Origin of the sequence: Lewinella sp. JB7, from assembly GCF_024297185.1 — a bacterium.
In the GTDB taxonomy this organism is placed as follows: domain Bacteria; phylum Bacteroidota; class Bacteroidia; order Chitinophagales; family Saprospiraceae; genus Neolewinella.
The window spans coordinates 115,343-173,013 of the sequence record NZ_JANCTD010000007.1; the positions used below are offsets into that span (position 1 = coordinate 115,343).

The 57,671-nt window shown below is 59.9% G+C and carries 45 protein-coding genes (1 of these 45 cut by a window edge); 19 read left to right on the top strand and 26 right to left on the bottom strand.

Going from position 1 to position 57,671, the window contains the following annotated elements; all coding sequences use genetic code 11:
• Positions 1-61 precede the first annotated feature (61 nt).
• The 5 genes from NMA52_RS13595 to NMA52_RS13615 all read right to left on the bottom strand — a co-directional run bounded on the left by NMA52_RS13595 (position 62) and on the right by NMA52_RS13615 (position 4,799).
• Entirely contained in the window at positions 62-1,093 is a 1,032-nt protein-coding gene (locus tag NMA52_RS13595; RefSeq protein WP_254828238.1) for an AI-2E family transporter, read from the bottom strand.
• Between the two features lie 65 nt (positions 1,094-1,158).
• Positions 1,159-1,974, bottom strand: a complete 816-nt coding sequence (locus tag NMA52_RS13600) for an inositol oxygenase (protein ID WP_254828239.1) — start codon at positions 1,972-1,974, stop codon at positions 1,159-1,161.
• Positions 1,975-2,002: 28 nt separating this feature from the next.
• Positions 2,003-3,607 carry a solute:sodium symporter family transporter gene (locus tag NMA52_RS13605; RefSeq protein ID WP_254828240.1) on the bottom strand — a complete coding sequence of 535 codons (1,605 nt, stop codon included), beginning with the start codon at positions 3,605-3,607 and terminating at the stop codon, positions 2,003-2,005.
• A 269-nt stretch (positions 3,608-3,876) separates the two neighbouring features.
• On the bottom strand, positions 3,877-4,026 hold the full coding sequence (locus NMA52_RS13610) for a hypothetical protein (protein WP_254828241.1): 150 nt from the start codon (positions 4,024-4,026) through the stop codon (positions 3,877-3,879).
• 131 nt (positions 4,027-4,157) lie between these two features.
• Positions 4,158-4,799, bottom strand: coding sequence for a hypothetical protein (locus NMA52_RS13615; RefSeq protein WP_254828242.1), 642 nt, complete (start codon positions 4,797-4,799; stop codon positions 4,158-4,160).
• Between the two features lie 191 nt (positions 4,800-4,990).
• Between NMA52_RS13615 and NMA52_RS13620 the strand changes: the two genes are divergently transcribed.
• The 8 genes from NMA52_RS13620 to NMA52_RS13655 all read left to right on the top strand — a co-directional run bounded on the left by NMA52_RS13620 (position 4,991) and on the right by NMA52_RS13655 (position 21,583).
• On the top strand, positions 4,991-6,517 hold the full coding sequence (locus NMA52_RS13620; protein ID WP_254828243.1) for a M20/M25/M40 family metallo-hydrolase: 1,527 nt from the start codon (positions 4,991-4,993) through the stop codon (positions 6,515-6,517).
• Positions 6,518-6,572: 55 nt separating this feature from the next.
• The gene (locus tag NMA52_RS13625) at positions 6,573-9,248 is read left to right on the top strand and encodes a triple tyrosine motif-containing protein (protein ID WP_254828244.1); all 2,676 of its coding nucleotides are present in this window, start codon (positions 6,573-6,575) and stop codon (positions 9,246-9,248) included.
• Between the two features lie 198 nt (positions 9,249-9,446).
• Positions 9,447-11,321 (top strand): glucoamylase family protein, encoded by a 1,875-nt coding sequence (locus tag NMA52_RS13630; protein ID WP_254828245.1) that lies wholly within the window; start codon positions 9,447-9,449, stop codon positions 11,319-11,321.
• Positions 11,322-11,351: 30 nt separating this feature from the next.
• A complete protein-coding gene (locus NMA52_RS13635; RefSeq protein WP_254828246.1) occupies positions 11,352-14,069 on the top strand; it encodes a T9SS type A sorting domain-containing protein in 2,718 nt (905 codons plus the stop codon).
• A gap of 5 nt (positions 14,070-14,074) precedes the next feature.
• A complete protein-coding gene (locus tag NMA52_RS13640) occupies positions 14,075-15,475 on the top strand; it encodes a glucoamylase family protein (RefSeq protein ID WP_254828247.1) in 1,401 nt (466 codons plus the stop codon).
• Positions 15,476-15,503: 28 nt separating this feature from the next.
• The gene (locus tag NMA52_RS13645; RefSeq protein WP_254828248.1) at positions 15,504-17,054 is read left to right on the top strand and encodes a sulfatase; all 1,551 of its coding nucleotides are present in this window, start codon (positions 15,504-15,506) and stop codon (positions 17,052-17,054) included.
• 59 nt (positions 17,055-17,113) lie between these two features.
• A complete protein-coding gene (locus tag NMA52_RS13650) occupies positions 17,114-20,101 on the top strand; it encodes a TonB-dependent receptor (protein WP_254828249.1) in 2,988 nt (995 codons plus the stop codon).
• A 24-nt stretch (positions 20,102-20,125) separates the two neighbouring features.
• Entirely contained in the window at positions 20,126-21,583 is a 1,458-nt protein-coding gene (locus tag NMA52_RS13655) for a RagB/SusD family nutrient uptake outer membrane protein (protein WP_254828250.1), read from the top strand.
• A gap of 36 nt (positions 21,584-21,619) precedes the next feature.
• Here the strand turns inward: NMA52_RS13655 and tnpA are convergent, their stop codons facing one another.
• Positions 21,620-22,120, bottom strand: a complete 501-nt coding sequence (tnpA, locus tag NMA52_RS13660) for an IS200/IS605 family transposase (RefSeq protein ID WP_254828251.1) — start codon at positions 22,118-22,120, stop codon at positions 21,620-21,622.
• Between the two features lie 371 nt (positions 22,121-22,491).
• Positions 22,492-23,127 (bottom strand): LysE family transporter, encoded by a 636-nt coding sequence (locus NMA52_RS13665; protein WP_254828252.1) that lies wholly within the window; start codon positions 23,125-23,127, stop codon positions 22,492-22,494.
• A 109-nt stretch (positions 23,128-23,236) separates the two neighbouring features.
• Here NMA52_RS13665 and NMA52_RS13670 point away from each other — a divergent pair, with 109 nt between their 5' ends.
• Positions 23,237-24,013 (top strand): ThuA domain-containing protein, encoded by a 777-nt coding sequence (locus tag NMA52_RS13670; RefSeq protein ID WP_254828253.1) that lies wholly within the window; start codon positions 23,237-23,239, stop codon positions 24,011-24,013.
• Here NMA52_RS13670 and NMA52_RS13675 read toward each other — a convergent pair whose 3' ends face one another.
• Positions 24,014-24,670, bottom strand: a complete 657-nt coding sequence (locus tag NMA52_RS13675; protein WP_254828254.1) for a GDSL-type esterase/lipase family protein — start codon at positions 24,668-24,670, stop codon at positions 24,014-24,016.
• A gap of 109 nt (positions 24,671-24,779) precedes the next feature.
• Between NMA52_RS13675 and hisF the strand changes: the two genes are divergently transcribed.
• Positions 24,780-25,544 carry an imidazole glycerol phosphate synthase subunit HisF gene (hisF, locus tag NMA52_RS13680; RefSeq protein ID WP_254828255.1) on the top strand — a complete coding sequence of 255 codons (765 nt, stop codon included), beginning with the start codon at positions 24,780-24,782 and terminating at the stop codon, positions 25,542-25,544.
• Here the strand turns inward: hisF and NMA52_RS13685 are convergent.
• Positions 25,534-26,004 carry a hypothetical protein gene (locus NMA52_RS13685; RefSeq protein ID WP_254828256.1) on the bottom strand — a complete coding sequence of 157 codons (471 nt, stop codon included), beginning with the start codon at positions 26,002-26,004 and terminating at the stop codon, positions 25,534-25,536. The genes hisF and NMA52_RS13685 overlap by 11 nt on opposite strands.
• 36 nt (positions 26,005-26,040) lie before the next feature.
• Here NMA52_RS13685 and hisIE point away from each other — a divergent pair, with 36 nt between their 5' ends.
• The 4 genes from hisIE (at position 26,041) to NMA52_RS13705 (ending at position 29,223) form a co-directional block, all read left to right on the top strand.
• Entirely contained in the window at positions 26,041-26,652 is a 612-nt protein-coding gene (gene hisIE, locus NMA52_RS13690) for a bifunctional phosphoribosyl-AMP cyclohydrolase/phosphoribosyl-ATP diphosphatase HisIE (RefSeq protein WP_254828257.1), read from the top strand.
• Positions 26,653-26,752: 100 nt separating this feature from the next.
• On the top strand, positions 26,753-27,199 hold the full coding sequence (locus tag NMA52_RS13695; RefSeq protein WP_254828258.1) for a GatB/YqeY domain-containing protein: 447 nt from the start codon (positions 26,753-26,755) through the stop codon (positions 27,197-27,199).
• Between the two features lie 33 nt (positions 27,200-27,232).
• Positions 27,233-28,324 (top strand): LptF/LptG family permease, encoded by a 1,092-nt coding sequence (locus NMA52_RS13700; RefSeq protein ID WP_254828259.1) that lies wholly within the window; start codon positions 27,233-27,235, stop codon positions 28,322-28,324.
• 77 nt (positions 28,325-28,401) lie between these two features.
• Positions 28,402-29,223 carry a prohibitin family protein gene (locus NMA52_RS13705; RefSeq protein ID WP_254828260.1) on the top strand — a complete coding sequence of 274 codons (822 nt, stop codon included), beginning with the start codon at positions 28,402-28,404 and terminating at the stop codon, positions 29,221-29,223.
• Here the strand turns inward: NMA52_RS13705 and NMA52_RS13710 are convergent.
• The 16 genes from NMA52_RS13710 to NMA52_RS13785 all read right to left on the bottom strand — a co-directional run bounded on the left by NMA52_RS13710 (position 29,220) and on the right by NMA52_RS13785 (position 52,050).
• Positions 29,220-33,272 (bottom strand): tetratricopeptide repeat protein, encoded by a 4,053-nt coding sequence (locus tag NMA52_RS13710; protein ID WP_254828261.1) that lies wholly within the window; start codon positions 33,270-33,272, stop codon positions 29,220-29,222. The two genes, NMA52_RS13705 and NMA52_RS13710, sit on opposite strands and share 4 nt — an antisense overlap.
• Before the next feature lie 445 nt (positions 33,273-33,717).
• On the bottom strand, positions 33,718-34,503 hold the full coding sequence (locus NMA52_RS13715; RefSeq protein ID WP_254828262.1) for a hypothetical protein: 786 nt from the start codon (positions 34,501-34,503) through the stop codon (positions 33,718-33,720).
• Positions 34,504-34,595: 92 nt separating this feature from the next.
• Positions 34,596-35,615 (bottom strand): beta-ketoacyl-ACP synthase III, encoded by a 1,020-nt coding sequence (locus tag NMA52_RS13720; protein ID WP_254828263.1) that lies wholly within the window; start codon positions 35,613-35,615, stop codon positions 34,596-34,598.
• A gap of 93 nt (positions 35,616-35,708) precedes the next feature.
• The gene (locus NMA52_RS13725) at positions 35,709-37,253 is read right to left on the bottom strand and encodes a sodium:solute symporter (RefSeq protein ID WP_254828264.1); all 1,545 of its coding nucleotides are present in this window, start codon (positions 37,251-37,253) and stop codon (positions 35,709-35,711) included.
• Between the two features lie 45 nt (positions 37,254-37,298).
• Positions 37,299-37,604 carry a thioredoxin gene (trxA, locus tag NMA52_RS13730; protein ID WP_254828265.1) on the bottom strand — a complete coding sequence of 102 codons (306 nt, stop codon included), beginning with the start codon at positions 37,602-37,604 and terminating at the stop codon, positions 37,299-37,301.
• Between the two features lie 91 nt (positions 37,605-37,695).
• On the bottom strand, positions 37,696-39,825 hold the full coding sequence (gene ligA / locus NMA52_RS13735) for an NAD-dependent DNA ligase LigA (RefSeq protein ID WP_254828266.1): 2,130 nt from the start codon (positions 39,823-39,825) through the stop codon (positions 37,696-37,698).
• 46 nt (positions 39,826-39,871) lie between these two features.
• On the bottom strand, positions 39,872-41,290 hold the full coding sequence (gene gldE / locus NMA52_RS13740; protein ID WP_254828267.1) for a gliding motility-associated protein GldE: 1,419 nt from the start codon (positions 41,288-41,290) through the stop codon (positions 39,872-39,874).
• A gap of 107 nt (positions 41,291-41,397) precedes the next feature.
• Positions 41,398-41,814 carry a single-stranded DNA-binding protein gene (locus NMA52_RS13745; RefSeq protein ID WP_254828268.1) on the bottom strand — a complete coding sequence of 139 codons (417 nt, stop codon included), beginning with the start codon at positions 41,812-41,814 and terminating at the stop codon, positions 41,398-41,400.
• A 95-nt stretch (positions 41,815-41,909) separates the two neighbouring features.
• On the bottom strand, positions 41,910-42,998 hold the full coding sequence (gene mutY / locus NMA52_RS13750; RefSeq protein WP_256534295.1) for an A/G-specific adenine glycosylase: 1,089 nt from the start codon (positions 42,996-42,998) through the stop codon (positions 41,910-41,912).
• Between the two features lie 115 nt (positions 42,999-43,113).
• Positions 43,114-43,635 carry an RNA polymerase sigma factor gene (locus NMA52_RS13755; RefSeq protein WP_254828270.1) on the bottom strand — a complete coding sequence of 174 codons (522 nt, stop codon included), beginning with the start codon at positions 43,633-43,635 and terminating at the stop codon, positions 43,114-43,116.
• Positions 43,636-43,946: 311 nt separating this feature from the next.
• Positions 43,947-45,197: a transcription termination factor NusA gene (nusA, locus tag NMA52_RS13760; RefSeq protein WP_254828364.1), complete on the bottom strand. Its 1,251-nt coding sequence runs from the start codon at positions 45,195-45,197 to the stop codon at positions 43,947-43,949.
• A 5-nt stretch (positions 45,198-45,202) separates the two neighbouring features.
• A complete protein-coding gene (locus NMA52_RS13765) occupies positions 45,203-45,673 on the bottom strand; it encodes a ribosome maturation factor (protein WP_254828271.1) in 471 nt (156 codons plus the stop codon).
• Positions 45,674-45,842: 169 nt separating this feature from the next.
• Positions 45,843-47,558 carry a SulP family inorganic anion transporter gene (locus tag NMA52_RS13770; protein ID WP_254828272.1) on the bottom strand — a complete coding sequence of 572 codons (1,716 nt, stop codon included), beginning with the start codon at positions 47,556-47,558 and terminating at the stop codon, positions 45,843-45,845.
• 5 nt (positions 47,559-47,563) lie between these two features.
• Complete coding sequence (locus NMA52_RS13775; protein WP_254828273.1) at positions 47,564-48,940, bottom strand: rhodanese-like domain-containing protein; 1,377 nt, start codon at positions 48,938-48,940, stop codon at positions 47,564-47,566.
• A 60-nt stretch (positions 48,941-49,000) separates the two neighbouring features.
• Positions 49,001-50,518 (bottom strand): sulfatase, encoded by a 1,518-nt coding sequence (locus NMA52_RS13780; RefSeq protein WP_254828274.1) that lies wholly within the window; start codon positions 50,516-50,518, stop codon positions 49,001-49,003.
• Between the two features lie 539 nt (positions 50,519-51,057).
• Positions 51,058-52,050, bottom strand: a complete 993-nt coding sequence (locus tag NMA52_RS13785) for a MoxR family ATPase (RefSeq protein ID WP_254828275.1) — start codon at positions 52,048-52,050, stop codon at positions 51,058-51,060.
• A gap of 153 nt (positions 52,051-52,203) precedes the next feature.
• Here NMA52_RS13785 and thiL point away from each other — a divergent pair, with 153 nt between their 5' ends.
• The 5 genes from thiL to NMA52_RS13810 all read left to right on the top strand — a co-directional run bounded on the left by thiL (position 52,204) and on the right by NMA52_RS13810 (position 56,880).
• Positions 52,204-53,235, top strand: coding sequence for a thiamine-phosphate kinase (gene thiL, locus NMA52_RS13790; RefSeq protein WP_254828276.1), 1,032 nt, complete (start codon positions 52,204-52,206; stop codon positions 53,233-53,235).
• Positions 53,236-53,351: 116 nt separating this feature from the next.
• A complete protein-coding gene (locus NMA52_RS13795; protein ID WP_254828277.1) occupies positions 53,352-53,663 on the top strand; it encodes a twin-arginine translocase TatA/TatE family subunit in 312 nt (103 codons plus the stop codon).
• A gap of 128 nt (positions 53,664-53,791) precedes the next feature.
• Positions 53,792-55,309 carry a lysine--tRNA ligase gene (gene lysS / locus NMA52_RS13800; protein ID WP_254828278.1) on the top strand — a complete coding sequence of 506 codons (1,518 nt, stop codon included), beginning with the start codon at positions 53,792-53,794 and terminating at the stop codon, positions 55,307-55,309.
• Positions 55,310-55,417: 108 nt separating this feature from the next.
• The gene (lgt, locus tag NMA52_RS13805) at positions 55,418-56,218 is read left to right on the top strand and encodes a prolipoprotein diacylglyceryl transferase (protein ID WP_254828279.1); all 801 of its coding nucleotides are present in this window, start codon (positions 55,418-55,420) and stop codon (positions 56,216-56,218) included.
• A gap of 47 nt (positions 56,219-56,265) precedes the next feature.
• Positions 56,266-56,880, top strand: coding sequence for an HAD-IA family hydrolase (locus NMA52_RS13810; RefSeq protein WP_254828280.1), 615 nt, complete (start codon positions 56,266-56,268; stop codon positions 56,878-56,880).
• A gap of 781 nt (positions 56,881-57,661) precedes the next feature.
• On the opposite strand, the gene purQ is transcribed toward NMA52_RS13810, so the two are convergent.
• Positions 57,662-57,671, bottom strand: partial view of a phosphoribosylformylglycinamidine synthase subunit PurQ gene (purQ, locus tag NMA52_RS13815; protein ID WP_254828281.1) — the end only. 698 nt of this gene lie beyond the right edge of the window; 10 of the gene's 708 nt are visible here — the last part of the coding sequence; its start codon lies off the right edge, out of view; it ends in the stop codon at positions 57,662-57,664.

Consider the following 57,671-nt stretch of genomic DNA (forward strand, 5'->3'; position numbering starts at 1 on the left):
AGCCGGGGGAAGTTGATCCGCCGACTGTCATAATCCGTAGTCGTAAGGAAAATAGGGACGGCTACACCTTCCCCCGCCGGGAAAGCAGAACCGCAATCGGGCGGGTGGACCGGAACTGGGCCAGGAACGTAATGAGCACGAAGGTGATCGGCACGCAGAGCAACATTCCGACCACCCCCCACAGCAGGCCCCACAGGATGAGCGAAAAGATGATGATGAAGGGGCTGATGTTGAGCGCATCCCCGTACAGCTTGGGCTCCAGCAGTCCTCCGATACAGAGTTGAATGAGCCCTACCCCAGCAGCAACGATCAAAAATGGCGTCAGGTAATCGAACTGCACCAGAGCCATCATACTGGGCAAGATCGTGGCGGCAATGGAGCCGATCGTCGGGATGAAGTTGAGGGCGAAAATGGTGAAGGCCCAGAAGATAGCGAAATCCACCCCGGCGTACTCGATCACGAAAAAGCTAAGCAGGCCGGTAGCCAGGGAGGCCGCGAACTTCACCCCTACGTACGCGCGTATCGCGCGATTGAGCTTATCCAGTATGTGTAGCAGTTGGGCACGTCGTTGGGGGTTCAGACGCAGCGAAGCCAGCTTGCGCGGGAAGGTATGTTGCTCCACCAACAGAAATAAGGTATACAGCAGGACGAGTAAAAACTGCCGCGTTGCCGTCGTAAAGGCCGTCAACAGCCCGAGCAGGTAACCGTTGATATCCAACTCCCCGTACACGGACCGCAGCGTAATGGCCTCATCGTAGCCCAGACTGACCAGGATGCGGTCGAACTGACGCTCCAGATTAATCCAGTAATCCGGCGCCGTAGCAATCATCTCGTTGATCTGGTGTCCCACCAGACTTCCCGCCAGCACGATGGCCGCCAGCACCCCTAAGGCTGCCACGGTCAGGCTCACCCCCCGGGGGCTCCTGGTACCCACGCCGGGGATGCGACGCAGAAGCTGGTCGACGGCATTTATCAGGTACCACAGCACGAAGGCCAGCACCACGGGAACGAGCAGGATCTTGCCGAAAAACATCAGGCACACGAACAGGCACGCCAGGGCAAGGGAATAGGTGATCTTTTGCAGGGGAAGCATGGGCATAGGAACCTCCCGGCGGGCCGAAAGGTCATTGGGGGGCGTGCTTTATCTACCGTAAATGATCACCAGTAGATCGGCCCCGTTCCCAGATACTTTTCCGCGATGGGCCGGTAGTAATCGATCACGTCCTCCAGGTCATACACCTGCTGACTCTTGGTGTACAGGTCGTACTGATTGAAATCCTTGATGATCTTCAGGTACTCTGCATCTTTTTCCCCCAACAATTCGGTGTAGGCCCCTCCGGAGTGCCAGGGATAGAAGGAGTGGTAACGGATCATAACCATCGCCTCCTCGGGCAGGGTGTTGGTCGGGTGATTCTTCAGCACCTGGTAGAGGTACTCGTCGTGCCCCCAGGCCAGGTCGACATTGTCGATACCGCAGCCCGGTTCGTAGATGCCCAAGGTAGTATTGTAGCGATCGTCCTGCATGTCCGGATTTGTCGCATTGAATTCGGGATACACGCAAGAATCCGGCAGCGCGCAACCCACCACGAAGACGTCGCCGACCATACCCCACTGTTCGTCCTGGCTGGTGCCGTCCGCGTCACAACCCCAGAGAAACATCACCTTGCCGAGATCGTGAATGAGGCCGGTCAGCTGCATCCAGTCGGGGCGGCCGTCGGCCCGGATGGCCTCGGCGCTCTGAATGAGGTGCTGTACGTTGGGCAGATCGAGATCGGGGTCGCTGACGTCGATGAGGCGGTTCAGGTAGCGCATGGCCTCCCACAGGTCGAGGGGCTTATCGAAGGTCAGGTACTTCCGGTGCATATCCCGTACGTACGCCACCGTCTGGTTCCTGCGCATTTTCCGATAATGCTCCTTCACCGCCGCCGAGACGTCCGGCGCTTCGTAATTTCTAAACTCCTTTACTTCTGCCATGACGTACAATTTATGCGTGGTCGGGGAGTCACGCGTTTCCGAGGGAAAGATAAAAAATCAGCGTCAGAATAATTAGGCAGATACTGAACGCTTTCGCGTGCTTCCACGGCTTGAGGTCGAGCAGTCCGCGGTCGTTCATTTCAAAACGTGTCCCTTCCGCAGACGCCAGCGATACCAGGTGCATGACCAGGATGTTCAGCACGAACTCGATACCCCAGATATGGACGAAGTGCAGATTTACGGCGAGCACGTAATCCATGACGACGTAAAACCCGAGTCCGAAGAAAAGTCCGGCCTTCGCCCCCGCCGCCGTTACCCGGGGAAAAAGGAAGCCGGCCGTCACAACGCTGGCGATCGGGATGAAAAAAATGCCGTTCAACTGTTGCAGCAACTGGTATAATCCCGCCGGCGCGTTGGCCACGAAGGGCGCAATACCAATAGCAAAGATCGCCAACAGGGCGGATGTCCACTTACCCACCCTTACCAGCTTAAGATCCCCGGCATCCCGCTGAATGTAGCGTTTGAATATGCCCAGACTGAATACCGTCGCCGCGCTGTTCAGCGTACTGTTGAACGTACTGAAGATGGCCCCCATCATGACCGCTACGAAGAAACCCGTCAGCCACAGCGGCAGGACCTCCTTGACCAGGAGCGGATACACGCTGTCCGGATTGTCGTACAGATCTTCCCCGTAGTAGTAAAAACCGATCAGCCCGGGAAGCACGATGATGAAGGGCACCAGGATCTTGAGCAATCCCGTAAACAACAAGCCCTTCTGCGCCTCCTTCAGACTCACGGCACCCAGTACACGCTGGATGATCGATTGGTGCATCGTCCAGAAATATACCTGATTGATCACCAGGCCGGTAAACAGCACCTCGAAGGGAAGGATCGCCGTACGCGCGCCTTCCCCCACGCCGGGCTCTTTACTAATCACGTTGAACTTCTCCGGACTGTGCTCGAACACCGCGCTCAGGCCCGTCAGCGGATTGCCGTCGCCGATGTGCAGCAGCGCCAGCGTAGGGATCAGCAGTCCCGCCACCAACAATCCAAAGCCGTTAATGGTATCCGTATACGCCACCATCTTCAGCCCCCCGAAGATCGCGTACACCGCGCCGATGATCCCGACGATTAGGATGGTGATCCAGATTCCTTCCCGCTCGGATACGTTCAGCAAATCGGAGATCTCGAAGATCGCCTCGATGTTCAACGCGCCCGTATACAGTACGATAGGCAACAGCGTAGCGACGAAGGAAATGATGAGGAGCAGGGCCACGATCGTCCGCGTCAGCCCATCAAACCGCTTCTCCAGAAACTCCGGTATGGTGGTGAGGCCCATCTTCAGGTACTTCGGCGCGAAGTAGAGAGCGCCTACGATCAGCGCGAGGGCCGAGGTGACTTCCCAGGCCACGATGATCGCCCCGTTGCGGTAGGCCGAGCCGTTCATGCCCACCAGGTGTTCCGTGGAAATGTTGGTCAGCAACAGGGAGCCCGCGATCACCACGCCCGTCAGGGATCTACCCCCCAGAAAGTAACCGTCCTGGGTGTTCAGGGAATCCCGGCGGAGTTGCCAGGTCGCATAGAAGGCTACGAATCCGGTGTAGAGAAGAAAGGTAAGTACGGTTACGCCCACGAAACGGTCGGTTTGGTCGTCCCCGGCAGGGACAGGATAAACGGGCCTACCTCGCCAAGTTCGCTCCGTAGTCCGGGCGTCTAAGTTAAGCCGCTATCCTTGCGGTCCAAACGCAGGGAACGGGCGGGGCCGCGGGAGCCGGTATCATCGTATGAGCCATCTACCGGGAGGCTTAATGATTTACCCCTTCGATACATCCCGCCAGCGGACGAAATGAACAGCGGCACCGACCTGGAGGTCGGTGCCGCTCATCGTAGTGCAAACGCCGTTTACTTGCCGGCCGGGCGGCCATCCTGTCCCCGGCTCTGGTAGTAGCGATCGTCCTGATCGTTCAATTGACGGGAGCGATTGTCCAGGTCGTCCTGGGTGGGCTGATACTGGTCGTCTTCGATCAGCGAAGGGCGGAAAAACGTAAGCATAATGAAAGCATTTAGGGGGTGATGACGCGGTAGGATTACTCCTCCCCACGTCGGTAATGCCCCTAAGGTGAGGGTGGTGACTCAGAGCTTCCAAGCCGTGTTCAGCAAACCCCCGTGATTTATCACGCAATCTAAATCCATCCCCGTTCCGCGCAGAAAAGCTCCCACTTTTTCCTGAACGCCGGTATGGCCGTAGGACTGATTCTCACCTCGTAGGCTTCGCCACAACCATCGTCGACCCGCAATTTGAAGTAGCTTTTATTCGCCGGGGGAATGCTCTCGCAGTGTACGATATCTACGTAGTTGAGATTTACGATCAACCCGCGCGCGACAAAGAAGTCCGGGCTATCCGTGGGCAATTGCCGTTTTACGGCGGCAATCGATCCGTAAATAGTTTCCACGGGCTCTCCATTGACCATAATTTCCACGTAGTGGCTCCGGCCCCGTGCCGGCCGTACGTATACGAGTTGCTCGGCCCGAAACTGTAGTTGCGGCCGCGCCCGCCCGATGCGAACGAATTCCTTGCCCTCCGGACCCGACACGCTGAGGGGGTCATGGAAGGCCGTCCCGATCCCCCCCTGACCGTAGGATGCCCGGTCGTGCTCCTCTTCTATCTGCCGCAGGACCCTGATGTGCGCGGCACGCGCTTCCGGATCGGTCGCCAGAAGGTGGAGGCCATAGAACGTTAACGCCGTCCACGCCACGCAGCACACCAGCGATAGCTTGAATAAAAATTTACCAAACCGAAGTAGCGAACGAAGAAAACGTTTCATGGCGGGGAAGTAGTGATCTACCTTCTGAACGGTCAACCCTTGGGGGCATTTCCCCCATTCAACCCCATGGCGATTCGGAGATGCGGGCGGGGGCGCGGGAGCCAACGGAACACGAAAAGCGATGCCCGTGCAACGACTCACTCCTGCAGCGGATGTACTACCTTCCGTACAAACTGGACTTGCAAAAGCGTATGCCCATTCTACAGCACTGCCTACTCCTTATTCTGTTCATGTGCGGCCCCCTGCTGGTCAGCGCTCAGAATATAGGCTTGCGGGAGATCGACCGCCTTACCGACGCCGCCCTGCCCGCCGCCCTCGCCGAGCTCACCGACTTCCTCGCCATCCCCAACGACGGTAACTACCCCGAACAGGTGGAAAACAACCTCGTTTGGTGCCGGGAAAGATTCCGTGGCCTGGACTTTACCGTCACCCGCCTGGAAACCCCGGGCATGCCCCTTCTCTTTGCGGAAAAAAGGGTCGACCCCGACCTGCCTACCGTCCTGTTTTACCTGCAGATCGACGGACAGCCCGTCGACTCCACCGCCTGGGACCAACCCAACCCCTACCGCGCCGTACTGAAGCGCCAGCAGGCCGACGGCAGTTACGTAACCGTCGACCCGCCCGCCGTCTTCGACCCCGAACTCCGCCTCTTCGCCCGCTCGGCTTCGGATTCGAAGGGCCCGGCCGTAGCCTTCATTACGGCCCTGGACGTACTACGCGCCCGGGGAATACCACCCGCATACAACGTAAAGGTGATCATGGATTTCCAGGAGGAGCTCGGCAGCGACGACCTGCCCGGCGCCGTGGAGCGCCACCGGGAGCTGTTCGCCGCCGACTTTCTGGTCATTATGGACGGTACCCGCCACGTCTCCAACCTTCCCACCCTCACCTTCGGGGCCCGGGGCATTGCCACGGTAACTCTGCGCATCTTCGGCCCCCGCACCGCCCTCCACAGCGGGCAGTACGGCAACTTCGCCCCCAATCCCGTCTTTACCGCTGCACGCTTACTGGCGGCCATGAAGGACGACAGCGGACGCGTGACCGTCCCCGGCTTTTACGCCGGCGTCACGCTTTCCGAAGCCGATAAGCGGGCCATGAATACCGTACCCGAAACCCACGCCGCCATTCGGCAAATGGTAGGCATCGCGGAGGAGGAGGCCATTGGCGATACGTATCAGGAGGCCCTGCAGTACCCTAGCCTCAACGTCCGCGGCATCCGCGGCGGCTGGACCGGCCAGGAAGTCCGCACCCTCATTCCCGAGTTCGTAACCGTCGAGATCGACATGCGGCTGGTACCGGAGACGCCCGGCGAGCGGCAGGTGCAACTGCTGCGCGATTTCATCGCGGACCGGGGTTTCTACTTCGTCGACGACGAACCCACCGAGGAAGAGCGCCTGACCCATTCCAGGCTCATCTCCTTTACGTACTCCCTCGGTTCGGTCCCCTTCCGTACCGAGCTCGGAACACCCATCGATCACTGGCTGACGGCCGGCGTGACCCGCGCGCTGGGGCGGGAACCGATCCGCATGCGCCTTACCGGAGGCTCCCAACCCATGGGCCCGTTCGTCAATTTGCTCGGGCTGCCCGCCGTTTCCCTGCGTATCCCCAATCCCGATAATAGTATTCACGCGCCCAACGAAAACCTCCGCCTCGGCAATTTCCGGGAGGGTATCGCGGAGTGCCTGGGTGTGTTAACGGAAGATATACCGCACGATTGACGATCGGCTAGCTCCCACGCCTGAATTATCTTGCCGGTTCACCACCCCCGCCGGCGTGCCCCGTTGTTTACCCCTTCTGCTGTTTTGTCTGCTCACCGGTTCGCTGCTGCCGGCCCAGGGTCCGCTTATTCCCCGGGTGCGGTCCTTCTCGGCCGTCGACTACGGTGGAGAGAACCAGAACTGGAGCGTCACCCAGTCGCCCGACGGTACGCTGTACGTGGCCAATTCCGGGGGCGTGCTGCGCTTCGACGGCCTGTCGTGGAGCCTGCACCAGCTACCCGGGCGCCCGACCGTGCGGGCCGTGGCCTGGGCCGACGAGCGGCTGTACGTAGGCGGCTACGGCGAGTTCGGCTACTTCACGGATGCCGGTGGAAAGCTGGGCGATTATACCTCCCTCAGCGCACGCTTGCCGGTCACGGAGCAGACCGAGGAAATCTGGAACATCGAGACCTTGGCTCCGGGAGCCGTGGTGCTGCAGTCTTTCTCACGGCTATACTGGGTGCGGGGGGATTCGGTCCGCGTTGAGCTTCCCGGCAGCCTGATGTTCGCCCACGCCACGGCCGACACCCTGCTCGTGCCGGTCACGGACCGGGGCATCCTCGTCTACGCCGGCGCGAACACCGAGGGACGCCTCGTGGCCGCCGAACCACCGAACCCGATCGTCGGGATCACGGGGGCGGGGGCCAGACTACTCGTAGCCACGACGGATGCCGTGTTAAAGTACCGAAACGGGTCCTACTTCAGTTGGTCCGCCACGGCCGATGATGTGTTGCGCGACCAGCAGATCAACCGCCTGCTGCTCCTGCGCGACGGTCACCTCGCCGTGGGAACCATCATGGGTGGGGTATACCTATTCGACGCCGACGGGCGGCTAGTGCATCACCTAGACTACGGAAACGGCCTGAGCAACAACACGGTACTGGCGCTCTTCGAGGACCGCGACGGCAACCTCTGGGCCGGTCTCGACCGCGGACTAAACCTTATCGTCCGCAGCGAACCCCTCCGGTTTTACCGTCAGGGCAAGCAGCCGATCGGCGCGGTGTACGCCGCCGAGACGTACGAAGGCGATTTTTTCATCGGCACTAATCAGGGGCTATTCGTCCGGGACCGCCAGTCGACCGAATTCGTCCTCGTACCGGGCACCGCCGGTCAGGTCTGGGAGCTGCGCGTCACGCCCTACGGACTCCTCTGCGGTCACAACGACGGAACCTTTCTCGTGGAGGGTAGGCGGGCGCGGCGGATATCGGAGCGTTCCGGGGGTTGGCAGACGATTGTCGTTCCCGACCAACCGGGCCGATTGCTGCAGGCAAACTATACCGGCCTGAGTATTCTGGATCTGGCAAGCGAGGGCCCGCCCGCTGCCGGGAGCTCGGAACAACGGCTGGAGGAACTGCTCGCCCCCGTCCGCTTCATTGCCCGGACGGGGCCCAACCAACTGCTCGCTCTCCACGGTTCGCGGGGTAGTTACCGTATCCGGTTATCCGACGACTGGCGGGAGATCCTAGGGGTAGACACCGTACGCGCCCCCGATCTCGTGCGCCCCTTCCTCGCCCGGTTCGGGGATACCCTCCTCGTACAGACGGAGGAACAGCGCTTTCACTATACCGACGATACTTTTCAACCGCTAGATCGGTTTCGGGGCGTTAAAGTCCGGCCCGCGGAATACATTCTTCCTGGCCGGGCCGAGACGCGGGAGTGGTTCGTCGCCGCCCGGGATCGGGTAACCGTGTACCGGGGTACCCGGGAGATCGCGGAGTATCCGGTCAGGCTGCGCCGCAACTTTCCGCGTATCATTCCCCTCGCCGACGGCACTTACCTTTTCTGTCTGGAGGAAGGGTTCGCGACGTACCGACCGACGAGCGGCCGGGGGGAAGCCGCATCACTCCGCTTAGGTCTGGATCGGGTATCGAACGACGTATGGCGGTTTGACTACGTCCTCCCCGCCCTCGATCGGCCCGTGCGCTACCGGTACCGGTTGCTGGGATTCAGCGATCAGTGGTCGGAGTGGTCGGAACTCGGGGAGAAGGAGTACACCAATCTGGGGGAAGGCGATTACCGTTTTCAGGTGCAGGCGGACTGGTACGGCGGGGCCCAGGAAGTCTCTTTTTCCATACCGGCCCCCTGGTACCGGACGCCGTGGGCCTATGCCCTGTACGCAGGCGTGTTCGGTGGCGCGGTGTATCTGCTCCTGCAGGAGCACAAAAACCGACTACATCAGCAGGCCCGCAAACTCGAGGCCGTGCGCCTGCGCCAGCTGCAGCGACAGCGCATCGAAGCCCGGAACCGACAACTCGAACAGGAGAACAGACGCAAAAGCCGCGAACTGGCGAACACCACCCTCACCCTGGCGAAAAAGAATGAGATGTTGCTGGACCTGAAGGAGGAACTCGCCCGCTTCGGCAAGCGCAAGGATACGGCGCGTGACCCCCATAAGCTGCTGCACCTCATCGAGCGCAATCTGAACCACGAGGAGGACTGGGCCATCTTCGAATCCCACTTCAACGAGGTACACGAAGCCTTTCTGAAGCGACTCCGGCAGGCTCACCCCCAACTGACCGCCGGCGACCTGCAACTAGCCGCCTTTCTCAAGATGGATCTTACCTCCAAGGAGATCGCCCCCCTGCTGCACATCTCCGTCCGGGGAGTCGAAAACAAGCGCTACCGCTTGCGGAAAAAGCTGGGGCTGGAGGGGAACGACAATCTGAATACTTACGTGCGGGAGTTCCAGTAATCCCATCCGCCCGCGCCGCAAACATTTGGTCAAACCGCGAATTTGTATCCATTAACCGCCCACCGGCCCCGCCTATCGTGGCGTATTGGCAATGGCGTAGTCATGGTGAGGTGTTTTTCTAGCAATTACGGGGCTTTCCGCCGACCTTGGTGAAGTAAATTCGGGAAATCTCCCGCCCTAGATTCAAGTCGATCTTACATGTACAGACAACGATTCATCCGCTGTGGCACCCTCTTCGCGATCCTGTCCTGCATTGGCACACATATGCTGTGGGGACAGGCCGGCGCCGTCACCGGACTGATCGCTACGGCCTACGATCATCACGTGGAACTGAGGTGGGATCAGCCGGGAAACCCCGCCGTCCGGAGCGTGCGCGTTTACGGCTCACGGCCCGGAGAGCAATTCGCCCCCCTCGGCACGGCCTCCATCGTACAGAACACCCACATCAACTTCGTCGGAGATGCCGACGTCACCACCCGGTACTTCGTACGGCCACTGACCGACGGGGGGGAACTGGGTACGCCGTCGGACACCGTGGAGGCCACCACCTACACCATGAGTGATTCGGCCCTGCTCGACATGGTGCAGCAGTATACCTTCCGTTACTTCTACGACTTCGGGCACCCGGTTTCCGGCCTGGCCCGCGAGCGTAACACTACCGCAACGGTGACTTCGGGCGGCAGCGGATTTGGGCTTATGGCCCTGATCGTAGGAGCCGAGCGCGGGTTCATCAGCCGGGAGGAAGCCCTGACCCGCACCGCCAAGATCGTAGACTTCCTCCTTACCGTGCCCCGCTTCCGGGGAGCCTTCGCGCACTGGATGAACGGGGCCACGGGGGAGGTCATCCCCTTCAGCGCCCGGGACGATGGCGGCGACCTCGTGGAAACCGCTTTCCTCCTGCAGGGCCTGCTTACCTCGCGACAGTACTTTTCCGGGGAGACGGAAGCCGAAACCAGTCTGCGCACCAACATCAACCGGATCTGGGGAGACGTCAACTGGAACTGGTACCGTAAATCAGTAGAGAACGTATTATACTGGCACTGGTCGCCGAACCACCAGTTTGCCATCAACCTCCCGCTGCGGGGTTTCAACGAAGTGCAGATTGCCTACATCCTGGGTGTTGCGGCTCCCGAACCCGCGCACCGGATCCCCGCATCCCTTTACCATACGGGTTGGGCCGGCAGTAACTATACGACCGACAATACCTTCTACGGGATTCCCCTGCTGGTAGGGCGCGGCAAGGGCGGTCCCCTTTTCTTCAGTCACTACAGCTACCTGGGCTTCGACCCACGCGGCAAGCGCGATCGCTACGCCAACTACTTCGAGCGCAACACCAACCAGTCGCTCATTCAGTACCAACACGCCATCGAAAATCCTTACAACCGGGAAGGCTACGGACCTGAGGCCTGGGGACTGACCGCCAGTGACGATCCTAACGGGTATATGGCGCATGCTCCCGACAGTCCGCAGACCGATAATGGCACCCTCACGCCCACCGCCGCCCTGAGCAGCATGCCCTACACTCCGGAGGAAAGCATGGCGGCCCTGAAGCACTTCTACCGGGACCTGGGTGATAAGACCTGGGGCATCTACGGCTTTTACGACGCCTTCAATCCCGGTCAGAACTGGTACGCGGACAGCTACCTGGCCATCGATCAGGGGCCCATCATCTGTATGATCGAAAATTACCGGAGCGGACTGCTCTGGGACCTCTTCATGTCGAGCCCGGAGATCGCTCCGGCCCTGGAGGCCATCGGCTTCGTGGAAGACAGTACGACTACCGCGGTGGCCCAACTGCCCGCTTTCCTCGCCACCCCGCCCCGCCTCTACCCCAATCCGGCCGGCGAGCGCGCCACGCTTTCCCTCTCCCTCGAACGGGCCACCCGGGTGACCGTTGACCTGCTGGATCCGACCGGTCGGGTCATCGCTGCCCTACTGACGGCTACGTCCCTGGAAGGCGGCATTCACGAAATTCCGTTGCTCCTGCGGCCCCGCCCCGCACGTGGGCTGTACGTCGTCCGTATTTCGGGCCCGGGAGGAGCCACCCACCTACCCCTGTTCATCAATCAATAAATCTTTCTACTACTCTAAATACATCCGATTATGCAACGAATTCTACTTCTCCTGTGCCTGTGCCTGGCCGGTTTCGGCCTGAGTGCTCAGGTGGTCCTCGAAGACTTTGAGGACGAAACGCCCGACCTTCCCTGGAATGCCTACGAAGGCACCTTTACCGGCCGGGTGGCCAACCCGGACATGACCACCATTAACCCCAGCGAATGGGTAGGGTCATACACGAAAGCGGGCGACAAGGCCTACAGCTACTTCGTCGCCGAACTGGAGGGAACCCTGGACCTCAGCGAAAACAACCAGTTCTCCATTCAGGTCTACGCGGGTGCCCCCACCCAACTGATCATGAAGCTGGAGCAGCGGGGCGGTGGCCAGTTTATTGAGAAAACGGTCAATATCGCCACGGCGAACGTATGGCGCACCTACACCTTCGACTTCAGCGCCGCCGCCGATCTCGACCAGCTCAATAACCTGATCCTCTTTTTCGATCCGGGCACCGAGACCAGTACCGATACGTACTTATTCGACAACATCGTCGCCTCCCCGGAGGGCCCCTGCGCCGGCACGGTCGCCGACGCCACCATCATCGATGACTTTGAATGTCAGCGTAATGCGACCTACGGCGTGCCGGGCTTCGATGACCTCATGACGATCGTCAACCCCGACAAAAGCGGCATCAACACCAGCGACAGCGTAGGCCAGTACACCGACCAGGATGGTGCCTTCCATGCCCTGGTGATCGACTACAGCTCGGCGCTCGACCTGTCGGTCAACAACCGCATCTGCATGAAAGTGTGGGCTCCGGTGGCGGGAGAGATTCTGTTCAAACTGGAGGGAGGCACCTCCCCCGCCAAGGAAGTACGCGTAATGGTTTCGGAGACGGAAACCTGGACGGAGGTCTGCGCGAACTTCAGCGACCAATCCGGGGCCAACCACAAAAAGATCGTACTGTTCTTCAACGTGGGCGTCGAGGAAGCAGCGGGTGACGTCTACTACATCGACGACATTACCCGCACGCCCGCTCCCCCCGCTGCGGCCCTGGAAGACTTCGAGGGCGGCGCGAAACTGAGCTGGACCCCCCTGAACGGCAATACCACGCTGAACGGCACCTTCAACGGTCCGATCACCAACCCCGACAAGGAGATCAACACCAGCAATACGGTGGGTTCCTACACCCGGGGCAGCAGCATGTTCAGCACGCTGACCGCTACGCTACCCAATGGCATCGACCTCAGCAGCAACCCCCAACTCAACCTGGACGTATGGGCGCCGGCCGACGGCACGGTCGTCACCCTGCAACTGGTAAGCGCTACGAGCGGACCGAAGTCCGCCTCCGCTACCGTCACTACGGCCCAGACCTGGCAGACGCTTAACTTCAATTTTGAGGAATTCGACGACGTCACCGACTTCGGACAGATCAATATCCAGTTCGCCCCCGATACGGACGGCACGGGCATGTACCTGTTCGACAACCTGACCCAGGGCCAGAGCACCGTCGACGCCTGCGCCGACGTGGAGCCCGACCCCACCACCCTCGACGATTTCGAGTGCCAGCGTAATGCGACCTATTCCGGCGACGCCCAGTTTCTGACCGTGGTCGATAACCCGGATGCCGGAGCCAACTCCCCCAACCAGAGCACGAAAGTGGGCAAGTTCGAGGATCAGCCCGGTGCGTTCAACGCCCTGGTTATTGAATACACTTCCCCCATCGACCTCAGTCTACGCAACCAGTTTAGCGCCACCGTCTGGGCCCCCGTAGAGGGCCAGTTGCTCTTCAAGTTGGAGGGCGGCATCGGTCCGAACGTGGAGAAGTTCGTGGAGATCGACACCACCGAGGCCTGGTCGACCTACACCGTTGATTTCAGCGATGCGGAAGGCGGAGCCTACACCAAGCTCGTGCTCTTCTTCGGTGCGGGCACGGACAACGCCACCGCGAATACCTACTACCTCGACGACCTCGGATTCAGCCGGGCGCCCTACGCGAGCTCCTGCATCTCGACCTTTGACGACGTCGACTACACGCTCGCCGACTGGCGCTACTTCGCCAACGGTGCATTCAGCGATAACGATTTCATCATCTCCGACAACCCCAACACCACGGGCATCAACGAGAGTGAGCGCGTCGGCACCTTCGAGGAGGCAATTGACGGTGAGACCTTCGCCGGCATGTACGCGGACCTGGAAGCCCCCATCGTGCTCACCAGTGGCGCCAAGTTCGTGACCATGAAGGTACTGATGGACTTCGCCACCTCGGTCGTCTTCAAACTGGAGCGCGGACGCGACGGTGCACCCGGCAGCGGAGACGTGGTCGCCGACTACACGACGCCCGGCGAGTGGCAGGAACTCACCTTCGACATGAGCGCCCTGCCCGACGGCGCCATGTACGATCGGATCACCATCATCATGAACAATACGGCCGTACCCACCGCCGCCATGACCTACTACTTCGATGACATCGCGGTAGGCGGCGGAGACTGTGGTAATCTGACTAGTCTGTTCGCCCCCGTGACCGTAGCATCCCTGCGGGTATTCCCCAACCCGATCACCGACTGGCTGACCATCGAGAATGCCGACGGAGCCTCCAGCTTTACCCTGACCAACATGCTCGGCCAGCAAGTGGCCCGCAAGCAGGTAAGCGGAGCGGGAACGCGGGAGCAATGGGATCTCAGCGACCTGGCCAAGGGCACCTACCTGCTTACCGCTCAGGACCGTACGGGCCGGCTCGTAGCCCGCTCCATGGTCATCAAACGGTAATACGAATGACGATGCGCTTACTGAGCGTCTTACTCGTGCTGTGCTGCGCCTGCCAGGCTCCCCCGGGGGGAGTCGGGCGGGCGCAGGGCGGCGCGGTTGAGACTACCGATACGACCGCCTTCAGCCTGGACGAGCTGCAGCGCCGCACCTTTAATTACTTCTGGGAAACCGCCCTGCCGGGCAACTATCAAATCCCCGACCGCTGGCCGACGGAGCGCTTCAGCAGCATCGCCGCTACGGGCTTCGGGCTTACGTCCTACCTCGTGGGCGTGGAGCGCGGCTACGTCACCCGCGAGCAGGCCGCGGAGCGTACCCTCCTAACCCTGGAAAAACTCTGGAGCCTGCCCCAGGGACCGGAAATGACGGGAGTAGCCGGATACCGGGGCCTCTTCTACCACTTCCTGACCAACGATGAGGCCCTACGGTACAAGGACGTGGAACTCTCCACCATCGATAGCGGCCTGCTGATGGCGGGTGTCCTTTCGGCGCAGAGCTACTTCGACGGCACCGATGAGACGGAACGCCGCATCCGCGAACTGGCCGATCTGCTGTACCGGCGGGTGGAGTGGGACTGGTCGCTCAACGAGCAGGGCCGCATGAGTATGGGCTGGCGTCCCGACCGCGAGTTCATTCCCGCCGACTGGAACGGCTACAACGAGGCCATGATCCTGCTGGTCCTCGGCCTGGGCTCCCCGACCCACCCTCTGCCGGACGATGCGTGGGAACGCTGGACGGAGAATTACGCCTGGGAAGAATTTCAGGGCTACGATCATTTGAACTTCAGTCCGCTCTTCGGTCACCAGTACAGTCATATGTACATCGACTTCCGCGGCATCCGGGACGACTACATGCGCGAGCACGACAGCGACTACTTCGAAAACAGCCGTAAGGCCACCCTCGCCAACCGGGCTTACTGCATCGAAAACCCTCAGGGCTTCGCCGGCTATGGTCCGAACCAGTGGGGACTTACCGCCTGCGACGGGCCCGGCGGGCTCGACACTCTTTACCGGGGGCAGGAAGTGAAGTTTTTCGACTACCGGGCCCGCGGGGCTTCCGCGCGCCACGTCATCGATGACGGCACCATCGCTCCCACCGCGGCCGGGGGTTCGGTACCCTTCGCGCCGGAGGAGTGTATTGCCGCTCTGGACCACATGTGGACGACCCGGTACGATAGCCTCGTCGGGCCCTACGGGTTCCGGGATGCTTTCAACCCGAGCTTCACCTTCGGCAAGGGCAACGAGAACGGTTGGTACGACGTCGACTACCTGGGCATCGACCAGGGACCCATCCTGATCCAGATCGAGAACCACCGCAGCGAACTGATCTGGAAACTGATGCGCAAAAACCCTTACATCCGACGGGGCCTGGAGCGGGCCGGTTTTACGGGTGGCTGGCTGGGTGAATAGAGCCTTTCCCCTCCCCTTAAATTCTATTATGCAACCAACGGTATATCTTTTCCTGGCGATCTTTTCGGTGGTAGCGGCAGCGATGCTGGACCCCGGTACCGAGCCGGCACCCGCGTCCCCGCCCAACGTCGTGTTTATCCTCAGCGACGATCACCGCTACGACTTTATGGGGTTTACCGGTAAGGTTCCCGGCCTGGAAACCCCGCATATGGACCGCATGGCGCGCGGAGGGATCCACGTAAAAAACGCCTTCGTGGGTACCGCGCTGTGTTCCCCGAGCCGTGCCAGTATTCTGACCGGACAGTACAGCCACGTGCACGAGGTAGTGGATAATGACGCGCCGGCCCGGGAGGACCTCATTTACTTCCCCCAGTACCTGCAGGAGGCCGGCTACGAAACCGCCTTCATGGGCAAGTGGCACATGGGCCATCACAATGCCGACGCCCGTCCGGGTTTCGACCGCTGGATCAGCTTCGAGGGGCAGGGAGTCTACTACAACCCCACCCTCAACGTAGACGGGGAGGAAGTATCCTACCGGGACAGCGCCTACGTCACCGACGTGCTCACCGACTACGCCGTGGACTTCATCCGCCGGGAGCGGAGCGACGAAAAGCCCTTCTTTCTGTACCTCTCCCACAAGGCGGTGCACGCCGAATTTCAGCCCGCACAACGGCACGCGGGAGAATACCGCGACGTGGACATTCAGTATCCTCCGACAATGTACCCGCCCGACGTCGACCCGACGGACTACCGCACCGTGACCGCGCCCCGGCCCACCCTGCGGGAGAAGCGGCGGGCGCTGGAGGTAGGTTACCGCTACGACCTCGTCCCGAACTGGGTGAAGGCCCAACGCAACAGTTGGCACGGCGTCGATTACATGTACAACGGCGACATGGATTTCAACACCTTCTACCGCAACTACCTGGAAACCCTGCTCGGCATTGACGAGAGCATCGGCACCGTACTACGGACCCTAGAGGAGACGGGGCAGCTGGAGAATACCATCGTCATCTATATGGGCGATAACGGCTTCAGCTTCGGCGAACACGGCCTGATCGACAAGCGGCAGGCCTACGAGGAGTCGATGCGGGTACCCCTGCTCGTGTACGCCCCCGCCATGCTGGATGCCCGCGGGATGGAGGAGATCGCCACCAACGCCGATATCGGTCCTACCATCCTGGACATGGCCGGACTGGCTACCCCGGAGCAAATGAACGGCCGGTCCTTCCTGCCCCTGCTGCGGGGGGAGACGGTCGCGGACTGGCGCAAGAACTTCTTCTACGAATACTACTGGGAGCGTCCCTTCCCGCAGACGCCGACGGTGCACGCCATACGCTCCGACAGCTTCAAATTCATCCGCACCCAGGGCATCTGGGACATCAACGAATTCTACGACCTCGTCAACGACCCCCACGAGGCCCGCAACCTCATCGAGGACCCGAACCACCAGGCGAAGATCGCCGAGATGAACCGCGCACTCTTCGAGTGGCTGGAGGAAACCCAGGGACTGAAGATCCCCCTCAAACCGACGCTGGGCGTGCGGGGAGGGCAGGACTGGAAGTACGGGCATACGTACTGACGGTGGTAGCTACCCGTTGGACGGTCTTTTAATTTATCCTAACCCACCAATAATTTATCATGCGACGACTTCTTTTCACCAGTTACGCCTTCCTCCTGGGTCTGGCGCTTTCCGCCCAGACTACGGTAACCGGTACGGTCACTGACGGTAACGAACCCCTGATCGGGGTGAGCGTGCAGGTCATCGGGACCACCAGCGGCTCCGTTACCGATTTTGACGGCAGCTACACCGTATCCGTACCGGAAGGAGGGGACAGCCTGGTGTTTTCTTACACCGGCTTCCAGTCCCAGCGGTTGGCCATCGCCGGTCGCGGCGTTATCGACGTGACGTTGGGAGAAGCCACCGAACTATTGCAGGAAGTCGTCGTGATCGGCTACGGCGTCCAGCAGAAAGGTGACCTGACCGGAGCGGTATCGGTGGTCGAGTCGGAGCAACTTACGGACATTCCCACCCAGTCGCTGGGCCAGTCGTTGCAGGGCAAGGTTTCCGGCCTCCAGATCATCCCCGGGTCGGGTGCACCGGGGGCGGACGCTATCTTCCGTATCCGGGGGGTAGGTACGCTGAACAACGCCGATCCGCTCTTCGTGGTCGACGGCATGATCCTCAACGACATCAGCTTCCTTAATCCCCAGGACGTGCAGAGCGTTTCCGTACTGAAGGATGCCTCCGCGACGGCCATTTACGGGGCGCGGGGCGCCAATGGCGTCATCATCGTTACCACCAAGCAGGGGGGCGGGGCCGCGGGAGCCGGCGGATTCACGGTGAGTGCGTACACGGGCACCCAGGAGGTCATCCGAACCATTGACGTCCTGAACGCCAACCAATACGCCACTTTGCTCAACGAAGTCGACGTCAACGAAGGCCGGCGGCCCCGCTTCGCCAATCCGGAGCAGTACGGGGAGGGTACCAACTGGCAGGACGAGGTGTTCCGCACCGCTCCGATCTACAATGCCCAGCTTTCCTTTAACGGCGGAGGCGACCGGGGCACCTTTAATTTCAGCGCCAACTACTTCCGTCAGGACGGGATCATCCAGGGTTCCAATTTCGACCGCCTAACCCTCCGACTCAATAATTCCCGTAAGGTGAAGGATTGGCTCAACGTAGGCAGTAATCTCTCCCTGGGCATCAACGGTTCCGACAACGTCGACGCGGGCAGCATCTTACTGACCGCCTACCGGGCCGACCCCATCACGGTTCCCATTGACTCGGCCGGCAACTTCGGCGACGCCACCGCAATCGGCAATACGGGCAACCCCCTGGCCACGATCTTCTACAGCAACAATCGCAGCCAGTCTTACCGCGCGGTTGGTAACGCTTACGCGGACATCAGCTTCCTCGACCACTTCACCTTCCGCACCAACTTCGGCCTCGACTTCGATTACAACCGCAACCGCAACTTCTCTCCGGTCTTCTTCGTCAGCGCTAATCAGCAGAACAAGGAGAGCAATATCAACGTCTTCAACGGCTACAACCGCAACTGGCTCTGGGAAAACACGGTGAGCTACAATAATGACTTCGGTATCCACCACTTGGACGGAGTGGCCGGCGTGACCTACCAGGACAACTTCGGGGAGTTCCTCAGCGGTGGCCGGCAGCGGCTCATTGGTGAGGATCCTTCCTTCTTTTACCTGAACTCCGGGGACGTCACCACCGCCACCAACGGCGGCGGAGCGGGAAGCAACTGGGGACTGGTATCCTACCTTGGTCGCCTCAACTACGTCTACGATGCCCGCTACCTGATCACGGTGTCGGGCCGCCTCGACGGCTCCTCCCGTTTCGGTGACAACTACCAGTATGGCTTTTTCCCGTCGGTAGGCCTGGGCTGGAACATCAGCCAGGAGGATTTCTTCAGTACCGACGGCCTCATCAGCCGGCTCAAAGTACGGGCCAGCTGGGGCCAGACCGGCAACGACCGCATCGGCGACTTCGACTACCTGCCCCGCGTGGTCAGCGGCGTTGGTGCCGTATTCGGACAGGACCCCGTGCTCCTCCCCGGCTCCACCCTGACCACCCTGGCCAACCCGGACCTGCGGTGGGAACAGACGACCCAAACCGACATTGGGGTAGAGGTAGGATTGTTTGACAACAAGTTCCTGTTCGAAGCCGACGTCTACCGCAAGGTGACCGACGACATTCTCTTCAACGCGCCGATACCCGATTACATCGGTGCCAACGCGCCCCGTCGTAACGTGGCTTCCGTGCTGAACCGGGGCGTAGACCTGAACCTCACCTGGCGGGAAACCCGTAGTGATCTTCAGTATTCGATCGGGGGCAACGCCAGCTTCGTCCACAACGAGGTGCTGCGCCTCGACGGCACGGCGGTCGATTTCTTTGAGGGCGGCCTCGGCATCGGCGGTCAGTTGGGCACCAACTCCCGCATAGGCTTCGCGGCCGGCTCCTTTTACGGCTACGAACTCGACGGGGTATTTCAGAATGAGGAAGAACTGGCCACCTTTCCCAAATTCGGCATTCAGGGAGTCGGCGATCTGCGCTTCCGCGACCAGAACGGCGATGGGGTCATCACGGCGGCCGAAGACCGGGTCATTCTCGGATCGGCTATCCCCGACATGGTCCTCGGCATCAACGGATCGGCTAACTACCGGGGCATCGAGCTGAGCTTCGACGTCACCGGGCAGTTCGGCAACGAGGTGATCAATGCCAAAAAGATGGCCCGCTTTGGTGCCTACAACTACGAGACCAGCTTCCTCGACCGCTGGAACGGCGAGGGAACCAGCAACAGCGAACCCCGCATCACCCAGGCCGGCCAGAACATCGAAACCCTGTCCACCCGCTTCGTCGAAGACGGCTCTTACCTCCGCCTGCGTAACGTGACCCTCGGATACCGCTTTGCTTCCGGCGTCACGGACAAGTTGCGGGCCCAGTCCCTCCGCATTTACGTTTCCGGCACCAACCTGATCACCAGTCAGCAGTACTCGGGCTACAACCCCGAAATTTACAACGGCAGCGTATTCAGCAACGGTATCGACCGGGGTACCATTTACCCCATCGCCCGCACCCTCACGGCCGGCATCGACGTCACTTTTTAGTCCTAACCCTCAAGTTATCCAACCATGAAATCGATCATCCCTACCCTCCTGGCAGTCCTTTTGCTGGTCGCTGCATCGTGTAACGAGGTGCTGGACCGTACGCCCCAGGGCGAGTATACCCTCGGTAATTTTTTCCGGACCGAAGAGCAGGCCGTGCAGTCCGTCAACGCCGTCTACAACCAACTGCGGCAGTGGCAAACCCACGTATTCAGCTTTATCGGTATGACCGACATCGTCAGTGACGATGCCGATAAGGGTAGCTTTACCTCCGACGGCTTCTTTCTTCAGGAGATCGACGACTTTACCTATACCTCCACCAACACCGCCCCCGCTACCGTATGGGGTGGCTACTACACCGGTGTCTTCCGCAGCAATCTGGCCATCACGCGTATCCCCGAAGTGGTCGACATGGACGAGACCCTCCGGACCCGACTGATCGGGGAGGCCCGCTTCCTGCGGGCTTATTACTACTTCAACCTGGTGCGGTGGTTCGGCGACGTGCCCCTGATCCTGGATCCCTTCCCCGCCGTGTTTGAGATTCCCCGTACGCCCCGCGACGAAGTGTACGCCCAGATCGAGGCCGACCTCCGGGCGGCGGCGGATGCCCTTCCCGAGAGTTATAGTGGCGTTGACGTAGGCCGCGCCACCAGCGGGGCCGCTAAATCCTTGCTCGCCAAAGTTGCCCTCACCCGCGGCAACCACCAAACAGCGGCCGACCTGGCCCTTGAGGTGATCAACAGCGGTCGCTACTCCCTGCTCCCCAGCTTCGCCCAGATCTTTACCCTCGAGGGAGAAAACAGCAGCGAAAGCATCTTTGAGGTACAGGCGGCGGCCTTCGAGATCGGTGGCGGCGGCTCCCAGTACAACGAGGTACAGGGCGTCCGTGGGGTACCCAACCTCGGCTGGGGTTTCAACAAACCCAGCGACAACCTGATTGCCGCCTTTGAACCCGGCGACCCCCGACGCGAAGCGACCATTTTGTACGTCGGCGAAGTATTGCCCGACGGCTCCGCCATCGTAGTGGGCGATGACAACATTGTCGGTGAGCGCTTTAACCAGAAAGCCTTCGTACCCGATCACCCGGGGGGCAACGGCAACGGTCCCGGCAACATCCGGATATTCCGCTACGCCGACCTGCTCCTGATCGCCGCCGAAGCGCTGAACGAGATCGGCCAGCCGGAGCAAGCACTCGTCTACCTCAATCAGGTGCGCGCGCGGGCACGTGGCGGCAACGCAAACGTGCTGCCCGACGTGACCGCCACCGACCGGACCGCCTTACGCGCCGCCATACTTCACGAGCGCCGCGTCGAACTGGCCCTCGAGCAGCACCGCTGGTTCGACCTCGTACGCACCAATCGGGCCGCGGAGGTGATGCAGCCGCTGCGCCCCAACTTCACGCCGGGTAAGAACGAACTCTTCCCGATTCCCCAGACGGAGATCGACCTGAGCCAGGGTGCCTTGCAGCAGAATCCGAATTACTGATCGGTTGCGGAGAAAGTGATGCGTACCGCAACGTACCTATCCTTTCTCCGCAAACAGATATTTTTCCTCGTACATCAGATCGAGCTCATCGAGTAAGGTCCGGTATTCGTCCTCGAACGTTCGCCGGACCTGCGTGCGCGAGGCTTTTTCCAGATAGGCGGCGACGCTGCCGTAGTGGTGTGCCTTTTGGTTCGCTATGTACCGTTCCAGCACGGATCGATCGCGGTAGTCCGCGGAGTGGCAGGCGTAACCGGTTTGCCACTTGAAGTCCGGATAGCCGTGGTCCCGCATCCAGCAGGAGCTACGGGCCTTCACTTCCCGGAGTACGTCGGAAATTCTGTGCGAACGGGGCAGGCCGTGGAGTAGGTGGACATGATCCATTGCGCCACCAATCTTGTACACCCGGCAGTCCATGTCCCGCAACTTCGCATCCAGTACCTGATGCAGTGCCTGCTCGATCTCCGGCAGGATCAGGGGTCTGCGGTACTTCGTGCCGAAGGTGGTATGGAGGACGACCCGGATGAAGGACTGCGGCATTTGTTTGTTTTTGTCTAAATAAATACAAAAATTTTTATTTGCAAAATATTGGAAGCCTGCCGGTAGGTTGAGGATGGTTCTCTCCATTGATGTGTGGCAAGGGGTTGTACCACCTCGCCACGGTGAGGACGGCCCCGCCGGGGCCGGGAGGGGGATTGTCAGTTAGGTGAGGATGATTCTCTCCATTGATGTGTGGCAAGGGGTTGCACCGCCTTGCCACGGGAAGGACGGCCCCGCCGGGGCCGGGCCGGGGGATTGTCAGTATAGGTGAGGATGGTTCTCTCCATTATTATGTGGCAAGGGGTTGCACCACCTCGCCACGGGAAGGACGGCCCCGCCGGGGCCGGGCCGGGGGGATGCAATTCCAGGAACTAGAAGAACATCCGGTAGCTCTGGACGCCGGCGAGGATCACGAAGAGGGCACCGACCAGCAGGTGGACGTGGCGGGTCACGTAATGCGCGTGGGCATCGATCCATCTGGCACCGCTAGCGTAAGCGGTTAGAATAAGCATGGCACCCGCGGCCGCGCCCACTACGAACGCCGCCTTAGCCAGGACGGCCGTATCCAGAATACCATCGGACATGAGCCAGCTGCCGATGGCGAAGAAGTACGGAATGGCCAGAAAATTCACGAGGGAGACGCTGATGCCCTCCCAGTAGGGATTCTCAACGGTCTTCTCCTCCCGCTGCCGTTCGACGGACTCCGTTGCCTGCCGCTCCCGGAACCACTTGAAAAAGAAGAACAGCGCTAGCAAAGCCAGCACGGGAATGGCCCACCAACTCAGCAATTCCACGATATCGGGGTTCGTCCGCAGATAATTGACCCCTACGATGGCAATGGAGGTCTGGACCAGAAAAACGGTCACGATGCCGGCCGCGTAGCGGAAACCCGCCCCCTTGCCCGCTTCCAGACTAGCGGTAGCTACCGACAAATTGAGCATGCCGGGAGGAAGGACGGCACCGGCGGAGGAGGCCAGTCCAATAAGTAAAGCGGTCAGGTATTCCAAACGAAGATATCTTTTGGGGGTACCCTTTAGAACCCGAGCCTTCGCCCCGAAGTTGGGTCAAACCGATCCTACCGGCGTGGAATAGCGGACAATGCGGTACATTGGGAGCATGCAACGTCGATCCATCACCCCCCTCCTCTGCCTGCTGATCTGCTCCCTGGTTTCGGGCGGATTGTACGCTCAGCAGTTCCGCGCCCTGCTCATTACCGAAACGGCCGGCTGGCACCATCCCTCCATCACCGCGGGCATCCCCGCCCTGCAGGCGCTGGCCCAGCGTCATGAATTCGTGCTCGACCGCCAGCAGGATGCCATCCCGCTTTCCGACAAGGGACTGGAGAAATACGATGTCATCATCATGCTCAGTACCACCGGCGATATCTTCACCGACGAGGAGCAGGCGGCCTTCGAACGTTTCATTCAGTCGGGAAAGGGCTACGTCGGCATTCACGCCGCCTCCGATACGGAGTACGAGTGGCCGTGGTACACCCGGCTCGTGGGACGCATGTTCAAAATTCACCCCACCAACCAGACGGCCATGCTACAGGTTACCGATCCGGCCTTCCCCGGCCTCGAACGCTGGCCCCGGCGCATGCTCTGGACCGACGAGTGGTACGAATTCCAGGATGCTACTACTGACGGTCTGAATACCATCGTTACGGTGGACGAAAGCACCTACGACCCTAAGGTTAAATGGGGGGACAACGAGGGTAAGGGCATGGGCGAAACCCATCCCATCGCCTGGTACCACGATTTTGACGGTGGCCGTGCCTTCTATACCGCCCTGGGCCATATGGACGATACCTATAAGGACGATCTGTTCCTGCAGCACATTTACGGTGGCATCTACTGGGCGGCTACCGGTAAGGGCCTCAAGGCCACGAAGTAGTTACTCGGCCAGGCGGTCGACGATGGGTCCGATCACAGCGCGCCAGATGTCGTAACCGGCGTCGTTCATGTGCAGGTTATCGCCGATGAAGATATCGTCGCGCACTTGCCCGTCGGCCCGCAGCGCCGGTGTCCACACGTCGGCGTAATAGGTGTGGTCGGTTTTCTCCGCATAGGCCCGTAAGCGTGCATTCGCGTCCTCGTACTCTTCCTTCAGGTTCCAGCGGGCGACGCTCGGCTTGGGAGAAATGAACACTACCGGTACGTCCTTCCCCACGTGCTTGCCGATCATCTTGCGCAGTTCCTTGGCCTGCTTGAGCACCTGCTTCGGGGAGTCCCCGGCCGCGATGTCATTATCGCCTTCGTATACGAATACCACGCCGGGCCGGTACGGATAGATGACCCGATCGGCGTAGTGCAACAGATCGCTAAACTCGGAGCCCCCAAAGCCCCGGTTGAGTACCCGGTGGCCGGGAAAATCCTCCCCCAGCGTGTTCCACTTCACGATCGAGGAGGAGCCTACGAACAGCATGACCCCGGGGGCAACGGGTTCTACCTTATCGGCTGCCTCGAAGGCCCGGATGGCGGACTCGAAGCGCGTAGCGTCCTGAGCGGTAAGTACGGAGGAAAACAATAGAAAAAGGAGTAACATTCGCATGGTGGAAGGTTTGGGCGGGTACGCGGGAGCCGTGAAAATAAGTCCCGCGCGCGTAGGGACCGACAACCTAGCCGCGGGGACCGGCGTTTCCCGGCTTTAACCCCACGCCGTGCTCGCCAAAAGAATCATTCCCTGCCTCGACATTAAAGACGGTCGTACCGTCAAGGGTGTCAATTTCGTTAATCTGCGCGATGCCGGCGACCCCGTCGAACTGGGAGCCAAGTACAGCCAGGCCGGGGCCGATGAACTGGTCTTTCTCGACATCACCGCCACCCACGAGCGCCGCAAGACCCTGGCCGACCTGGCCCGCGACATCGCCCGCCACCTCAATATTCCCTTCACCATCGGTGGGGGCATCAGGGCGCTGGAAGACGTCCACGTACTTCTCGATGCCGGTGCCGACAAAGTGGCCGTGAACTCCGCCGCGGTCCGCCGCCCGGAACTTATCGATGAACTGGCCTACGCCTTCGGCAATCAGTTCGTCGTGCTGGCGGTCGACGCTAAGCTGGTTGACGGAGAGTGGTACGTGCACCTCAACGGCGGCCGCATCAAGACGGACCAAAAGCTGTACGATTGGGTCGGCGAAGCGCAGGAGCGGGGGGCCGGGGAGATTCTGTTTACCAGCATGGATCACGACGGTACCAAGGCCGGATTCGCCAACGAAGCCCTGGCCCGCATGAGCGAGCAGCTGAGCATTCCCATCATCGCCAGTGGCGGAGCGGGCAGTAAGGAGCACTTCGCCGAAGTCTTTACCGACGGAAAAGCGGATGCGGGTCTCGCCGCCAGCATTTTCCACTTCGGGGAGGTCGAGATCGCGGACCTCAAGGATTACCTATCCGGACGGGGCGTGCCGGTGCGGCCGGTCAGCCGATGAACGCTTCGGCTCCGGCGGCCAGCATGGTCAGTAGGCTCACGCCGGTGAACGCCAGGTATACGATCGTCAGGATGCCGTACAACTTGAACAAGCGCGCCAGTGCCGCCAGGGAACCCGCAACCGCGCGAGCATCCGTATGGTCGACGGCCGTGACGGCTTCGGCGCCAAATTTGTACAGCAAGTACGACAGGTAGAACAGCAGCAAGAGTATGCCGGCGTAGAATGCCAGCACGATCGTCATCATTACCCCGGTTCCCTCCGGGGCGCCAAGTCCGAATACCGTCATCATCGTACCGCCGAAGCCAACCACCAGGATCAGGAAGATGCCGACGAAAACCATACTTACGATACCGAGAAAGCGGCCCCACTTGCCGGCTTTGCGTAGGTTTGCGGCGTCTTGCCGGGTCAGGCTGAGTTCAGCACTGTAGTCTCCGTCGAGGGTGGAAGCGTTTCCAAACATAATTTCCAGGGGTAATTCGGTGAATAAGATAAAGCTATGCAGGTAAACAGCGATACGGTAGGCGCACTCGCCTTCGATAAAGAAAACGGCCTTCTCCCCGCTATAGTGCAGGATAACACTACCCGTGTCGTGCTTATGCAGGGCTACATGAACGCGGAGGCGCTCGAACGTACGATGGCCACCGGCCGGGTCACCTTCTTCAGCCGCAGCAAGCAACGTCTCTGGACTAAGGGGGAAACCTCCGGCAACGTTCTCCAATTGGTGCGCATCGACGCCGACTGCGACCGCGATTCCCTGCTCATTCAGGCTACGCCCACCGGCCCCGTCTGCCACACCGGAACCGATACCTGCTGGGCGCAGGCCAACGAAGGAGATTTCATCGATCACCTCGAAGCGACCATCCAGGATCGGCGCGATCACCCCAGCGAGTCCAGCTACACCACCTCCCTACTCCGCAGCGGCATCAATAAGGTGGCCCAGAAAGTCGGTGAGGAAGCCGTCGAGCTCGTCATCGAAGCCAAGGACGACAACAAGGACCTCTTTCTCGGCGAAGCGGCCGACCTGCTTTATCATTACCTCGTCCTCCTGGCCGCCAAGGGTTATACGCTCGAGGAAGTCCGGGAGGTTCTGCGCCAACGCCACCGGTAGGGCGGGGCCGCGGGAGCCAACTTTGTCCAGGCAACCAATGCGGGTCCCCCGGCTGTTATCCACTCACCCACTCCTCCATTCATCCCCTCATCCCCCACCCATGACCCTCCAAGAACGCATCACCCCCGACCTCAAAGCCGCCATGCGCGCAAAGGACCAGGCCGCCCTCCGGGGTATCCGGGCCATTAAAAACGCCCTCCTGCTCCAGCAGACCGACGGCAGCGGCGCCACCCTCGACGAAGCCGGCGAGATCGCTCTGCTCCAAAAACTCGTGAAGAGTCGTCAGGAAAGTCTGGAGATCTACGAAAAACAGGGCCGGGAAGACCTTGCCCAACCCGAGCGAGAGGAGATCGAGGTCATCAGCCGTTACCTTCCCGAACAACTCTCCGATGAGAAACTGGAAGCCCTGATCCGGGAAGTCATCGCCGAAACCGGCGCTACCTCCATGCGCGACATGGGCAAGGTGATGGGGCAGGCCAACGCCCGTGCCGCCGGCCGTGCGGACGGAAAGCAGATCGCCGCCACCGTCAAACGCCTCCTCGCCTAAAGCCGGCCCCGGCGTTCCAGTCCTCCCCCCTCCATGCTAAAGAAGCTTGATTGGTACATCATCGGCAAGTTCATGCGCACCTTCTTCTTTACGGTGCTGATCTTCTCCATGGTGAGCCTGATCATCGATTTCAGCGAGAAGGTGGAGCGATTCATCGAGTCGGACATCACGAAGCAGATCATCGTCTTCGAGTACTTTCCGACCTTCCTGCTCTTCATCCTCGGGTTTTTGTGGCCCATGCTGACGCTGATCGCCGTCATCTTCTTTACGGGGCGGATGGCGGACAACTCCGAGATCATCAGCATTCTCAACGCCGGGGTCAGCTTCTGGCGACTGATGCGTCCCTATCTGGTATCCGCCGGCTTCCTGTTCTTGCTCTACCTGGTGGGCATCCACTACCTCGTACCCCTGGCCAACGCCCACCGCACGGAACTGGAGCGGGTGTACTTCAGCCGGGGCCGGGACGAAGGCAAGACCTCCAACGTTCACTTCTTCGTCGCGCCGGACACGAAGGTGTACATGACCCACTACAGTAAGCGGGACAGCGCCGCGCGCAACTTTCGCATCGAGCAACTGGCCGACAATCGCCTGGTCAGCCTGACCAAAGCGCGATCCGCCAAATTTATCGAAGGCGATCCGGCGGTGTGGCGACTCGAAAACTACGAGATGCGCACCTTCGACGGTCTCCACGAAACGATCACGATTGGCGGTAAGGAAACCCTCGATACGGTCCTCAATCTCCGCCCCGATGACTTCGTCGACTACCGCGAGCAGCAGTCCGCCCTCACCACGCCGGAGCTGTTGACCCAGATCCGCAAGCAACGCGAACGGGGGGCCGGCAACATACGCAAGTACGAAGTCGAGCTGGCCCGTCGCACCGCCGAGCCCTTTACCATCTTCATTCTTACCCTGATCGGCCTGTCGGTGGCCGGCCGGAAGGTGAGAGGCGGCATGGGCATACAGCTGGCCCTGGGCATTTTCATGGGGGCCCTTTTCGTCTTTCTGAGTCGGTTTGCCTCCACCATCAGTGCCGGAACGAACCTGCCCGTACTCCTGGGGATGTGGATGCCCAACATCATCTTTTTCGCGGCGGCCCTCTACTTCGTGTCGCGTGCGCAACGCTAGGAACGCATCTAAAGCGGCCGATTTTTGTTAAATTTAGAACGGACCCGCTCCGCAGCCGGCCGGTAAATACCAAGCAAATGGACCAGAAAAAGTTAATGACCTGGGGAATCATCGGATTCTTCCTCCTGATCATCTTTGCGATGATCAGCAGCGCCACCTTCGTAACGATCGAATCCGGTGAGCGGGGCGTTCTGTTCCGGCGGTTCGCCGGCCTCGACAAGGAAACCGTCTACGCCCCCGGTTTCCACGTGGTCTCCCCCTGGAACACCATGTTCGTATACGAGGTCCGCGAGGCCCAACTCGAGGAAGAGATGGAGGTCCTTTCCAGCAACGGTCTCAACATCAAGGTCGACGTGACGGCCCGCGTACGCCCTAATTTCGGTAAAGTGGCGCTGCTGCACGAAACCTTCGGCCGGGACTATATGGAGCGGCTCATCCGGCCCGAAGTGCGGTCGAGCGTACGCCAGGTGATCGGCAAGTTTACCCCCGAAGAGCTCTACTCCACCAAGCGCGACGAAGTACAAACGCTCATTACCGAGGAGCTTTCCAACACGCTGGCCACTAACTTCATCGATCTACGGGCCATCCTCATCCGCGACATCGAGTTGCCCGACAAGGTGCGCATGGCCATCGAGGAGAAGCTCGAAGCCGAGCAGGCCTCCCTCAAGTACGAATACATCCTGACCCGCGAGAAGCAGGAAGCCGAGCGGCGACTGATCGAAGCCCAGGCGAAGGCCGACGCCAACCGGGTCCTTACGGCCAGCCTGTCGGAGAATATTCTGCGCGATAAGGGCATCGAAGCGACGCTGGAACTGGCAAAATCGCCCAACAGTAAGATCGTGATCGTCGGTGACGGTGGCAGCGGCGGCCTGCCCCTCATTCTGGGCGGCGGTAATTAATCGGCCTGCCGCAACTGCGACAGGTAGTGATTGTAGACGAACTTCGGCGTCTCCGCGTATAGCTGTTCGTATAGCGAGAGTGCCCGCCGGCGCGACTCGGTGTCCTTACCCCCGCTGATGGTATAGTAAGCGAAGTATGCCTCGGCCTCCTGCTCCACCGTAAGGGTGTCGGAGGTTAGCAGGTTTTTGATGATTTCCTCCGCTTCCGGAATATTCTCCGGAGCATAGGCCACCAAGCAGCGGGCGTGGAGTAGTCTGGCCCCGAAGAGGACGTCGGGGTTTCCGAGGTCTTCGGCGACTTCGAGCGCTTCCCGTTCCACCTTCTTTACGGCTTCCAGTTGGCCGTCCGCCAGCAGGACCAGCCCCTTCTCGTAGAGGCTGGATCCCAGAACCAGGCGGTTATTGGTCGTGCGGGCGATCTCGATGGCCTGATCGTAGTACTGGCCGGAGAGGTCGTACTTCGCCTGCAGGTAGTAGATATCCCCCAGGGTATTCACCGCCTTCGCCACCCCCTTGCGGTAGCCCAGGTCGCTGCTGATGGACAGGCAACGATCCAGGTGAGCGATGGCCTTCGAGAAGTCGCCCATGACGCTGTTGATGTCCCCGAGCAGGCCCTCCGTGACCGCGATGCCCTGGCGGTCGCCGATCTCGTAACACATCTTGAGGTCCTGCTCGTACAGTTCGAGGGCCGCCTCGTACTTTCCCTGTCGTTCCTTGATGTTACCGAGGCTCCCCAGTCCGATGGCTTGCAAACGGCGGTCGCCCAGCTCCCGCGCCAGCCGCAACCCCCGGCGGTGGTGGTCGAGCGACAGATCGTAGTCACCGCTCTCGAAGTACACGATGCCCAGGTTGGTGTGCAGGGTAGCCAGTCCCATATTGTCGTTGCTGGCCTCGTGGCGCGGGATCTGGTCGCGAATGACCGCGATCGCCTCGTCGTAGCTGCCCAGGTTCATGTAGGTGAGCCCGAGGTGACTGATCGTGCCGGCGGAGGTAGTCGTGCCGGCCTCACTGAGCCCGCTGTCGAGGGACTTTTTGTAGTAGGTGAGGGCCCGATCGTAGTGATTGGTGCGGAAGAAGAGGTTGCCCATATTGCTGTACGCCCGGGCGATACCGAAGATGTCGTCGACCGACTCGAAGAGGCCGGCGGCTACCTTCAGGTAATCCATCGCGACCTCGTATTCCCCCTTGAGGGTATGGAGTTGCCCAAGCGCATTGTTGGTACGGCCCAGCAGTACGACGTCCCGACTGTCCTTGGCGATCAGTTGGGCTTCCTCGTAGGCGATCTGGGCGTCTTCCCAACGGCCCACGATCTCGTAGATGCCGCCCTGATTGAGGTAGATGTTTACGGTAATGTCCTCCTTCGGGCGCTGACTCAGTTTTTCCACCAGTCTTTTGTACAGATCGAGGGCCTGCTGATTCTGGTAGTTTGCCCGGGCGTAGCTGGCAGCCTTGCTCAGGTATTCGATCGTCTTTTCGGTTTCCCCTCCGTTCTCGTAGTGGAAGGCCAGATCGACGTACCGTTCCTCGATGTTATCGCCGTAGAGTTTCTCAATGGCCTGGGCGATCTGCCGGTGCAGTTGCTGTAGCCGCGTGGTCAGCTGCATTCCGTAAACGGCTTCGCGCAATAGGCTGTGGCGGAAGATGTACCGGAGCTCGTTCATGGCGCTCCAGATCTGCCCCCGCTCGGCCACTTCGATCTGCTCCTCCAGGAGTTTCATCACGTTTTCCGTCCCGTTGAAGCCGGCATCCATCCGCATTACCTCACTCAGCACCGGAATGTCGAACTCCCGGCCGATCACCGCCGCCGCCTTCACCGTTTCCCGGACCATATCCGACAGCCGGTCGATGCGTGCCGTCAGGATGGAGGTGATGCTGGTCGATAGCTTGATGCTTTCGTCGCTCAGGTGCAGTAGGCCGTCGTCTTTTTCGTGTAACAGCTCGTTCTCCCGGAAGTATTCCAGTATCTGTTCCAGGTAGAACGGATTGCTGTTCGTCGTGCGCAGGAGGGTTTCCAGGGTAGGTTCGGAAATGGGGTTGCCGAGAGTCGTTTCCGCCAGTTCGCGGACCGCCTGGGTCGTCAGGCCGGTGATCTCCACGGAGAGTACCGGCAACTCCAACTGGCTACGGAGGCCTTCATCGATGAGCCGGGGGAAATTGCCGTCGTCGTCCGGGCGAGCGGTGGCCAGAATCAGGAGGGGCCGTTCGGCGGTTCGGCGCACCAGTTCCCGCACGATGGCCAGGCTGTCGTTGTCGATCCAGTGGATATCTTCCAGTTCGAGCACCGTAGGCTGTAATAAGCACTCCGCGGTGATGAGATTGACGATCCCGTCGATGGTATTCTGGTAGCGCCCTTGAGCGTCCAGCTGCGTCCACAACGAGCCGGGGATCACGATGCCGAGCTGGGCGGCCAGGACGGATTCCGTGCGCATCAGCTCCTCGGCAAGCTCATTTGCTTCCGGCGTGTTGCGCCGCCGCAGACTCAATTGCAGCCGATTGATTTTAAACTCGAAACGCCGGTGGTTCTGCTCCGCTCCGATGTCGATACTTTGGCGAAAGAGCCGCTGCATCATGTAGATGAACGGGTTGAACGACTTGCGTAAAATCTGGTCGCAACTGCCCAGCAGCCAGTTTATCGGCTCCACCTCGTTCATCCGGTGACGCAGTTCGTACGTCAGGCGGCTTTTACCGATGCCCGCCTCCCCCTGTACGTAGGCGATGCCCGCCGATTGCCGCTCGTAGAGCGGTCGGGCAAAGTCCATCAGTTCGGCGATCTCCCGATCGCGCCCGATGGGCTTACCGCCGTAGCTGGGTTTGCCGATCGACTGCCGGCGGCCCTCCAGGGAAAAGGTCGGTTCCGGCTCCTTAATGCCCTTATAGCGGATCTTCCCCTTGGGGATAAAGCGAAACTGCGGGTTCGCGGCGATCTCCTCATCGACGAGGACTTCCTTCCAGTCCGCCTGGGACATGATGCGGGCGGCCAGGTTTACGCGGTTTCCGACGCAGGCGTACTGCGCCCGTTCCTTGCCGCCGACAATCCCCGTAAAAGCCGTTCCGACGGTCATGCCCATGCGAAAGCGAAAGCTGCGTTTCGTGGAGGCGCTCAGGGCTTCGAGTTCCTGCTGTATTACCAGCGCGAATTCAACCGCGCGCGTAAGATTGTTCTCGTAGGAGACCGGCGCACCGAAGAAGATGACCATCAGGGCCCCCTTGTCGCCGTAATCGACCTCCTTGAAGTAACCCCCGAAATCTTTGACCTGGTCGAGAACCACCGTGGCGAAGCGATCCAGTTCGTCGTGGGTCCGTACCGCGTCGAAGGATAAAAAGCAGGATACTACCGTGCGGAATTCTCCCGCCTGATCGTAACGGACCACCTCCGGGGGTAAAAATGCCACGGCGGTTTCCGCGTCGATGTCGGGCAGCAACAAGGGTTGTACCTCCACATCCGCTACCGTGGAGACGTCGCCCAGCACCCGGTAGGCACCCGTGGCGATCTCTTCGGTGTAGACGATTCCGCCCTCGATGAGGGTCTGGACGAAGTCGCTGACGATTATTTCTTGTTCGCCGGCCAGGGTCTGACACTTGGCAGCCTGATCGATGGCCGGCCCCCGGAAGTAAAACGCGCGCAGGCCCTGCCCTACGATGCCGTAATTCACCGTACCGGCCGCGATGCCCGCCTTGATGCCGATGCGGAACTTGTTGCCGAACTTGTTGCCCCGATCGCGGAACAACTGCCGGGCCCGCTCCGCCGTACGCAGCAAGTGCATGGCGTGTATGCGATCGAGTTCCAGGGGGAATACCGCCGTGAAGGCATCTCCGGCGAAATAAGGAATGATACCCCCCGCGCGGTACACCAGCTCTACCAGGGGTTCGAATACCTCATTGAGGATCATCGAAAGCTGTTCGGCACCGGTGAGCCCCTGCTGCATGAGGGTTTCGGTGAGGGGGGTGAAGCCCGACAGGTCGATATTCAGGGTAAAGGCCCGCAGCTCGCCGTGTAGTTCGCCGGCAATAAGCTTTTGCTGTATAAAGGGGGGAATAAGCGGCTGCACGAATAAATGAATAGGGCCGGATAAAGATAACCCGCCATGGAAAATAAAAACGGTCGCCCGGATGTACGGGCGACCGTTGGTGATTCTTATGTGATCTTAAGGTGTAAAACCGGTCGTAGCGCCGCCTCCCTAGAAATTGCGGGTGCCGTCAAGGAGGGCGGACGTAAGACTCAGGCCACCGCCCAGCGCGCAGGCGGCCATCAAAACGAAAAGAATAGTCATGATTGGAAGGTTATAAAATGGAAACTGTGGTACAATCGATTGGCCCGACGAAACGGCAAATACCTAGCTGATACATCCAAACTGCGTGTTCGTCCGCGGGCTCGCCTGCAATAAACAGAATTACGGGTAGCTATCCAAACGCTCTTCCCCGCCTTTTTATTTTTTTTCGGCAGCGCCACTTTGGGGCGCTAGTAAGCTGCTAGCCAGTGCGGTAAGTCGGGCATCAATCGCGCGGCAGGGGCATACTTACTACGGGCCGGTCATCCCGGCCGGGCGGTTCTTCCCTCCCCTGCGGCCATTGATAAATGCGCAACTGATTGTGGTCCTCGGCAAGCTTCACCGCGTAGAGTCCGCCGAGTTGCCGTGCGGTCACCACCTCTGGTGCCTGCTCCTCGGCGTCGATACCCCCGAATATGTAGTAGGCATGACCGGTGGGGGGTGGGGAAATGTCGGAAAGGTCCACCAGGGCTATCCCTACGTTGTCCAGAAGATGTACGTGCAGGGTGCCGGTATCGACGGGCTGGTCAATCGACTGCAGATTGTTCCAGTTGGCGGCCGCGGCTTCGATGGCTGCCCGGCTGCGCTCCATATCCAGGCGGTGACTGGCATCGTCCTGAGCGTGTAGGGCGCGTTCCGTAATGAGTTCTCCCCGCACGTTTTCCTTGAGGCGAAAAAGATACCCGCTCAGGCAGATAAGCAGCAGGATGATCGCGCTGAGCACGTAGCGCCAGATGTTGAGCGTATGGTTGTGCTCCATCATCGCGGTGATCATCTCGTGATCGAGGTCCTGAAAATCTTCCGCCGTGCGGGCCGCGCGACCGGGCGGGGGCGGGCCTATGTTCCGGGAGTCGGCGTAGGCGTGCAGGTCGTTGCGGAGCCGCTCGACTTCCTGCTCCAGGAAGGGGTCCTCGCGCATCAACTGCTCGACCTCAGCCATCTGCTCCGGCCCGAGGAGGCCGAGCACATACTGATCCAACAGCCCGCTTTGTTTGAGTTCTTCCCTATTCATAAAGTGCCCCGTGGTGCGACTTTTAGTGCAAACACCGTGCGGCATTCAATGTGCGCCCGGTAGTACCTAAAGGCTATTTCCTACCGCCATGTTTAAACTTCGGGCGGGGACGCGGGAGCGGGGTCGTACGACCACTTGAGATACAGGGCACCCCAGGTGAAGCCACCACCGAAAGCGGTGAGGATCAGGTTGTCGCCCTTGCGCAGCTGCGGCTCGTAATCCCACAGGCAGAGCGGCAGGGTGCCGGCCGTGGTGTTGCCGTAGCGCTCAATGTTGACCATCACCTTATCCAGGGGGAAGTCGACCATCTTACTGACCGTCTGGATGATGCGAATATTAGCCTGGTGGGGAACCAGCCAGTTCACGGTGTCCGTGGTGAGTCCGTTGCGCTCCATGACTTCCTTCACCACGTCCGACATTCCCTTGACGGCGGCCTTGAAGACCGGCCGGCCGTTCTGCCGCACGAAGTGCTCGCGGGCCATGACGGTATCCACGGTGGCCGGTTTGCGCGATCCGCCGGCTACGAGGTAGAGATATTCCTCGCCGCTGCCGTCGCCGTAGTGACGGTAATCCATAAATCCGGTGCCGTCGGTGGTCGGCTCCAGCATTACGGCTCCGCAGCCGTCCCCGAAGATGACACAGGTAGTGCGGTCCGTATAGTCGATGATGGACGACATCTTGTCGGCCCCCACGACCACGACCTTCTTATGCTGGCCGGCTTCGATAAACTTGGCCCCCACGGTGAGGGCATAAAGGAAGCCGCTGCAGGCCGCGCTCACGTCGAACCCGAAGGCATTGTTGATCCCCGCCTTGTAGCAGGCGACGTTGGCGGTATCGGGGAAGATGCTGTCACCCGTTACCGTGGCGCAGATGACCAGCTCCACGTCGTCGGGGTCCGTGTTCGTTTTTTTCATCAACCCGCGCAGGGCCGCGGCCACCATGAACGAGGTGCCCATATTGTCGCCCTTAAGGATGCGCCGCTCGCGGATCCCGGTACGGCTGGTTATCCACTCATCACTGGTATCGACGATGGTGGCCAGTTCGTCGTTGGTGAGTACGTAGTCCGGTACGTAACCCTGTACACCCGTAATGGCGGCGCGAAGTTGACTCATGGTTAGTGGGGTAAGCTGATTTTGGGTCACAAGGTAAGTAGGTCCCTTCCGGCGCACAACTCTGTTTGCGGGAGGATTGCCGGTCGCTAACCCCTACACCCGCTCGGGCTCGCCGAATTCGCTCAGCGCGATGAGGCCCAGGAAAGTGAGCAGGCCGTTAAAGGCCAGTATGAGAAAGCCGAACTGAAAACCGCCCAGCAACTCCGCCGAGTAGGTATCGACCAGGATGGATACCACCGGTGAGGCCAGGCAGATCAACGTCAGGGCGGGTACCTCCACCTTGCCCAGCGGCAGGGTCTCCCGGACCCGGAAGTCCGTCAGCAGCCCGAAGGCGAAGAGGCCCAGCAGGGGACCGTAGGTGTAGCCCGCCGCCTTGAAGAGGCTATTGATGACCGCCTCGTCGTTGATGAGCTGAAAGGCCATGATCACGAGAAACAGGAGGACGGAGAAGCCGGAGTGGACCAATAAACGCCGTTTCTTATCCGAACTGCGTTGCTCCCGCGCGCCGTCGCCCGTACCCTCCGCCCGGTCGCTCATGCCCAGAAAATCGACGCAAAACGACGTGGTCAGCGCGGTCAGGGCGCTGTCGGCACTCGAGTAAGCCGCCGCCACGATGCCCAGCACGAAGAGCACGCCCGCCACCGGCGGCAGATTGACCAGCGCGATGGTAGGGTACAGCAGATCGGAACTCGCCGGGATCGCCAGACCCACGGTGGAAGCGTAGATGTAAAGCAGTGCCCCGAGCGCCAGAAAGAGGAGATTAGCGAAGATCAGCACGATACTGAATACCAGCATGTTCTTCTGAGCGTCGCGAAAATTGGGCATGCTCAGGTTCTTCTGCATCATGTCCTGGTCGAGGCCCGTCATGACGATGGTGATGAGCGCCCCGCTGAAGAACTGCTTGAAGAAGTTGTTGGGGTCACTCCACCCCCCGTCGAAGAAGAACCACTGGCTATAGTCGCTCTGGGCGATCAGGTTGGCAACGCCGGAGAGGTCAGTCTGCAGGGCGTTGGCGATGTAGTAGACGGTAATGCCGGCGGCGGTCAGCATGCAGACGGTCTGCAGGGTGTCCGTGACGATGATCGTCTTGATACCCCCCCGAAAGGTGTACAACCAGATCAGCAAGATGGTGGTGGCTACAGTGACGAAAAAGGGGATCCCGATGGGGGCGGCCACGAAGTTTTGCAGCACGACGGCTACGAGAAACAGGCGGAACGACGACCCGATCGTGCGGGAAAGCAGGAAGTAGAAGGCGCCGATCTTGTAGCCGTGGCGGCCGATTCGGGTGCGCAGGTACTCGTAAATGCTGGTGAGCCCCATGCGGTAGTACAGCGGCAGCAGCACCAGGGCGATGACGAGGTAGCCCAGCAGGTAACCCATGACCACCTGCATGTAACTGAACGCCTGATTGACGCCCCCGGCACCCACCGCCCCGGGAACGCTGATGAAGGTGACGCCCGAGAGGGTGGAGCCCACCATACCGATCGCCACCAGGGGCCAGGGCGATTTGCGGCCCGCCAGAAAGAAATCGGCGTTTTCGCTCTCCCGCTTACTGGTGAGGAAGGAAACCAGGACGAGTACCGCGAAGTAGGCGGCAACGATGCCGAGGATGGTGAGGGGGCTGAGGGATGCGTTCATGGGGAGGGCGCAATTTATGCAATCCCCGATGAAGTGCTTCGGAGCCTAGCTGAGCTTGGCCAACTCGTCCCTAAGCGTCTGGGGGCTCTGCACGCCGGCCGCCCGGAACTTCAGCTCTCCCTTATGGAAGATCATGGTGGTAGGCATGGCCTGCACGCCGAGTTTTTCGGTGATCTCCGGGTTTCGGTCGACGTCGATCTTTACCAGCCGCATGCTGTCGCCGAGTTCTTCCTTCAGTTGCTTGAGAATAGGAGAATAGGCGTGACAGGGGCCACACCAGGTGGCGTGAAAATCGATGAGGACGGGTTTATCGCCATTGACGAGATCCTGGAAGGAGGTATGCTGGGCCATGGTTTTCTTTTTATAACCCAGGACCGAACGGGGAAGTTGGGCGGGGACGCGGGAGCGGTGGGACGCGGGTTGAAAGCCGTACCGGGACCAACTAGAGCAGCTCGAGGAACTCTTCCTCCGTCAGCACCCGTACGGTACCGAGGGACTGCGCTTTTTTAAGTTTGGAACCCGGCTTTTCGCCCACCACCAGCAAGTCGAGCTTTCCACTCACGGCGGAAACGATGCGCGCGCCCGCCGCCTTCGCCCTTTCCTGGGCCTCCTTGCGGCTGAGTTGCTGAAGGCTGCCGGTAAAGAGCATGGTCTTGCCCACGAAGGGACCTTCGGTTACCTCCGCGGCGGGGCGGTCCTCGTCGGTGGGGCGGACGTTGACCCCCAGCGCCTCCAGTTCCCGGATCTGCTCCACGTGAATGGGGTTGGCGAAGTACTCCCGCACATTGGTGGCTACGGTGGGGCCGATGTCCTTGATGTGCAGGAACTGCTCCTCCGACCAGGTGCTCAGATCGAGGGCGTGCTCCACGTGCTGCGCCAGCAACTGACTGGCCTTCTTGCCCAGGTGGTGAATGCTCAGGCCGTGCAGTAACCTCCACAGCGGGTTGCCCTTGGCCGTTTCGACGCTGCGCCGCAGGTTATCGCTCGAGCGCTGCCCGAAGCCCTCCAGCCGGGCGATCTCGTCGTAGGGCAGGCGGTACACGTCCACGATGGTGTGCAACCACCCCAGCTCGTAGAACTGTTCGACGTATCGCCGGCCCATGCCATCGATGTCCATCGCCACCTTGGACACGTGGAAGATGATGCGCTGCAGGTTCTGGGCGCCGCAGACGCAGACCGGGCACCGCCAGGCCGCCTCCCCGGGAGCGCGCATGAGGGGAACCTCCACTTCTGTCTGATTGACGGGACAATTGACCGGCCACTCAATGGGTCGTTCGCTGCCGTCCCGCAGTTCCGCGAGGGGCTTGACGATGTAGGGAATGACGTCGCCGGCCCGCTCCAGCAGCACCTTATCGCCCAGGCGCAGGTCCTTTTCGCGGATAAAATCCTCGTTGTGCAGGCTCACGCTGCTGATCATGACTCCGGCCAGGCCGACGGGCTCGGTCTTCGCTACGGGCGTGATGGTACCGATCTTCCCCACCTGGTACTCCACGTCGAGCAGGGTGGTCGTGGCCTGGCGGGCGGCAAATTTGTAGGCGATGGCCCAGCGGGGGTGGTGGCTGGTGTATCCGGCCCGCTCTTGCAGCGCCAGGTCGTCGACCTTCACGACCATACCGTCGATCTCGTAGGGATAATCCTCCCGCTGTCCCTCCCACCGCTTACAGAAGGCGGCGGCGGCGGCGATGTCGGGGGCCTGCGTACGCTCGTAACCCGTGACGGGAACCTTGAACCCCAGTTCGGTGAGGATATCCAGGGCGTGGGAGTGCGTTCCCAGTGCCTGGACGGCGTCGTTTCCGGCCTCGTTCGTGCCGAAACCGAAGCTGTAAATGAATGCTTCCAGGTTGCGGTCGGCGACTTCCGTCGGGGACTTCATGCGCAGTCCTCCGGTGGCGGTATTTCGGGGGTTGGCGAAGAGGGGCAGTTCGCTGGCGGCCCGGGCTTCATTCATGCGTTCGAAGCGGTCCTTGCGGATGACGACTTCCCCGCGCAGCTCGACGCGGTACAGCCCGAAGCGACTGAAGGCGGCGGTAAGGGGGATCGACTTGATCACCCGGGCGTTGTGGGTGATCTCTTCCCCCAGTACGCCGTTGCCCCGGGTGGCGGCCCGCACGAGGCGGTCATTTTCGTAGACCAGGGCGATGGTTCCCCCATCGAATTTCGGTTCCACGGCATAGCTGATCTCCGCCGCTTCTTCCATGTTCAGCATCCGTTTCACCTGCCGGTCGAACTCCGCGAGGTCGGCGGCATCGTAGCTGTTGCCGAGGCTCAGCATGGGTACCAGGTGGGGTACGCTGACGAAGTCGCCGGTCAGGTCGCTGCCCACCCGTTGCGTGGGGCTGTCGGCCGTGATCAGTTCCGGGTGGGCTTCCTCCAGGGTTTCCAGTTGTTTGTACAGCTGGTCGTACTCGAAATCGCTCAGCACCGGATCGTCGGTGACGTAGTAGCGCCACTCGTGGTAGCGCAGCAGTGAACGCAGTTCGGGCAATTGTTCGGCGGGGGGGAGGGTCATTTCGCCGGCGAGGTACTCCTTGGAGCGTGCATATAGCTGCCGCTGTTCTTCTTTACCGTACATGGTCGCTTCGCGTTTGCGCTTGATTTGTGCCTGGATACCGGGGCGGCTAGGCGCGGGAGCCGGGGGAATCGGAATCAGCGGCGGGGGGTTCGGGGAGCGTGATGAGCACCTCCTCGATGCGCCGTTTATTGACCGTCATGGCCTGAAAACGGTAACCTTCGTAAACGATTTCTTCGCCCACTTCGGGCAGACGCCCTAAAATTTCCAGCAGTAGTCCGGCCAGGGATTCGGCCTCCCCCTTGACCGGGTCGAAGGTAGAGGTCGTAAGTTTAAGTACCCGGTATACGTCGTTGAGCAGGGTCTTTCCATCGAACACGAAATTGAGATCGTCGATGCGCTGGTAGATGATCTCGTCGTCTTCGTCAAACTCGTCCTGAATATCGCCGATCACCTCCTCCAGGACATCTTCCAGAGTTACGATGCCCTCCGTGCCGCCGTACTCATCGACGACGATGGCCATGTGGGTCTTCTCCGTCTGGAATTCCTTGAGCAGGTCGCTGATCTTCTTATTCTCGGGTACGAAGAGGATGTCTTCCCGTACCAGGGCGGTCCAGTTGAATTCGGCCGGTTCGTGGCGGTAGCCGAGTAGGTCCTTCACGTACAGCAGTCCCTTGACCTTATCGAAATCCTCCTCGAAGACCGGTATCCGGCTATAACTCGATTCGCGGATGACGGCCACCAGTTCGTGGTAGTTGATCTTGCCGTCGACGGCGACCACGTCTCCCCGGGAGCGCATGATCTGTCGTACCGTAACGTTATTGAACTTGACGATCCGTTTTAGGATATCGACGTCCTGCCGCTGGGTTTCCTCTCCGTTGTCGTCGGTACTCACGGTGAGGTCGATGGCTTCGTCGATGTCTTCCTGGCTGGCCGCCGCGGCATCGAGGGTATGATTTTCGAGGCGGCGCTCGATGAAGGACGCACCCTGCACCAGGCTCGATGCCAGGGGGTGGAATGCACGCATCATGATATTGATGGGGCGGGCCATCTGGGTGGCCAGCTGCACCTTATTGTAGCTCGCGTACACCTTCGGGGCCACCTCACCGAACAGCACGAGCAGGAAGGTGACGCCGATCACCGTGATCAGGAAGGCTATGCCACCGGTTAGGTCCTCGGCGGAAAATTGCTGCATGACGGCGATGTTCTCCTGGATCGCGCGCGTCCACTCGGCAAAGAGGGAGAGCGGAAACAGTTTGCGGAGCATGATCTCCGACACCAGCACGATGGCGATGTTGATGAAGTTGTTGGCGATCAGGATGGTGGCCAGGAGCATCCGGGGCTTTTCCCGCAGTTCGTTCAGCAGGCCACGCACCGGGTTGTTTGCCTGCTCCATCTCCTCGTAATCGTTGGGAGTAAGGGAGAAGAAGGCCACCTCCGAACCGGACACCAGTCCTGATAAAACGAGTAGGCCCAGTATGGTCGAGAATCCCAGCAGAAGTTCCACGCCGGTGCTCATCAGCAGCATGCCGGGCCAGATAGATAAAAGTGGGTCGGTGAGGTCCAACGGTAGGGTTTGGTGACGAGGACAAAGATATGACGCGTCCATCACTATTGGCCCCGCGCCGGAGCGGGCTAGAACGGCAGGTCCTCCTCCGCTTCCATGGCGGGAGCGGAAGTCGGGGCAGCGGAAGTCTGGGGGGAGGCCGGTTCGGTATTTTCGTCGCGCTTGCCGTCCAGTACGCGCAGCATGGCTCCGACGACTTCGGTGGTTTTGCGGGGGTTGCCCTCCTTGTCTTCCCACTTGCGGTGGGTCAGCTTTCCTTCCAGATAGATCAGGGATCCCTTACGGGTGTACTTCTGAGCCTTCTCGGCCAGGTGACGCCACAGGACGACGTCGTGCCACTGCGTCTCTTCCTGCCATTCGCCCGCGCGGTCACGGTAGCTCTCCGTCGTAGCCATACGGAGTTTCGCCACCATGGTGCCGTTGCCGAGGGTGCGTATTTCGGGGTCCGCGCCGAGGTAGCCGGCGAGAGTGATGCGATTGATCATGATCAGCTGAGTTTGCCGTAAAGCTACGTCCTTATTCGCGGCAAGTCCGCGCCGGAAGCCCCCCAATTTAAACTTTTTGTTGGTTAACCGGGCGGTCAGAATCCCAGGGTTGGGCGGTTATCCTCCAGAAAGCGGGTAATGAGCCGCGGAAAGGCGTATGCGTCAAATGCCGTTCGGGCCACCCACGCGTAGGGAAGGGGTGGAGCCCCGGCCGCCGGGGCTTGCGTGAACTCGTGGAACACCGCGCTGATGGTCTGGTGACTAAGCTGTTGTTGGAATACCCTGCTCCTGCGCCCCGCCGCCAACTCCTCCGGCCGCAACCACGTGGGCCACTCTACCCGCCGGTACAACTGCTCGGCACTCAGGTCCGCGGTTTCAGTTTCCAGCAGCGGAAACTGGTACAACTCCCGCCACACGTCGCTTTCCTCCCGGCGGTGCAGCAGGTAGCGGTCCCGGGCATCCGACACCACGAGGTAGTGGAAAAAGCGAGCGCGACGCGGAGCCTTCTTGCCCTTTACGGGGAGTTGGTACACCCTTCCCTCCTTGAGGGCCCGGCAGTCGGCGGCTAGAGGACAGTGAGCGCAATCGGCCCGCTTGGGGGTACACACCAGCGCGCCGAAGTCCATAATCGCCTGGTTGAAGATCGCGGCGGGGGTGTCCGCCATGGCACGGTCGGCGAGCTGTTGAAAGTACTTCCTGCTACGGCTCTCATCGGTCGGCGTGGCATCCCCGGCATAGCGGGCCAGTACGCGGTACACGTTGCCGTCCAGTACGGCGACCTGCCGCCCGAAGGCGAAGGAGGCGATGGCGGCGGCGGTGTAGGGTCCCACCCCCGGCAACTGCAGGAGCCCGGCGTAGGTATCCGGAAAATGGCCGTCCATGGAGCCGGCCACCAAACGGGCGGCGCGGAGCAGGTTGCGGGCCCGGGAGTAATAGCCGAGGCCCTCCCACTGTTTCATCACTTCGTCGTCGGGAGCGGCCGCCAGGGCTTCCACGTTCGGATAAGCATGTACGAAGCGTTCGAAGTAGGGCAACCCCTGTTCGACCCGCGTTTGCTGCAGGATGATCTCGCTCAGCCAGATACGGTAGGGGTCGGAGGCCTGCTTCCACGGCATGGGTCGGCGTTCGGGCCGGTACCATGCCCGTAAGTTTTCACGAAAGGCTTTCCAATTGGGGGGAGACATGGGAATTGGTGCGGTTGATCCTCGCAGGACAAAACAAAGGTCCGTCACAAAGTTGTGACGGACCGGTATCATGAGATTTCGGAGGCTGGGAACCCCCGGACGCTATACACAAACATTATTTTTCGCGGAGTTTCCCGTACTGCCGCGCGATCTGCGATTTCAGGTCCTTGCGGGCAAAGAAGATACGGCTTTTGACGGTACCGAGGGGGAGCTCGAGGTGGTCGGCGATTTCCTGGTATTTGAAGCCCTGGTAGTGCAAGAGGAAGGGGATGCGGGTCGAGTCGTCAAGCTCGTCGATCAGCACGGTGAGTTCCTTGATGAGGATGTTGCTGTCGGCATCGTTCTCGATGGCGTGCGAACCTGAGTTGAGGTAATACAGGTTATCGGTATTGTCCATGATGGTATTCGCCTTCACCTTCTTCCGGTAATTGTTGATGAAGATGTTCTTCATGATGGTGAAGAGCCAAGCCTTGAGGTTGGTGCCCTGGCGGAATTTGTCGCGATTGGTCATAGCCCGGAAGGCCGTCTCCTGGTAGAGATCCTTGGCGTCCTCCGAGTTCTTCGTAAGGTTGTACGCGAAGGAGTGAAGGAGGGTAGACTGCTTGTCGAACTGTGCAAAGAAATCAAGCTGCGTCATCATAGCGAGGAAGGCCGGGGCCGTTTGTTGAAGTAAAATTAGATAAAGCTTAAATATAATGCGATGTTCGGCCGTCTAATGCGTGCAATAGTTTCACAAACACACCCCCGAAGTCACCAATATTCCCCCAAATCGTTATTTATCAGATAGTTATAGGGGCCGGAGTGAGATTCATTCGTTTTTTCTTTTCAGAAAAAAATGAAAATTAGCGGCCAGGCGTCAATCCCCGGGCCGTCAGGTCACTGCCGGACACGAAAAAGCCCGCTTCCTCGGTAGAAGAAGCGGGCTTCGGGCAGGGGAAAAGGTGGGACCTATTCCTCCACGTAGCGCACGTCGTCAAACTCCGCGGCCAGGGTTCGCAGTACGTTGATGATGGTTTCCTCCTCGAGGTCGGTGCGACGTACGAGGTCCTCGGGGCTCATTTCGATTACCGAGCGGGCCGTATCGAGTCCGATGCCCTTGAGGGCGTCGATGACCCAGCCTTCGATCTCGTCGCTGAACTCTTCCAGGTCGACGTCGTCTACTTCTACTTCGTTGTTGCGGTACACGTCGATCTCGAAATCGACCAGCCGGCTGGCGAGTTTGATGTTGGTACCGCCCTTACCGATGGCCAGACTGACCTGATCGGGCTCCAGGTACACCTTGGCGCGGCGGCTTTCCATGTCGAGTTCGATATTGGAAACGCGGGCCGGGGTAAGCGAACGCTGGATGTAAAGGTTGGTATTGTTGGTGTAGGGGATCACGTCGATGTTCTCCTGGTTGAGCTCACGCACGATGCCGTGGATGCGGGAGCCCTTCATGCCGACGCAGGCGCCGACCGGGTCGATGCGGTCGTCGTAGCTCTCTACGCTCACCTTGGCGCGCTCGCCGGGGATGCGGACGATGCCCTTGATGGTGATGAGGCCGTCCTCGATCTCGGGAACTTCCTGCTCCATAAGCTTGGCGAGGAAGCGCTCATCGGTGCGGCTCACGATCACCACGGGGTTGTTGTTGCGCATTTCGACCTCCTTGATTACGCCGCGGACCATATCGCCCTTGCGGAAGTAGTCGCCGCGGATGGTTTCCGTACGGGGCATGACCAGTTCGCGACCGTTGGCATCGTCGATGACGAGCACTTCGCGCTTCAGGATCTGCTGTACCTCGCAGAGGACCAGCTCGCCTACCCGCTCGGTGTAGCTGCGGTAGATCTCGTCCTTCTCGAGGTCCATGATGCGGCTGATGAGCGTCTGCCGGGCGGCCATGATGCTGCGGCGACCGAAGTCTTCCAGGAAGAGCTGCTCGTAGCACTCTTCCCCGACTTCGTAGTCTTCGTCGATCGCGATCGCTTCCGAGAAGGAGATCTGGGAGAGTTCGTCGGTGACTTCGCCGTCGGGTACGATGTCCCGCACGCGCCAGAGCTCGAGGTCGCCCTTGTTGGCATTGACGATGATGTCGAAGTTCTCGTCGGTGGTGAATTTCTTTTTGATCAGGGTGCGGAACACGTCTTCCAGTACCCGCACCATGGTGGGACTGTCGATGCTCTTACCGGAGCTGAATTCCTTAAAGGTGTCTACCAGGTTCATCATGGCTAGAAGGATATTTTGACGATTGATTTTTTAATGGCGTCCGTGGCGATGGTAATGTCCTCCACGACGGTTTTCTTGCGCTTGCCCTCCTTGATCCGCTGTTTGGCTTCCAGGACGACTTCGGTGGGGGTGGCCGCCTTCAGCAGACCGGTGTAGGTCTCTCCTTCGGTAGTGGTAACTTCTAAGTTACGGCCTACGTTCTTAAGGTACTGGCGGTAAAACTTCAGGGGCCGGTCGACCCCCGGGCTGCTAACGTCGAGGACGTATTCCTCCCCCAGGGGTTTCTCCTCATCGAGGTAGCTCTCCAGGTGACGGCTGATGCGCTGGCACTTAGCGAAGGTCATGGCCGAGTCGCTGTCCACGAACACCTCCAGTTTCTTGTTGGAGTGATTGACGTCGACGACGAAGCAGTCGTTAAACTCCTCCTCGTTGGCGAAATACTGCTCCAGTAGATTTACGATCGTAGCTTCCATAGCCGGTACTTACCGCTTGTTAGTGTAGGCCTCGCACCCGCGTCCCCGCCGAAAAGAGGAGAGTGCGGACACAAAAAAGAGGGAACCTCGCGGTTCCCTCTGTTGACTTTTTTACGGCCTTGTTTGGCAAAGATAACGGTTTGTACCGGATATAGTTGCATCCGCTTCGTCAGTCGTGCTGTACGGCCGGCAGATCCCAGTGCCGGCCGCCCCCCTCCTCCCGGAAGTGGCGGATAGCATCCTGGATGGATAGGAAGTGGCTCCCCACCCCCATCCGCTCCATGAGACCTGACCGGTAGAGGATGTCACGTACCGGTCCGATCACGCCACTGAGGTAAAGTTCTATCCGTCGGCTGCCGAGCTTATCGTGCAACTGCTCCAGAGCATGCAGTCCCGTGGTATCCAGATCATTGATGGTGTGGGCGTCGAGAATCACCACCCGCAGCTGGGGGCCCTTTTCCTCGGCCATGGCGAGAATGCGATCGCCGAAAAACTCCGCGTTGCCGAAGTACAGTTCGGCGTCAAAGCGCACGATCAGTAAGTCCGGATCCACTTCCGCGTCGGCGAAGCGGGCGATGTTGCGAAAGGCGTTGGTCCCCGGGATCCGGCCCAGCTCCGCCAGGTGGGGGCGGGCTGCGCGCAGGAACATAAAGAAGAGGGAAAGCGCCACGCCTCCCGCGATCCCGTACTGCAGACCGGCGAAGAGGGTGAACAGAAAGGTGACGAAAAGTACCGCGAACTCCCGCGGTGCGAGCTTCCACAACCGCCGCATCTCGACCAGATCGAAGAGCTTCCCTACCGAAAAGATGATGACGGCCGCCAGCATGGTGAGGGGCAGGTAGTAGAACAGGGGCGTGAAGAAAAGCAGTACCGCCCCCAGTAGCAGGAAGGCGATGGCCCCGCTCAGCGGCCCCCGCCCGCCTCCTTCTTCCACCACCGCCGAGCGGGAAAAACTGGCCGAGGTCGGGATGGCCGCGAAGAAGCTGCCGGCGATCTTCGACAGACCGAGCGCGATGAGTTCCCGGTTCGGCTGAATGCGGTAATAGCCGTGGTGGGTCGCGAAGGAATTACCGATCGAGAGCGTCTCCACGAAACTGATGAGGGCCAGGACCAGTGCGACGGGCAGGAGTTGCCACCCCGCCTCCGCATCGAGAATCGGCAGATTAAAGGCCGGCAGGCCTTCGGGAATGTCGCCTACGACGTCGATCCCCATCCGGTCCAGCCGCAGCAGGTAGACGAGCACGGTGGCCAGTACGATCCAGATCAGCATAACGGGTGCCCGGGGCAGAAAGCGTTTGCCAAGGATGAGGATAGCCAGGGTGGATAATCCTAAAGCCGCGGTGGGGCCGTGCACGCTTCCGACGTGACGCCCGAACTCGACGAGGGTTTCGTAGAGGTAGGCCGTACGGGGCATATCGAGACCCAGGATCGGTTTGAGCTGGCTCGTGACGATAAGCACCGAGGCCGCCGAGACGAAACCCGACAGTACCGGTCGGCTCAGCAGGCTCACCATTCCGCCCATACGCAGTACGCCGAAGGCCAGTTGGATCAGACCGGTCAGGCCGGCGAGCACGACCGCGTAGGCGATGTACTCCGGGCTCCCCGGCTCCGCCAGGTGGCCGATACCACTCAGGCACAGCAAACTGGCCAGGGCGGTAGGCCCTACCGATACGTGGGGCGTACTCGCCAGCAGGGTGTATACCAGCAGCGGCACGAGCGCCGCGTACAGTCCGTACACCGCCGGCACGCCCGCCAGCAGCCCGTAGGCCATGGCCTGGGGAATGAGTACCACGCCGAGGGTAAGTCCCGCCAGGACATCCCCCCGCACGCCGGACCAACCGTAGTCGGGCGGTAGAGGAAACCAGAAGCGAAGCGGTCGGGCCATGCAGACTAGGCGTCGACGGATTCGGTAGCCAGAATATCGGCGACCTTATCCTGAACGTTGACGAGCCGGTCGAAGCCCCGCGATTTAAGCATGCTCGAGGCGATGGTAGACCGGTAGCCGCTGCCGCAGTGGAGGTAGTATTCCTGGCGGGGATCGAGTTGACTGGTCGCCGCCGAAAGCTCCGACAGGGGGATGTTGCGTGCCTGCCCCAGGTGGCCACCCGCGTACTCGCTCGCCTTGCGGACGTCAAGGATGTTGTCGGGCTTGGCGGGATCGAATTCCGCCGCCGAGATCGTGGTGATCGTATCTACTTCACCGCCGTACTCTTTCCAGGCCGCGATGCCGCCGTCCAGGTACCCCAGGGCATTGTCGTAGCCGACCCGGCTTAGACGTTCGACCGCTTCGGCTTCCTTGCCGGGTTCCGTGACCAGCAGAATGGGCTGCTGGAGGTCGGGGACCAGCTCTCCCACCCAGGGTGCGAAACTGCCGTCGATACCGATGAAGATGCTATTGGGAATGAAACCCTTCACAAACGCTTCTTTCGGACGCACATCCAGCACCAGAGCCGTCTCCCGGTTGGCGACCTCCTCGAACTGCTCGGGGGTGAGAGCTACCGCACCGCGGTCCATGACGTCCTGGAAGGAGTCGTAGCCCGCCTTGTTCATCTTCACGTTCTCGCTGAAGTATGCGGGCGGGGGCAGCAGGCCGGCCGTCACTTCCCGCACGAACTCCTCCCGCGTCATATCTTCCCGTAGGGCGTAGTTGGTTTCTTTCTGGTTGCCCAGGGTATCGGTGGTTTCGCGGCTCATCTTCTTACCGCAGGCCGACCCGGCGCCGTGGGCGGGGTAGACGGTGATGTCGTCGGGCAGTACCATGATTTTACGGCGCAGGCTGTCGTACAGCAAACCGGCCAGATCTTCTTTCGTGAGCGCGCCCTTCTTCTGGGCGAGGTCCGGACGACCCACATCGCCAATGAAGAGCGTGTCTCCGGTGAAGATCGCCTGTGGGGTGCCCCGTTCATCGAGCAGGAGGTAGGTCGTGCTCTCCAGCGTATGGCCGGGGGTATGTAGTACCCGAATGATCAGATCGCCGAGTTTGAACTCCTCCCCGTCGGTCGCTTCGTACTTCTCGTAATCGGTTTTCGCGCCGGGTCCGTATACGATCCGCGCGCCGGTTTCCCGGGCCAGGTCGAGGTGGCCGCTCACGAAATCCGCGTGAAAGTGGGTTTCAAAAATGTACTTAATGGTATCTCCGGCGCTCTTCGCCTTATTCAGATAGGGTTCCGGACTCCGCAATGGATCGATGACCGCGGCCTCTCCCTTGCTCGAAATGTAGTAGGCTCCCTGGGCGAGACAACCGGTGTAAATCTGTTCGATGATCATGACGCAACGTTATATGAAGGAATCATCATATGAAGGCGCGGGAGGGAAGAATGGTTGACCTCACTCCGTACACGGTAACAACCGGAAGTTGGTGTGACGGACGCGTTCAGCGTAGCGATACTGCTCGATGTAGTCCTCCAGATCAAAGCTTCGTAGTCCGTAGTTGGGCGTATAGCGAGCCTGATCCCAGAACAGCGACCACGGATCCCCGGCGCGGGGGTCATCGGTACGGACCATGAATTCTTGCACGCGATCGGCCATCCGCTGTCGGACTTCGGCGTAGGCTTCCGTATTCGCGACATTACGGACTTGATAGGGGTCGGATCTTAGATCGTATAGTTCCTCCGCCGGTCGCTTGCCGAAGGCGAGCCGGAAGTGGTCGATGGTGTCGGACGCGGAACCTACCCCGGCCAGGATAAGCATCTTCGTGATGGAGTTGTCGACGTCTCCGTAAGCCCCGACGCTCCGTACCGCTTCCGGATCGCCGGCCGGCCACCGCTCCGGAAAAAAGTTGCGGATGTAGAGGAAGGAGTCGTTGCGCACGGCCCGCACGGCGTAGCTTCCCGAATCGGATCGCACCTGAGCGTGGCGCTCACGCTCCAGAAAGACTTCCTCAGCCCCGGGCACCTGCGGATCGGTCAGTGCTTCCAGCAGGCTCGGGAGTTCGAAGGATGCCGGCACCCGCGCCCCCGCCGCCTCCATAAAGGTAGCGGCAAGCGAAGCGAGATTGACGTAGGATTTTCGGACGGTGCCCGCGGGAATGCGGTCCGGCCAGTGCGCCACGAAGGGCATGCGACTTCCGGCGTCGTACACGGTAGCCTTAGCGCGGGGGAAGGGCATCCCGTTGTCACTGGTGACGATAATCAGGGTGTTGGCCAACTCCCCCCGCGTCTCCAGAAGGTCGATCACCTCCCCGATGTGGCGGTCGAATCGTTCTACCTCGGCGTAGTAGTCCAGCAGATCGTTGCGCACGCACGGCAGGTCGGGGAAGAAGGGGGGCACCCGTACCGAATCGGCATTCATTCCGCTCCAGGCACCGAGGTTCGTCAGGTATTCCCGGTGCGGGTCCTGACTTCCGAACCAGTAGCAGAAGGGCTGACCGGTCTTTTTTTCCCGCAGAAATTCCGTGATGTCAGCGTACTCCTCCCCGGCCGGATTGTGCATCCAACCGTTACTTCTCCAATCACCCGGTCCCCATCCCTTCTGGTCGTGACCGACGTGGTAGCCCAGTCGTTCCAACTCCGAGGTGTACACGGTCGTCCCCGCCGTAAAGTCGGACCACAAATTGCCCATCACCCCGTTCTGATGGGGGTACCGCCCGGTGAGGATACTGGCCCGGGAAGGACTACAGCTCGGGCTGGCGCAGTATGCGTTGGTGAACAGCATTCCACCCGCCGCCAGCCGGTCGAAATTGGGCGTCTGCACTACCGGATCGCCGTATACTCCGGCGTGGGGGAAGGACCAGTCGTCCGCCAAAAATAGGAGTATGTTCGGCCGCTCGGCCGCGGGTGGTACGGAGGGCATGTGGTAATACCCGAGAAAAAACAAACTTCCCACCGCTACGGCTAGCATCTTCATGTGTGGAAGATAAGCAGTTGTCGGTGGTAGGTGGCCGGGCATATAACACTGCACCGGGAGTCGCTCGGCCTAAGTACAATCTCTATCCTGCCGCCCCCCCCCACACTACGAGCGCAGCGAGCATCCCCGCAAATTTTAAATTGTACTTGGTAAATCATAAACGGTAAATCCTACCCCCTTTAGCAACTTGACCGAAGTACTATGTACCAGCACCTATCCCGACGTGCACCCTCACACTACGAGCGCAGCGAGCAGAGCCGCTAAATTTTAAATCGTAAATGGTAAATCCCCCTCCCTTTAGCAACTTAACCTGAGTAATATACACCAGCACCTATCCCGACGTGCGCCCCCACACTACGAGCGCAGCGAGCATCCCCGCAAATTTTAAATTGTACTTGGTAAATCGTAAATGGTAAATCCTAACCCCTAAAGAGGAAAAGCGCTCGGCGTATAACGCCTCGACCCTGCCGCACGAGCGCACCGAGCATCCCCGCAAAATTTTAAATTGTACTTGCTAAATCGTAAATGGTAAATCCCCCTTAGGGCACCTCCACCACATTCAGCACCCGCTCGATGATATCCTCCTGCCGGATATTCTCCGCCTCCGCCTCGTAGGTCAGTCCGATGCGGTGCCGCAGCACGTCTTCGCATACGGAGCGGACGTCTTCCGGCGTCACGTAGCCCCGGCGCTCGATGAAGGCCTGGGCCTTAGCGGCAAGGGCGAGGTTGATGCTGGCCCGCGGGCTCCCTCCGTAGTTGATGAGCGGCTTGAGATCGCCCAGTCGGTAGGCTTCCGGCTCGCGGGTGGCGAAGACGATGTCGATGATGTAGCGCTCGATCTTATCGTCCATGTAGATCTTACGGACCGACTCCCGCGCCCGCAGAATATCGGCCGGCGTGGCTACCGGATTGATGGTCGCGAAGCCCTGTCCGAGGTTGCGGCGGATGATCTCGCGCTCGTCTTCCCGGGTAGGGTAGCCGATGTTGACCTTCAGCATGAAGCGGTCGGTCTGGGCTTCCGGCAGGGTGTAGGTACCCTCCTGATCGATGGGGTTCTGGGTAGCCAGCACCAGGAAGGGTTCTTCGAGCCGGAAGGTTTCGGTTCCGATGGTTACCTGTCGTTCCTGCATGGCTTCGAGGAGGGCCGACTGCACCTTGGCCGGCGCGCGGTTGATCTCGTCGGCCAGTACGAAGTTAGCGAAGACCGGTCCCTTGCGTACGCTGAAGTCATTGAGCGTAGGGTTGTAGATCATCGTACCCACGATGTCGGCCGGCAGCAGGTCGGGGGTAAACTGGATGCGGCTGAAGTCGGCATTTATGGTCTGGCTCAGCGTTTTGATCGCCAGCGTCTTGGCGAGTCCGGGCAGGCCCTCGAGCAGGATGTGTCCCCGGCTCAGCAGACCCAGCAGGAGGCGATCGACCATATTTTCCTGCCCTACGATCACCTTCGCGGTTTCCTGGCGGATGCGCTCAACCACTTCGCTGTCTACGCGGATCTGTTGGTTCAACGCTTCGATATCAACACTGGCCATACGATAGGTTTTTGGGGCGGGGACGCGGGTGCAAGGTAAATCATGGAGAGCAATCAGCCGCCGTTAGCCGTTGGACGGTTTGAAACCGTCCAACGGCTAACGGCTAGGCAACCTCCCGTCCCCCCGCGGGTTCTCCTGTTTCAAGCGCAATCTATGGAACGTACGGACGTGAACACCCTCGGCGAATTCGGCCTCATCGATCACCTGACCGCCGATTTTGAGAATCGACAATCCACCACCATCCTCGGGGTCGGCGACGACGCGGCCGTCATTGCGGGCGGCGACGAGCGCATCGTCATCAGTACCGACATGCTGGTGGAGGGCATTCACTTCGATTTCACCTACACCCCGCTGAAGCATCTGGGATACAAGGCCGTCGTGGTTAACCTTTCCGACATCGCGGCCATGAACGCCCGCCCGGAGCAAATTACCGTGAGCATCGCGCTCAGCAATCGCTTTTCGGTGGAGGCTCTGGACGAATTGTACGCCGGCATCCGGGCGGCCTGCAAAACCTACGGGGTAGACCTCGTCGGCGGCGATACCACCAGCTCTAACAAGGGGCTCATCATCAGCGTCACGGCTATCGGCCGGGCACCGGAGAGCCGCATCACCCGCCGCAGCGGTGCCCGCGTCGGCGATCTGATCTGCATCACGGGAAACCTTGGTGCCGCTTACCTGGGGCTGCAACTCCTGGAGCGGGAGAAGCAGGTCTTCAAGGACAATCCCGATATGCAACCCCAGATGGGTGAGTACGCACCCTACCTTCTCCAGCGCCAACTGCGCCCCGAGGCCCGCACCGATATGGTCGACACCTTCGCGAAGGAAGGCATCGTACCCACCTCCATGATCGACATTAGCGACGGACTGGCCAGTGAAATATTTCACATCTGCAAGGCCAGCGGGGTAGGAGCCATCATCGAGGAAAGCGGCGTACCGATCCACAACGATGCCCAGCTGCAGGCGCTCGAATTTAACCTCGATCCCATCACCACCGCCCTCTCCGGCGGCGAAGATTACGAGCTCCTGTTCACCATCGACCCGAAGGACACGGAAAAGATTCGCTTCCTGCCGGACCTCTACATCGCCGGCGAGATCGTCGCGAAGGAAGATGGCGTCAAGCTCCACACCAAGGGCGGAAACATTCACCCCATCAAGGCGCAGGGCTGGAATCATTTCGGGGAGTAAACCAATCCGCGGGGAGCCCGCACCGCGCCGCCCCCTCCCCGATGACACTAAAGTGTCGACCGCTGAACAACTCCGACGGTGCCCGACACGTTATCTTCTAACTTGCGTTATCTTTGGTGACGCTTTCAACTAAGATGATGATGAATACCACGCTGCTTTTCCTCAACGCCATCGGCCCGGAGATGATCCTGGTCTTCTTTGCAATTCTGCTCCTTTTCGGAGGCAAGAAAATCCCCGAACTCATGCGCGGCATCGGTAAGGGCATCCGCGAATTCAATACCGCCAAGGGCTCCCTCGAAAAGGAACTTAAGGACGGAATGAAGGAAGAAGAACAACGCGAAAAGGACGCCCGCGAACTTCGTGAACTCCGCGAACGCGAAGCCCGTCGCCAACGCGAAGAGTCCTTCATTACCCGCGACAACGACTAGGTAACCGGTCTCATTCCGGTCGAAAAAGCTTCTCTATCCTGCGGGGTGGAGGAGCTTTTTTGTTGGTCGCCACGGCTGCAGCCGTCCTGCTGTCTTACCTTTGCCCGCCGCAACTCAACCCAGCCCCCATGGAACTCACCGACCAGGAAATCACCCGCCGCGAAAACCTGGCCAAGATCCGCGCTCTCGGCATCGACCCCTTCCCGGCCGCCCTCTTCCCGGTCACCCACCTGGCCGCCGACATTCTTTCCAGCGTCGAAACGGACGAAGAGGGGAAAGTGACCAACTTCCAGGAAGTAACCCTGGCCGGCCGCGTCATGTCCCAGCGCATTATGGGTAAGGCCGCCTTCGCCAACCTTCAGGACAGTAGCGGACGCATCCAACTCTACGTGAGCCGCGACGACATCGCCCCCGGGGAAGACAAGTCACTCTACAATGACCTGTTCAAAAAGTACCTCGATCTGGGCGATTTTATCGGCGTCAGGGGGTTCGTCTTCAAAACCCGCACCGGCGAGATCAGCGTGCACGTGCAGGAACTCACCTTTCTCGGCAAATCCCTGCGCCCCCTGCCCACCCCGAAGCGTGACGACGAGGGGCACGTGTACGACGAGTTTAAGGATCCCGAGCTGCGTTACCGCATGCGCTACGTGGACCTGACCGTCAACCCTCAGTACAAGGAGATCTTTCGTAAGCGTAGCCGCCTCATTACCTCAATGCGGCAGTTCCTCGACGATCTCGGCCTGATGGAAGTGGAAACGCCCATTCTTCAGCCCATTCATGGCGGCGCGGCGGCGCGGCCCTTCAGGACCCACCACAATACGCTGGACGTCCCCATGTACCTGCGTATTGCCAACGAGCTCTACCTCAAGCGGCTCATCGTGGCCGGCTTCGATGGTGTATACGAGTTCGCGAAGATGTTCCGCAACGAAGGCATGGACCGCACCCATAACCCCGAGTTCACCGCCGTGGAATTCTACGTCGCCTACAAGGACTACAACTGGATGATGGACACCTGCGAGCAACTACTGGAGCACGCGGTACAGTCCGTCAACGGTACGACTAAGGTAAAGGCCGGCGAACACGAGATCGATTTCCGGGGCCCCTACCGCCGGCTCACCATGGCCGATGCTATCCGCGAGCACACCGGCGAAAACATCGACGGGGCGGACGAAAACGAGCTCCGTGCCATCGCCAAACGTCTGCACGTTCACGTCGACAACACCATGGGCCGCGGTAAGCTCGTCGATGAGATCTTCGGCGAGCATGTGGAAGCTAAACTGATCCAGCCCACCTTCATCACCGATTATCCGGTGGAGATGTCGCCCCTGACCAAGAAGCACCGCAGCAAGAAAGGCTTGGTGGAACGCTTCGAGCTCATCGTCAACGGCAAGGAGATCGCCAACGCCTACTCCGAGCTCAACGACCCCATCGACCAGCGTGCTCGCTTCGAAGAACAGCTCGAACTCGCCCAGCGCGGCGACGACGAAGCCATGGCCACCGACGAGGATTTTCTCCGCGCCCTCGAATACGGTATGCCTCCCACCGCCGGCATCGGCATCGGCATCGACCGCCTCGTCATGCTGCTGACCGGTCAGAAGAGCATTCAGGAGGTGTTGTTCTTTCCACAAATGAAACCTGAGAAGTGATGTAGTAGGATGGTACGGTGGTAGGTGGGCAGAGCCCATGCACCTACCATTGTACCATTTTACTACTATACCATCCTACTTCTCAGTTATCTTAACACCCCCTCCCCCATGCTCTTCATCACCTGGGACGCCTCCCCCGAAATTTTCTCCATCGGCCCCGTTACCCTACGCTGGTACGGCATGATGTTCGCCGTGGGCTTTCTCCTGGGTTTCATGATGGTGCGCCGCATGTTCTTACGGGAAGGTGCCCCGGAAGCCTGGCTGGACTACTGCTTCTACTTTCTCATTGCCGGCACGATCCTCGGAGCGCGACTCGGGCATATTCTGTTCTACCAGTGGGACTACTACAGTCAGCATCCGGGTGATATCATTAAAGTATGGGAAGGTGGCCTGGCGAGTCACGGCGGCGTGATCGGCGTCGTGACGGCCCTGTGGCTCTTCAGTAAGTTTATCAGTAAGAAGTCGTTCTTCTGGATCAGCGATAAGGTAGCCGCCCCGATTGCCCTCGTCGGTGCCATGATTCGTTTCGGCAACCTGATGAACAGCGAGATCGTCGGTACCCCCAGCGATGCCCCCTGGGCCTTCCTCTTCGTCAACGCCGTGCCCCGCACTCTCGCCGACGTACCCCGCCACCCGGTGCAGATATACGAGTCGCTCAGCTACCTCCTCACCTTCGTGATCCTACTGTCGCTCTACTGGAAGACGGACGCCCGCCACAAGCCCGGCTTCCTTACCGGCCTCTGGTTCGTCCTCATCTTCGGCTTCCGCTTCGTCTGGGAATACTTCAAGAGCGATCAGGGCGGCTTCGGCGTAGCCCTCACCACCGGACAGTGGCTCAGCGTCCCCCTCGTCATCGGCGGAGCAGTCCTAATGGCCCTCGCCAAACCGAAGCCCGGTCACATCGGCTGATCAGCCCCCATCCACTCACCCACCCCCCAATTACCCAATCACCCCCCGTGCCCCACACCATCATCTTCGACCTTGGTAACGTCCTCATCGGTTGGCAACCCCGCGCGCTGTTTGAGAAGGTATTCGCTACGCCGGAGGAAGTAGACTACTTTCTGACCAACGTAGCTACCCTCGAGTGGAACGAGAAACAGGACGCCGGGCGCACCATCGAAGAAGGTACCCGCGAACTCATCGCCCGCCATCCCGAGTTCGAGCGGGAGATACGGATCTACTACGACCGGTGGACGGAGACCATTACCGGCGCCATTCCCGACACGGTAGAGATACTTAAAGCCCTGAAGGCCAGCGGTAAGTACCGACTACTCGCCCTCACCAACTGGTCGCATGAACTCTTCCCCTGGGCCCGGCAGACCTTCCCCTTTCTCCAACTCTTCGAAAATATCATGGTGTCGGGAGAAGTCGGCCTGCAGAAACCCGATCCGGCGATTTACCGCCTCTTGCACGAAACCTACGATCTGCAGGAATTCCACGGCTGCGTATTCATCGACGACAGCCTACGCAACGTTAAGGCCGCCCGCAAGGAAGGACTTGACACCATCCACTTCCAGAATCCGGAACAATTGCGGCAGGAGTTACGGCAGCGCGGCGTGGAAGGGATCTAAATTTTAAATATCAATATTCAATGTAGCTGCCGCACGTGGTTGCTCGCTGCGCTCGTGGCAAATCCCCACCCCTGGACTGATGCTGCCTTATTCATTAAATAGCAGACGGTAGGTACTGTGGTACTGTGGTACAATGGTAAATTCCTACTACGCATACTATTCCAAATAGCGAGAACAGGCACCGCGGCCGGGGCAAATTTTAACTGTGAAATTTGAAATTATCCTTCTACATCCGCAGCAAATGGTACATGGTACATCCGTAAATGGTACATGGTAAATTCTTACTACGCGTACCACTCCAAATAGCAAGAACAAGCACCGCGGCCGGGGCAAATTTTAAATGTGAAATTTGAAATTATCCTCCACGGCGTTAGCTAAATGGTACATGATACATCCGTAAATGGTACATGGTAAATTCCTGTTAGGCGTACCACCCAAATAGCAAGATTTAGCACCGCGGCCAGGGCAAATTTTAAATGTGAAATTTGAAATTATCCTTCTACATCCGCAGCCAATGGTACATGGTACATCCGTAAATGGTAAATGGTAAATCCCTGTTAGGCGTACCACCCAAATAGCAAAATCAAGCACCGCGGCCAGGGCAAATTTTAAATGTGAAATTTGAAATTACCCTTCTACATCCGCAGCAAATGGTACATGGTACATCCGTAAATGGTAAATGGTAAATCCCTGTTAGACGTACCACTCCAAATAGCAAGATCAAGCACCGCGGCCGGAATAAATTTAAAATGTGAAATTTCACATTTTAAATTCCAAATTCTCACCCAACT

Bases quoted from the DNA above. Each gene is read 5' to 3' on its own strand.
- NMA52_RS13595 (WP_254828238.1), bottom strand. From the start codon at position 1,093: ATGCTTCCCCTGCAAAAGATCACCTATTCCCTTGCCCTGGCGTGCCTG.
- NMA52_RS13600 (WP_254828239.1), bottom strand. From the start codon at position 1,974: ATGGCAGAAGTAAAGGAGTTTAGAAATTACGAAGCGCCGGACGTCTCG.
- NMA52_RS13610 (WP_254828241.1), bottom strand. From the start codon at position 4,026: ATGCTTACGTTTTTCCGCCCTTCGCTGATCGAAGACGACCAGTATCAG.
- NMA52_RS13615 (WP_254828242.1), bottom strand. From the start codon at position 4,799: ATGAAACGTTTTCTTCGTTCGCTACTTCGGTTTGGTAAATTTTTATTC.
- NMA52_RS13620 (WP_254828243.1), top strand. From the start codon at position 4,991: ATGCCCATTCTACAGCACTGCCTACTCCTTATTCTGTTCATGTGCGGC.
- NMA52_RS13630 (WP_254828245.1), top strand. From the start codon at position 9,447: ATGTACAGACAACGATTCATCCGCTGTGGCACCCTCTTCGCGATCCTG.
- NMA52_RS13635 (WP_254828246.1), top strand. From the start codon at position 11,352: ATGCAACGAATTCTACTTCTCCTGTGCCTGTGCCTGGCCGGTTTCGGC.
- NMA52_RS13640 (WP_254828247.1), top strand. From the start codon at position 14,075: ATGACGATGCGCTTACTGAGCGTCTTACTCGTGCTGTGCTGCGCCTGC.
- NMA52_RS13645 (WP_254828248.1), top strand. From the start codon at position 15,504: ATGCAACCAACGGTATATCTTTTCCTGGCGATCTTTTCGGTGGTAGCG.
- NMA52_RS13650 (WP_254828249.1), top strand. From the start codon at position 17,114: ATGCGACGACTTCTTTTCACCAGTTACGCCTTCCTCCTGGGTCTGGCG.
- NMA52_RS13655 (WP_254828250.1), top strand. From the start codon at position 20,126: ATGAAATCGATCATCCCTACCCTCCTGGCAGTCCTTTTGCTGGTCGCT.
- tnpA (WP_254828251.1), bottom strand. From the start codon at position 22,120: ATGCCGCAGTCCTTCATCCGGGTCGTCCTCCATACCACCTTCGGCACG.
- NMA52_RS13670 (WP_254828253.1), top strand. From the start codon at position 23,237: ATGCAACGTCGATCCATCACCCCCCTCCTCTGCCTGCTGATCTGCTCC.
- NMA52_RS13675 (WP_254828254.1), bottom strand. From the start codon at position 24,670: ATGCGAATGTTACTCCTTTTTCTATTGTTTTCCTCCGTACTTACCGCT.
- NMA52_RS13685 (WP_254828256.1), bottom strand. From the start codon at position 26,004: ATGTTTGGAAACGCTTCCACCCTCGACGGAGACTACAGTGCTGAACTC.
- hisIE (WP_254828257.1), top strand. From the start codon at position 26,041: ATGCAGGTAAACAGCGATACGGTAGGCGCACTCGCCTTCGATAAAGAA.
- NMA52_RS13695 (WP_254828258.1), top strand. From the start codon at position 26,753: ATGACCCTCCAAGAACGCATCACCCCCGACCTCAAAGCCGCCATGCGC.
- NMA52_RS13700 (WP_254828259.1), top strand. From the start codon at position 27,233: ATGCTAAAGAAGCTTGATTGGTACATCATCGGCAAGTTCATGCGCACC.
- NMA52_RS13705 (WP_254828260.1), top strand. From the start codon at position 28,402: ATGGACCAGAAAAAGTTAATGACCTGGGGAATCATCGGATTCTTCCTC.
- NMA52_RS13715 (WP_254828262.1), bottom strand. From the start codon at position 34,503: ATGAATAGGGAAGAACTCAAACAAAGCGGGCTGTTGGATCAGTATGTG.
- NMA52_RS13720 (WP_254828263.1), bottom strand. From the start codon at position 35,615: ATGAGTCAACTTCGCGCCGCCATTACGGGTGTACAGGGTTACGTACCG.
- NMA52_RS13725 (WP_254828264.1), bottom strand. From the start codon at position 37,253: ATGAACGCATCCCTCAGCCCCCTCACCATCCTCGGCATCGTTGCCGCC.
- trxA (WP_254828265.1), bottom strand. From the start codon at position 37,604: ATGGCCCAGCATACCTCCTTCCAGGATCTCGTCAATGGCGATAAACCC.
- ligA (WP_254828266.1), bottom strand. From the start codon at position 39,825: ATGTACGGTAAAGAAGAACAGCGGCAGCTATATGCACGCTCCAAGGAG.
- gldE (WP_254828267.1), bottom strand. From the start codon at position 41,290: ATGCTGCTGATGAGCACCGGCGTGGAACTTCTGCTGGGATTCTCGACC.
- NMA52_RS13745 (WP_254828268.1), bottom strand. From the start codon at position 41,814: ATGATCAATCGCATCACTCTCGCCGGCTACCTCGGCGCGGACCCCGAA.
- mutY (WP_256534295.1), bottom strand. From the start codon at position 42,998: ATGTCTCCCCCCAATTGGAAAGCCTTTCGTGAAAACTTACGGGCATGG.
- NMA52_RS13755 (WP_254828270.1), bottom strand. From the start codon at position 43,635: ATGACGCAGCTTGATTTCTTTGCACAGTTCGACAAGCAGTCTACCCTC.
- nusA (WP_254828364.1), bottom strand. From the start codon at position 45,197: ATGAACCTGGTAGACACCTTTAAGGAATTCAGCTCCGGTAAGAGCATC.
- NMA52_RS13765 (WP_254828271.1), bottom strand. From the start codon at position 45,673: ATGGAAGCTACGATCGTAAATCTACTGGAGCAGTATTTCGCCAACGAG.
- NMA52_RS13770 (WP_254828272.1), bottom strand. From the start codon at position 47,558: ATGGCCCGACCGCTTCGCTTCTGGTTTCCTCTACCGCCCGACTACGGT.
- NMA52_RS13775 (WP_254828273.1), bottom strand. From the start codon at position 48,940: ATGATCATCGAACAGATTTACACCGGTTGTCTCGCCCAGGGAGCCTAC.
- NMA52_RS13780 (WP_254828274.1), bottom strand. From the start codon at position 50,518: ATGAAGATGCTAGCCGTAGCGGTGGGAAGTTTGTTTTTTCTCGGGTAT.
- NMA52_RS13785 (WP_254828275.1), bottom strand. From the start codon at position 52,050: ATGGCCAGTGTTGATATCGAAGCGTTGAACCAACAGATCCGCGTAGAC.
- thiL (WP_254828276.1), top strand. From the start codon at position 52,204: ATGGAACGTACGGACGTGAACACCCTCGGCGAATTCGGCCTCATCGAT.
- lysS (WP_254828278.1), top strand. From the start codon at position 53,792: ATGGAACTCACCGACCAGGAAATCACCCGCCGCGAAAACCTGGCCAAG.
- lgt (WP_254828279.1), top strand. From the start codon at position 55,418: ATGCTCTTCATCACCTGGGACGCCTCCCCCGAAATTTTCTCCATCGGC.